The following is a 55,968-nucleotide window of genomic DNA, read 5'->3' as shown; positions in this document are numbered from 1 at the left end:
GGTCAGCATCTCGCTTCCGATCGAGATCGTCGAGCGTCTGGTGAGCGAGGCGCAGGAGAACGGACAAGCGCGCGAGACCGAGCGACTGACATTGGCAAAGCATGTCATCAGCGGTCGCCGCCGCCGCGAGAAATTTCTGCCTGGGATCCGCTTCGGAGAGGCCAGCTGGGACATGATCCTCGATCTCTATGTAGCGACGATCGAGAGCCGGAAGGTCGACGCATCGGGTCTGTGCCTGGCGAGTGGCGTCGCCCCGACGACGGCGGTTCGCTACGTCGAGATGCTCGTCGAGGACGGATATGTCGGCCGCGAGCCCGATGAACTGGATGGGCGTCGCTCTTTCGTCACCATGAAGCCAGCGCTTCGCGCGGCGATCGAGAATTGGCTCGATGCCGAGATTGCGGCGCTGAAGCTGACCAGCATGCTCGTTCGGTGAAAGGCCTTGTCGTGCCGGATTGATTCAGCCGGTCGATCACCCGGCCTGGGTGATTCAGACAAGTCGTTAGACCGATGGAATCGCCCCCCGCTACCCATCGGCCATGGTGTTCAGCATCCGACTGCAGGCGAGCGATCCGGCGCGAAACTGCCACCGGCAATATAGCCTTGTGGTCGAACGCGACCTGCTCGGCGACTGGCTCGTCCAACTCTCTTTCGGTCGGATCGGCACGCGCGGCCGTGCTCTCAGCACGGTTGCCGCTGATGAAGAGGATGCCCGCAGGCTCGCACGGGCTATCCTGCGCCGCCGTGCAACCGCGCCGCGCCGCATCGGTGTTGCCTATCGCATGACCGCTCTCTTCGCGATCGACGGCTGGGCCGAGCTGACCCAAGCGTTCGCGAGCCGGCAGCGGTCAGGGTCCGATCAGCTGCCAGCGGCAAACCGGATCAGCACGGCCAATACCAACAGTCCGAATATGGCGCCCAGGATCATCGCAGCCTCCATGTGACGGTGATCGTCCCACCGATCCGATTCTGCGCCCATTGGGATTTCTACGGACAGGCTGCCGCGTCATCGCCCAGCTCAGCCCGTCCGATGAAAGCAGGGCGGGTCGCCTTGATCGCTGAGAAGGACGTCGTGCAGCGAGATCGTGGACAGCGCGTCGAGGAACGCCTGGCGCGCGCCGGCCAGCGCCGCGCGCAGCACACAGTCGCTGCGGATCCGGCAGCGCGTGCAGTCCGACCGTTCGAGCCCGGTTTCCGACAGCCGAACGATGTCACTCAGCACGATGTCGTCGGGTGCCTTGACCAGGTGGACGCTGCCGCTGCGATCCTGCGCCTGGTGCAGAATGTCCGCGCGCACGAGATCTGCGACGACGGCGGTCAGCCGCAGATGCGAGATGTCATGGGCGCGCGAGATCTCCCAGATCGTGCAGGCGTGATCGGGCCGCTCGCCGAGATGAAGCAGGACGCGAAGCGCGTCGTCGGTTTTCTGCGACAATTCCATGCCGGCCAAGGCAACATGGGCCGCCGGAGTCGCTCAATACGTGGTGTTACCGATGCGCATACCCTCCCCTCCTTCGTAAAACTACGCACATCGCCGCCGTTGGCGGCCGCGCATAACCCCCGACGATGGACGATCTGCGAGCCAGAGATGGGGTGGCGATGGACTATATGGCGACGTTCGGCGCGGCGATCGAGCGGCTACACGACGAGGGGCGCTACCGCGTCTTCATCGACATCCTGCGCAACAAGGGGAACTATCCCAACGCGCGCTGTTTTGGTCAGCGCGCCTTGTCCCGGCCAGTCACGGTCTGGTGCTCGAACGACTATCTCGCGATGGGCCAGCATCCCGCTGTCATCGCGGCGATGGAGGAGGCGCTGCACGATGTCGGAGCGGGCTCTGGTGGCACGAGGAACATCGGCGGCAACACCCATTATCATGTCGCCTTGGAGGCCGAGCTTGCCGATCTGCACGGCAAGGAGAGCGCCCTTCTATTCACCTCGGGCTATGTCTCCAACGAGGCGACGCTGGCGACGCTTGGCAAGCTGCTTCCCGGCTGCATCATCTTCTCCGACGAGTTAAACCATGCGTCGATGATCGCCGGCATCCGCAACGCCGGTTGTGAGCGACGGATCTTCCGGCACAATGACATGGCACATCTCGAGGAATTGCTGGCAGCCGCCGATCCTGCCGCGCCCAAGCTCATCGCCTTCGAGAGCGTCTATTCGATGGAGGGCGATGTCGCCCCGATCGCCGCGATCTGTGATCTGGCCGACCGGTTTGGCGCTCTCACCTATCTCGACGAGGTCCATGCGGTTGGCATGTATGGCGAGCGCGGCGGCGGCATTTCCGAGCGCGACGGCGTCGCCGACCGGCTGACGATCATCGAAGGTACGCTCGCCAAGGCGATTGGCGTCATGGGAGGCTATATCGCGGCCGACCGGCTCATCACCGACGTCATCCGCTCTTACGCACCAGGCTTCATCTTCACGACATCGCTCTCACCGGTGCTGGCGGCCGGCGCGCTCGCCAGCGTTCGCCACCTCAAGGGTTCGTCGATCGAGCGGGAGTGTCAGCAGCAGGCCGCAGCCGACCTCAAGGCCAAATTCGCGGCGGCCGATCTGCCAGTGATGTCATCGACCACGCATATCGTCCCGCTCCTGATCGGCGATGCGATCACCGCCAAGGCGGTCAGCGACGCATTGCTCCAGGACTATGGGCTTTACGTCCAGCCGATCAATTTTCCGACCGTCCCCCGAGGCACGGAGCGGCTCCGCTTCACGCCGGGGCCAACCCATGACGCCGCGATGATCGACACGTTGGTGGCTGCGGTGAGCGAGGTGTTGGGACGCGCGCCGCTGCGGCTTGCCGCCTGAGGTGGCCATCAACGATTTCGAGATTGCGCGGGTGGCCCATGTCCTCGCAGTCGTCATGTGGATCGGCGGCGTCGCGTTTGTCACGATGGTGATCATGCCCGTGATCAGAAGGCGCTATCCACCCAACGACCGGCTGGCGACGTTTCGGACGTTCGAGGGGCCTTTTTCGCTCCTGGCGAGGATCTGGGTGACACTGGCCGGGGCAAGCGGAGCGTGGATGCTATGGCGCGGCCATCTCTGGCCGCTGCTTGTCGAGCCGCGCTTCTGGTGGTTGGACGCGATGGTCCTGCTTTGGCTGGCGTTTGCCGCGATGCTCTATGTCATCGAGCCGATCGCGCACCGCGCCCACCCGGCCCAATGGCCGCGCGAGAAGGCCTTTGGCCAGCTCGAAAAGGCGCACCGCCTGGCGCTGACGGCGGCATTGATCACGATCGCCGGCGCGGTCGCTGGCAGCCACGGGCTGCTTTGAGCATTTAGGTCCGATAGCGTCCGAATAGGCAGGCAGAGATGTTGATGGAGGACAGCGTATTTCGGCACCGTCGGCCTCGGCGGCACCGCGAGAATCATTCGATCGATCGAATCGGGTGGCTGCGTGCGAGTGTTCTCGGGGCCAATGACGGCGCACTTTCAACCGCGAGCCTGATCGTCGGGGTCGCTGGCGCCGGCGTCAGCCATTCCTCCATCCTTCTCACGGGCAGCGCGGCCCTGATCGCCGGCGCCTTGTCGATGGCCGTCGGCGAATATGTCTCGGTCTCATCGCAAGCCGATCTCGAAGCGGCTGAGCTGGCCAAGGAAGCGGCAGAGCTCGAAAAGGATCCGGCTTCGGAGCGCCGTGAACTGGAAGCGATCTACGAGCGACGCGGCGTCTCCCCTGCGACAGCGCGCCTCGTTGCCGGTGAGCTGATGGACCATGATGCTCTGGCGGCGCACGCACAGGACGAGCTGGGCCTGGCCGATGCGACCGCAGCCCAGCCACTGCGCGCCGCCGCGACTTCCGCCGCCGGGTTCGCGGCCGGCGCGATCCTGCCGCTCCTCACAGCGGTCGCGGCCGATACCCCGATGGTAGTGCCGGCCGTGGTGGCGATCACCCTCTTCGCCCTGGCGCTGCTGGGCGCGCTGGGCGCCGCGACCGGCGGCGCGTCGGTCGCACGCGGGATTGTTCGCGTGGTCTGTCTCGGCGCGATCGCTTTGCTCGCGACGACGACGCTCGGCCACTTATTCGGCGCTGTGGCCGGGTAACGAACGTCCGGTTCGGGTCAAACCAATGTCGGCGCGGAAACCCGCCCCTTGCGCTTGTCCCAATATTCGTCGGTCCGGACCATCTCGATCAGCGCGTCGGGGAAGCAGCGATTCTGGAAGGCCAGCACGTCGTCAAAGCTGCCGTTGAGCCAGGCGTCATACTCTTCGGGATGAAGCAGAACCGGCATACGGTCGTGAACGGGCCGAATGGCGTCGTTGCAATCGGTCATAACGCCTGAATAGACCGCACCCCACTCATATTGCGTGTCGAACCGCCAGAGCCCGGCCCAGGCGAAGATAGGCTGGTCCTTCACATGGAACCAGGTCCGCGTCTTGGCGCCCTTCGGCCCCTCGGCTTCGGCGAAACCGGTGAGCGGGATCAGGCAGCGCCACTGCGGCTTGGCGGCGATTCCCTTCCACATCGGCTTGCTCAATTCGCGAATGTTGTTGACCGGCTTCGGCTTGGCGGTCGGAGCCATCGTCTTGAGCGGAAATCCCCACGTCATGGCCTCGATCACGCGCCGGCCCTCGGCCTCGCGCACCACGAGGCCTTGCGTGCCGGGATAGACCTCGCCGCCGACGTTGGAGGCCATCGGATTTTCGACGCCGAAATGCGCGGCGATCTCGGCCGGTCCGAGCCGCTCGGTGTAGAGATTGCACATGGAGCGATCCTATCATGGACGGCGCTCCGTGCCATAGGCAGCGGATCCTCTCGTCGGATAACGCCGCTCAGCAGATCAGCACCCATCCTCGCCCGCGAATCTTGCGATAGCGGAAGTGATTGACGTGACGGCCACTGCGGTCCGCGCTGCTCGAGACGCCAATGACCGCGACGCGAGACCCGGCACGATCGCCGCCGCTTTCGAGGATGATCCGACCGTTGATCCCGCACGGCGTCTTCCAAGGCCGCGAAGTCCCGACCCGATCATGCCGGAGCATCGAGTCGGTCAGCGGATTGAGAGCGTCGTAGATTTCTCGCCATTCCGGCGTCCAGCTCCACGGCACCTCCGCCGCCAGCGACCGGACGGGGGCAAGCATGGCTGCGGTTGCGACAGCGATTGCCAGCAACATGCGCATGGTGCCCATCTTCGCATCTCCGATCTCGTCGGATCGGAATTACGTGCCCGGATTTGCTACAACACTTGGTAATGTCCCTAAGGCTCGAAAGCAGGGAAGCGTTGCCGACCCTCACATTTCCTCGGTAAACATCGCGTCAAGAACATGGGGGCGAAAGTGATCAAGGTCTGGGTGCTGGTTTTGTCGTTTGCTGGGTCCGAAGCGATGGCAGTGCCACCCCACAACCCGCTCCGTCATCCTCCGGTGATGAAGACACCACCCATCCCTCTATCCGATTTTGATCGCGCTATGGCTGCAGCCCGGAGTGACGAGCATCAAACCGACCAATTCGCTGCTTCTGCGGTCGATCCTGCCATTGTCGGAAAGCCATTCTCGTTTGCGCTACCTGCCGAACAATATCCCGGGGCGGGTCGCCCGAAATACACTTATGAGAATGGCGTTCTGACCTTAGATCTTGAGACCGGATACGTCCGAGCGCCCGTCGCACGCGGTAAGCTCGGACTCAACATGATGCACTCGATCCTTGTCCAAGAGAGTCACAAGATGACTGGGCGATACGTCGGCCAGAACGCCTATGGCGCAACTACCGAGGTTACGAGTTTCAGCGGCAAGTCGAATGCGCTCGCTCTTGTTACGCAGCCAGCCATGATGCTTTCACCATCTTCGTTCGACCGCGGTCTAACGATGCTGGAGGGTACGAGCTATTGGGTACGCCTGCCGCTTGAACCTGCCGCAGCCAAGACCATCGCGCTCGATGCCGATGTTGTCGTAGAGGGTACTTATACCAAGCTTGGTGATACAGATAAGATCGTTGGATGCGAGATCAGTGGGGGTTCAGCGACGATTTCGCTTCCCGTTGATAGTTTTGACGAGCGGTGCTTCATCGGAGTGAAAGTCAGCCGGATCGCTTTCGTCCGAAGATCAACTCACGAAGTTATTAAAGAGTGGACACAGAGCGAGACTGCCGATGGTCCATTGCTGTGGCATCAAGTGCGCGCAGGCATGAATCGTTACCAGTTGAAGGCCGTGGAGCCTTCCCTTTCTGAGGGCAGTTATCCTCCGCTCAAGGACCAGGAGGGCCATACGGTCAACGTGGAAACCGATCCGAACCATTTGGTAACGGCCGTGCAGGTCAATTACAGTACTTCACGTTCGGCTCGCGACCTGTTGCGAGAGCTCACCGCAACCTACGGGTCGCCTGTTGCTTCCCAATGCTTCGGATCGCGCGATTATTCCTCATGTGAAGGTGAGTGGAATGGCCCCGGAGGAACTGTCGTCAATCTATCAATCATGAACGAAGTGACATACCGTTTATCGGGCAGCAAGCGCCCGACCGGAGTTCTTTTGGGTAAGTAATTGGTTTCGATGGAGACGCTGTTCTTGCGAGCCGCAAGATGGCCAGAGTCTATTAGCGACCGCCCGTTTTCGTTTCCATAGTTGGTGATCGACCGGGCGGTGTCGGGTTCAGGACGTGAAACACGCACAAGACGACAATCAGCAGGCCGAGCAGCTTCGTGCCGCCCTCGATCCATCGGGTCAGGATCGAATGGCCATAGGATCGAAAGACCTCGAGTCCCGCGTGATTACGCCGGTAGAAGGCCGCTCGCGATGGATAGGCGATCAGCGCGAGCCCGATCAGGATTCCGATCGCAGGACCGGCGAAAAACATGAGCGTTGCCATTGTCGGTCCTTTCCTGCGGGGCCTCCGGACCTCCGGTCCGTCATGCCTTCAAAGTAGAGCGAGCTGCGGCGCCGATCCAGGCGGTCCAACCCCGCTTCGCCACAGATCGTCGGTTCGCTCGACCGTCATTCGGTCACCAGCGAACGGCGGGCGATGCTGAAACCAGATCACGTCCTTGATCGAGCCATGCAGCCAGCGGTCATATTCGTGCGGCTCGATCAGGACCGGCATCCGGTCGTTGGTTGGCGGGATGACGTCGTTGGCGGCCATCGTCATGCCGGCATAGACCGGGCCGAATTCCGGCGTGTTCCGGCAAAAGCCGGCCCAGGCCATGATCGGCTGATCGGTTACCGAGAACCATGTACGCGTCATGGCCCCGGCCTCACCATCGGGGTTGGCGAAATGGGTCAGCACGATCAGGCAGCGATAGCGCGGATCGACGACCATCGTGTCCCACATGGGACTCGTGAGATTGGCGACCAGCCCGAGACGTTCGGGCGGGTCGCCTGCCAGCCGCCGTTCGCGCGTCTGGCGCGGAAAGCCCCAGTCGAGCGCTTTGAGCAATCGCTGGCCATTTTTCTCGATGACCACCAGGCCGGTCAGGCCTTCGGTAATCTCGCCGGGCACCTCGAGCGCCTCGAGCGCCCGGGTTAACGGGATGCCGAAATGGTCCGCGATCTGCGCGATCGGAGCCTGAATAGAGTGCAGCCGCGACATGCCAATCTTACCTAATGCGACTCGGGGTCGCCGCAAGATAGCACGGAACATAACATGAACACAACTCGTTGACTCACCCGCGCAAAAGGGTCGATCCTGAGGCGCTATTTCTCATTGCCGAGTCTCGTGGAGCAACATGCGCCAGTCGTCCGTCCTTGCCAATCTGCGTGCGCAAATCGCGCAGATCGAGGGTGCGGGCGTGCGCCACCAGAGCCTGCCGTTCGGCATTGCGGCGATCGATTCCTGCCTGCCAGGGGGCGGCATCGCCGGGGGCGCGCTCCATGAGATGTCCGGTAGCCCCGACCTCTCTGACGATGCGGCGATGACGGTGTTTCTCGCGGGTATCCTTGCGCGCCTCGACGGTCCGATCTTCTGGTGCCTGCGCTGGCGAGATCTTTTCGCGCCTTCCCTTCACCTCGCCGGCCTGCATCCCGATCGCGTCGTCTATGTCGAGGCGGGAAGCGACACCAACGTCCTGACGGCGATGGAAGAGTGCTTACGACACGAGGGGCTGGGCGGAGTCGTCGGAGAACTCGGCAAGATCGGCCTGACGGCCTCGCGCCGGCTGCAGCTCGCCGCGGAGCAATCGGGTGTTCCAGCGTTCGTTTTCCGGCGGGCATCGCCCCTTGAGACGACGGTCGAGGGAAGTGCTGCGGTAACGCGGTGGCGCGTCCGTGCCAGCCCAAGCGAGCAGCTGGGCATCCCCAGTCTGGGCCGCCTACGGTGGGACGTGATGCTTGAACGGGTGCGCGGTGGCGAACCGCAGCGCTGGCTGGTGGAGGGCGCCGATGCGCAGGGTCGTATCGGTCTTCCTGCCGACATGGTCGACCGACCGCGTCCGGCGGAAGACCGGCAGGCCGCCTGACGACCAGGCGCCCCCTCTCGTCACCGCTCTGCCCGACCATGGTCGTCGTATCATTGCGGCGGCCGATATGGCGGCACGCCGGCAAGGCATTACCCCCGGCATGACGGTAACGCGGGCGCGCAGTCTCGCGCCCGAGCTCGTCGTGATCGATGCCGAGCCCGAGGATGACTTGGCGGGGCTCAAGCGCTTGGCGCTCTGGGCCGCCAGACGTTACTCGCCGCTCGTCGCGGTCGATCCGCCCGACGGACTATGGATCGATATCACCGGCTGCGCGCATCGCTTCGATGGCGAGGTCCCGCTCCTCAAGGACATTCTGCGACGGATCGCGGCGTCGGGCATGGCCGTGCAGGTCGCGGTCGCCGACACGGCGGGCTGCGCTCATGCCGTGGCGCGCCACGTGCCGTCCGGCCGCCCTAACGTCATCGAACCGGGCAAGACGCGAACCGCGCTTGCGATCCTGCCGGTTCACGCGCTGCGGATCGAGCCTGGAATCGCCGATGACCTGCGCAGAATGGGCTTCGAACGAGTCGAGCAACTGATCGTGGCGCCCCGCGCACCGCTCGCCAAGCGGTTCGGCAAGCAGCTCTACAAGCGCCTCGACCAGGCGCTTGGACAGATCCCCGAGCCCATCGAGCCGATCGTCCCGCCAAGTGTACCGCGCGTGCGACGCGGCCTGCTCGAACCGATCATGACCGCCGATGCTTTCATCCAGGTGATCGGCGACCTCGTGGACGACCTGATCGCCCGGCTGACCAACGAGGGCGCCGGGGCGCGCCGCCTCGACCTCTTTTTCGAGCGCGTCGATGGTCATTTTCAGTCGATCCGCGTCGGCACCGCTGCTCCGACGCGCGATCCTGGGCACTTGCGCAAATTGCTGAGCGCGAAGGTCGAGACCGTTGATCCCGGCCTTGGGGTCGAGGCGATGACGCTGATAGCGCCGCTGATCGAGCCTTTGGGACCTCGCCAGGGAGAAGGTTTGATCGCAGCGGGACGGCGCGGGCCGGATCTCGCGGCGCTGGTCGATGCGCTGGCCAATCGGTTCGGTCAACGCCGGCTGTATCGGGCGACGCCGAAGGCCAGCATCATGCCGGAGCGAGAGATCGAGCTGGTGGCGCCGCTCGCGCGCGCCGACGCCGCGGGCTGGGATGATGATCTGCCCCGTCCTGCGCGCATGCTCCTCTCGCCCGAACCGATCGAGGTGACGGCGATGCTTCCCGACCACCCGCCCGCGATGTTCGTATGGCGGGGAAAACGTCACCGTGTTGCCCAAGCCGATGGTCCAGAACGCCTGCACGGCGAGTGGTGGCGCGAAGCCGGCCATGAAGCCGCCATGCCATTTGCGGTGCGCGACTATTTCCAGGTCGAGACCACGACCGGCAGCCGCTACTGGATCTTCCGCCAGGGTGATGGCGAAAGCCCGGCGACCGGCCCGATGAGATGGTTCGTCCACGGGGCGTTCGCATGAGCGACGATCCGCTCGATGGCGTCCGCTACGTCGAGCTGCAGGTCACGAGCCATTTCAGCTTCCTGCGCGGCGCCTCAAGTCCCGAAGAACTTTACGCCGCTGCCGGCCTGCTCGGCCATGCCGCTCTGGGCATCACCGATCGCAACACGTTGGGTGGCCTGGTTCGCGCCTGGGATGGGCAGAAAGCGACCGGCGTGCGGTCGGTCGTCGGCTGCAGGCTCGATCTCGTGTGCGGCACCTCACTCCTCGTCTATCCGACCAGCAAGGAGGCCTATGCCCGGCTGTGCCGGCTGCTGAGCGTTGGCAAGGCGCGCGCCGGCAAGGGCGCCTGCCATCTCCACTGGTCGGACATTGAGGATTGGGCCGAGGGGTGGATCGCGATCCTCGTACCCGATCGCGCCGACGCGGTCACCGAGCAGGCGCTGGCGCGCACCGCGAAGATCTTCGGATCCTCGGCCTTTCTCGCACTGTCGATCCGCAGGCGTCCCCGGGATGCGATCCGCTTGCGCGATCTCGCCGCGCTGGCGGCGGCGGCGCGCGTGCCGACCGTCGCGACGGGCGACGTCCTCTACCACTCGCCCGATCGTCGGCTGCTTCAGGACGTAGTGAGCTGCATCCGCGAGAAATGCACGGTCGATACGCTGGGCCGTCGCCGCGAGCGTTTTGCCGACCGGCACCTGCGCGCGATCGCCGAAATGGAGCGCTTGTTCGCGCGCTATCTTGGCGACCTCGGCCCGCTCCGGCGCAGCGTCGAGATCGCACGGCGTTGCACGTTCGACCTGGGCGAACTGACCTACACCTATCCCGACGAGATCGGGGCGAGCGGCCTGACGCCGCAACAGCAACTCGAACGGCTGACATGGGACAAGGCGCCCATCCGCTATCCCGATGGCGTGCCCGACGCGGTCCGCGCGCAGCTCAACCACGAGCTCAAGCTGATCGAGCAGCTCGCTTACGCCCCCTATTTCCTGACGGTCCATTCGATCGTCGCCTTCGCACGCTCGAAGAATATCCTCTGCCAGGGGCGCGGCTCGGCGGCCAATAGCGCGGTCTGCTTCGTTCTCGGCATCACATCGATCGACCCGGTGAAATCGGAGTTGCTCTTCGAGCGGTTCGTCTCGGCTGAGCGCCGCGAACCTCCCGATATCGACGTCGATTTCGAGCATGAGCGGCGCGAGGAAGTGATCCAGTGGATTTACGAAACCTATGGCCGCGAGCGTTCGGCGCTGACGGCGGTCATTTCGCGGTTTCGCGCACGCGGCGCGGTGCGCGAGGTCGGCAAGGCGTTGGGCCTGACCGAGGATGTCGTTGGTGGGCTTGCCAGCCAGGTCTGGGGATGGAGCCGCGAGGGTGTCGAGGCACACCATGCCGAAGAGCTCAACCTCGACACCACCGACCGCAGGCTCGCTCTGACGCTGGAGCTAGCCAAGCAGCTCATCAACACGCCGCGCCATAGCTCCCAGCACCCCGGCGGCTTCGTGCTGACATTGGGCCGCCTCGACGAACTGGTGCCGATCGAGCCCGCCGCGATGAAGGATCGGCAGATCATCGAATGGGACAAGGACGATATCGACGCGCTCGGCTTCATGAAGGTCGACGTGCTGGGTTTGGGCATGCTCGGCTGCATGCGCCGCGCCTTTGCGATGCTGGAGCAGGACAAGGGCATCGCGATGGATCTCGCAACGATCCCCAACGACGATCCCGCGACCTATGCGATGATCCGCAAGGCCGACACATTGGGCGTCTTCCAGATCGAGAGCCGCGCGCAGATGGCCTCGTTGCCGCTGCACCAGCCCAGGGAATTCTACGATCTCGTCATCCAGGTCGCGATCGTCCGTCCCGGACCGATCCAGGGTGACATGGTTCACCCTTACAGGCGTCGGCGCGCCGGTCTCGAAGCGGTATCCTATCCGACACCCGAGCTTGAGCGCGTTCTCAAGAAGACGCTCGGCGTGCCGCTCTTCCAGGAACAGGCCATGCGGGTCGCGATCGAGTGCGCGGGCTTCACGGCGTCCGAGGCCGATCTGCTGCGGCGTGCGATGGCGACGTTCAAGCTCACCGGGGGCGTCAGCCATTTTCGCGAAAAGCTGATCGACGGCATGATCGCGCGTGGGTATGAGCGCGATTTCGCCGAACAGACCTTCAAGCAGATCGAGGGCTTCGGTTCCTATGGCTTTCCGGAGAGCCATGCCGCATCGTTTGCGCTGATCGCCTATGCCTCCTCGTGGATGAAATGCCATCATCCTGACGTGTTCTGCGCGGCGTTGCTCAACGCGCAGCCGATGGGTTTCTACCAGCCCGCGCAGATCGTGCGCGATGCCCGTGCCCACGGCGTCGACGTCCGTCCGATCGACGTCAATCGTAGCCGGTGGGACTGCACGCTCGAGAAGACCAACGGTCGCTATCAGGCGGTGCGGATGGGGCTGCGCTATGCGCGCGATCTCAAGAACGATGATGGTGCCGCGATCGTCCTTGCGCGCGGGGACGAACCTTACAGCTCGGTCGAAGAAATCCAGCGGCGCGCCGGCGTGAGCGGCCGCGCGCTCGACCGGATAGGACATGCCGGCGGGTTCGGCTCGCTCGATCTATCGCGCCGCTCGGGGCTGTGGGAGGTCAAGGGTCTGGGGCACAGCGCCCTGCCCCTGTTTGCGGCTGCGGACGAACGTGCCGGTAAACTGCGCCCGGAAGCGGTCGAACCCGAAGTCGCCCTCGTCCCGATGGGCGGTGGCGAAGAAGTGGTCGAGGATTATCGTAGCGTCGGGCTGTCGCTACGCGCTCACCCCGTCGATTTTCTCCGCGAAGAATTGACCCGGCGCAAGATGGTGACCTGCGCATCGCTGCGCGACCTGAAGGATGGCCGCTGGGTCAACCTCGCGGGGCTGGTCTTGATGCGGCAAAAGCCCGGGTCGGCGAAGGGCGTCATGTTCATCACCCTTGAGGATGAGACCGACGTCGCCAATCTCGTCGTCTGGCCAAGCCTTTTCGACAAGCACCGCCGGATCGTTCTGGGCGCCTCGATGATGGGCGTGCGCGGACAGGTGCAGCGCGAGGGAGAGGTCATCCATATCGTCGTGCAGCGGCTCGACGATCTGTCGGGCCTGCTCGCGACGGTCGGCAAGCGGGCCGACGTCGCGAGCGTCTACCAGGTCGGCCGGGCGGACATAGCCAGGAACCCGGTCGGACCCGATCCACGCGATCCCGCGCATGCGCTCGGTCGCCCGCCTCGCGACATCTATATTCCCGACCTTCGTCTCGGATCAGGCATAATTCCCGGGCAGCAAACCGAGGGCATAAAGATCAAACCACGCGATTTTCGATGATGAAGTTGCAGAAAGAATGCGGGTTCTGATCGAGATTGGTGATGCAATCTGCCGTCGACACCGCGCCGGGCGCGGATGCCGGTGACGGGACCATATCGGCGCCGAGCGACTATCTCTTGGGCGGAGGTGCTGGCTGGGCGGCAGCCTGCTGCTTGGCGGCGACCTTGGCTCGGTGATGCCCGACCGCGCACCCGATCGCCGCACCGGCAACCGCATGTCCCTTTCCGACGAAATGCCCACCGACACCGCCCACGGCTGCGCCCTTTAGACACCCCTTCGCCAAGACAGGGGTCGGCAACAGCGCGACCGTCGCACCGATGAGAAAAGCCTTCTTCAGCATTTTCAATCCCTCGCTCTAGCATAATCGAAGGGCCTTTATGGCCACTTGGCCTAACTGGCCTCCAGCAGTCTCGGGAACGGCTCTCTCCAAGAAAAGTGCCGCATCGATCCTCGGCCTTGATCAGTCTAGGCCCTGAGTGAAAGCCCGCTTCCTGCAAGGGGAACTTCGCGCAGTATATCGAGGCCGTGCTGGAGATGGCAGGACGCTATCGAAACGTGGCGTGCTGCGACCGGCTCAACCCGCGTGACCAGCGCATCCAATGCTGCCAAAGCCCGCTCGAGCGAATGGACTTGGCTGGAGAGCTCATCCTGATTGGGATCGTGCGGCACCTCGATCTCCTCGTTCGACGCGAGCTGCCATGACGCAGTCATCCAACGAGCGGTATCGGTATTTCTACGAATTGAGCGGGTTACGGCAACATCCTGATCGTCCCGCCGGCTTCAATCCTGATCGTCGGGACGAATCGGACCTCGCCGATCGCCCCTAAGGCAGCAACGCGCAGCGACGATCAGCACCAACACAAAGATCAACAGCATCGCCAACGAGGACATCAGGCAGGCGTCCAATCCGATCGGAAGGCGTGGCGGCCGTCATCGCCTCTCCGCTGAATCGGAATGTCCGCGATGGGTCGGCGATGCGTGTGGATCACTTCCGCTTCCCCGGTTCAGACGGACGGGAGTCCGCCCCACCGATCATGCTTCCAGCAGGATCAACCGCCTCCCAAAATGCCGTGAGAGACAGCGTGCCACTGATCCGAGGGCTACCCGTGCCACCGCGCGCTTCTGCCGGTGAGACGCTGGCTCGTTCGCGCGCGCGCAGGCACCGCGCCCGCTGACGATCACTGGCACGCCGCGATCGATCGATTGGCGAGTTGCTCACGGCTGGGTCCAGAAGGAATGCCCGCGACAGACGGGTTTGATATCTACCCTTGGTGTCCGCGACTGAAAATTGCGGTGGGGCATGCCACGCTCCTTGTGCTGCGGCAGGCCATTTATCGTTTGGAACGTAGCATTTCGAGCCAAGGCAACCGGCGTTTTCATAGTGTTTGCGTAGTCGGACCAGCGCCTGAATTTGTGATCGCGCTGGACGGCATCAACCGCAACGACAGCCTGAACGCTAAGAAGGAGTCCTGCTTGGGGGAAGCAGAACTCCTTCGGGGGTCGGCCTCGCGAGGGTACACGCGGCCGGCGCTCTACATAGGCTGCCGAAAATATCTTTTCGAGCTCTACGAACGAACAATGCCATAGCTTTCGCATAGCGCCGTCCGCTGCCGCTGCTGTCATCGCCGCGCGCACGACGCGCGATTGATCACGATCGCCGCCACCATCAGCATCAACGCGAATGCCGTTGCCAGCCAGATCGCAGTCAATCCTAGGAGCGGGAAGGTGATGGCTCCGCCGATCGCACCGGCGACCAGGCTCAGCCACAAGAGGAGGTAGGGCATCCAACCGAACCGGGGTCCGCCAAAGAGCGCCGCCGCCACGTGCTGCCCGAGCTTCACGAGCGTTCCCGTCATATAGGTGACGCCCACGCTCACTTCTCCGGCGCGCTGGAAGACATTGTTTGCAGCCCCCATCGCGGCGGCCATGAAGAGTGTAGGGATCGGGTATGTCGTGCCGATCGCATGGCCGGACGCGCTGATGACCAAGAGGACAAACGTCGCCGCCAGGACCACCGGTTCACGCGCATCTCTCGCCAGGTGCCCGGCTGCCGAGCCGGCGATCACCCCGACGACAAAGGCGGCAATCAGGGCGCCGGCGAGCAGACCCGCTGGATTTGCCAGAGCAGCGCCGACGGCCAGTCGCGTCGAATTGCCGCTCATGAAGGACACGAACAGCCCGTTGAGCTGAAGAAACCCCAGGGCATCGACATATCCAGCCAGCATCGCCAGCCCCAGCGCAAGCGCTCGCTCGGGTCGGTCATGATGCCGCACGGGCTACCATCTGGATGACCCGGTGAAACGCCGTGCCAAAGCGCTCTCCGCGATAAGGGGTGAAGGGGCCTCACCGGGGTATTGGCGAGACCCCTCCGGGGTTTGATCGCGCGGGGTGAGCGCGGTCGATCGCCACCTAGATCGGGTGCGGAACCGCGGCTCTACGTAATCTCCCGTAGCCCCACCTGCGCAGATCGCGGGCCAGGCGCGTCCGTGGGTTCTACGGGATTTTACCAATGTCCCCCGCGGACAGCGACGATAGCCCTGACAGCTGCGAAATGGCGGGGCCGTATGAACGCTTTCATCTCCCATAAGGATGAGTTCGACAGCGTCGGCGGTGGCGATCTGGACACCAAGAAACGTCCGGGCAGATCGACCCGACCGTCCAACTTCATCGGCTCCCCGGGCTGCACCGTTCCGCCGATCGAGGAGACAATGGAGGGCGCGATAGCCGCAAATTGCCTGCTCGATGACGTCGCGCGTGGATCTGTAAGCGCCGAGGATGCCGATTCCTGGACGGTCGATCTTCGCGCGCACGGATTTTTTGCACTCGCGGCGCTCGCCGCGCACAGAATTGCCTTGGCGCAAGCGTCGACGGGCCGGAATGGGGACGTCTGCGGGGATCGACGATCGCCGAGGTCTCGGCGCTCGCATCTTCGGCTGCGAGCGGTCGAGGAGCTTGGCCGTTGCTATGAGGTGGCCGATCCCGAGGCGCTGGTGCATCTGCTCTTGTGCGAAATGTATGCACGTGGCTGCCGGAGGGCTGATCTGCTCGACACGAACCCCTGCGTCGGGTGCGATGCCCGTGCCTTCTGCCGGCCACCGCGGGCTGCAACGCCCGCGCCAAATCAGCCCGCGAACATCAAGACGACGGCCACACCCATCATGGCGGCCGCCGCCCAGCCTCCCGTTGCCAGCCAGCCCGTCGCCCGGAAAACCCCCATGACACGGCGGCTGCATGCAACCGCCATCAAGGCGACCATCAAGGGCACTGCGACGACACCGTTGATGACCGCGCTCCAGAACAAGGCGCGCATCGGGTCGAGCGGCGACCAGTCGATTGCGACGCCAAGCAAGGTGGCGCAGGCGATCACCGTATAGAAGCCTCGCGCCTCGCTGAAGCGCCGACCCAGACTGCTTTCCCAGCCCTCGGCCTCGGCGATCGCATAGGCGGCCGAGCCAGCGAGCACCGGCACAGCGAGCAGGCCCGTCCCGACAATCCCAAAGCAGAAAAGCAGAGACGCGAAGCGTCCCGCGATCGGTTGCAGGGCTCTGGCGGCATCTGCCGCCGTACCGATCGTCGTTATCCCGGCGAGGTGCAGCGTCGCACCCGTGCCGATCATGATCGCGATGGCGACGATATTGGACAATCCCATGCCCGCCCATGTGTCGAACCGCATGCGCGCGAATTCCTTGGGAGCCGCACTTTCATCTTCGAGCAGAGCATGGGCGTCGAGGTGGTCGGTAACCTCTTCGACCTCCTGCGCGCTCTGCCAGAAAAAGAGGTAAGGGCTGATCGTTGTCCCGAAGATGGCGACCACGGTGACGACGGCGTCGTGTCCGCTCAGATGGGGAACGAACAGCCCGAGCGCGATATCGCGCCAGACCAGGTGCAGCGTGAACAGCAGCGCCACATAAGCGAAGAGCGACAGCGTCATCCATTTGAGGATGCGTGCGTAGCGACGATAGGGGACCAGGACCTGCAGGACGAGGGACAGGAGCGCGAACCCCAATGTGTAGAGGTGGGCATAGCCACCGACGACAAGCTGCGTGGTCGCGCCCATCGCCGCGAGATCGGCACCGACGTTGATCGTGTTGGCCACGAAAAGCAAAGCTACCAGTACCAAGACCACTGGCCGCCACAGCGCGTTGCGCATGCAGCGGCCAAGTCCCTGTCCGGTGACGCGGCCGATATGGGCGCTGACCAGCTGGACCGCCGACATCAGCGGATAGGTCAGAACGAGCGTCCACAGCAGGCCCATGCCGAATGCGGCGCCCCCCTGCGAATAGGTGGCGATCCCGCTCGGATCATCGTCTGCGGCGCCGGTCACGAGACCCGGCCCCAGCTCGCGTATCAGCGCGAAGGGGCGATCGCGCCAGCTGCGCAGGCGGAGCAGGCGGCTTTGCAGAGGGCGCACGAGATCGATTTCGGTGTTCACGCGCGCCTCCAACAGGAGGCCTGCTTTTGCCCGCCGAGCACCTGGCGCGAGATACGTATCATTCCCAATCACCGCGTCTGATGCGTCGGCCTAGCCCTTGATCCGCCAACCCGGAGATGGAGGCTGACATGAAGAACGTACTTCTGCTCGTGCATGACGATTCGGGTCAGGAGGCCCGCCTGCAAGTCGCGTTGGACCTTGCGCGAGGTCTCGATGGACACCTGCAATGCCTCGATGTGGCGCTGATGCCGATGACCGTCGGCGCGCCCTATGACGGCATGTTCATCGGCGAGATGCTCGCGGACGAGGTCAAGCGCGAGGAAACCAACAAGGCCAAGCTCGAGCATCGCCTCGGGCGCGAGGATGTCCCGTTCTCGTGGACCGACGTCACAGGCGATTTCGAGTCCGCACTGGCCGACGCCGCCGGGATGGCCGACATCATCGTCGTCAACCGCAAGCTGACCACCTTCCCCTACCCCGACACGCGCCGGACGGCTTCCGAGCTGATCGTCCATTCTCACCGGCCGGTAATGGCCGTTCCCGAGACCACCAAGAGCCTCGACCTGTTTGGCCGCGCCCTGGTCGCCTGGGATGGATCGACCTGCGCCAGCGCAGCGATGATCGCGGCGGTGCCCCTCCTGAAGCTGGCCGAGAAGGTTACGATCCTCGAGGTAAACGACGGCTCGGTCGACACGCCCGCCGAGGAAGCCGCCGCCTATCTCGGTCGCTACGGCATCCACGCTCGGATCGTCCGCGACGAACCGATGGGACAGACCGTTGGTCAGCTTCTGCTGACCGCGACCGAGACGCAGGCGGTCGACTATGTCGTCATGGGCGGCTTCGGTCACCGGCGCACCACCGAGGCGATCTTCGGCGGCGCGACGCGCACGATGCTGACCGAGAGCCCGGTGCCGGTCTTCCTGGCGCACTGAGCGATGCGGTTTCTGGCCCTCGTCACGGCCGCGCTCCTGGCGGGCGCGGCCACCGCCTCCGCCCCGCAAGCAACGCCGCGCTGGTCCGAGCAGGATCTGGCGCAGCTGGCGGACACGGTCGAAGCGGCACGCGACGAGGGATTGCACGAAAGCTATAGCGGCACGGCGATCGCGATGATGGCGCCAGGCGCGGATACCGATGGGCAGGCAGACACGATTGCCTTGGCGCTGGCCCGGGACTTTTACGAAGGTTCGGACAGGATGCGCTCGGACCCATCCTGGCACCTGACCCGCGGCAAGCTAGACTATCGCACCTGGCTCAACGCCGCGCTGGCGAGGCATTCTATCGAGAAGAGCCTCCGCGATCTGCTGCCGGCGACCGCGAATTACGAGGCTGTTCAAACCGAAATGGTGCGATGCCGCCGCAAGCATGGCGACTGCGGCGCGCTCGAGGTCAATCTCGACCGGCTGCGCGCGCTGCCGCGCGATCTCGGCAGGCGCTACCTGATCGTCAACGTGCCCGCGTATCGGCTCGACCTTATCGAGGACGGCAAGATCGTCGCCAGCCACAAGGTGATCGTCGGCAAACCGAATAAGCAGACTCCCATCTTCAAGGCGACGGTCACCGGCGTGACGATAAACCCGTGGTGGAACGTGCCCTGCTCGATCGTCGACGAGAGCATCGGCAAGCTGATCCGCACCAATCCGGAGGAGGCCGCCCGTCGTGGCTATGTGTTCACCAAGAGCGCGAACGGCACGCTGACGGTTCGGCAGAAGCCGGGGCCGGACAATGCGCTTGGGCAGATCAAGCTCGAGATGCCAAACCCCTATGACGTCTATATTCATGACACCCCGAGCCGAAACCTCTTCCTGCACGATCGACGCGCGCTGTCGCACGGCTGCATCCGCACCGAGGATCCTGAGGGGCTGGCCGCATCCCTTCTCGGAAATGACAAGGCACTCGCGATCGGCCTGCTGCTCGGCACGCGGATCTCGAAGACGATCCCGCTGTCGCCGCCCCTCCCCGTCTATGTCGTCTATCTGACGGCGGGCATCGACCCCGAGACCGGCAAGCTCGCGCGCTATGACGACATTTATCACCGCGACGGCGACTGACAGTCTGACCGAGCTGCAAACGCATGTCGCAGGCCTCTTCCCTCGATAGTGCCGCGCACGTCGTCCAGCTCGCGTTGACGCCGATCTTCCTGCTCACAGGTTTGGCCTCCATGCTGAACGTGTTCACGGTGCGCCTCGGCAGGGTTGCCGATCGGGTCGATCTCTTCACGCGCGATCCGACGGGCCACCAGCTTCAGTTACGGCACCTCCGCCTGCGCTCGCGCATTCTCGACGCGGCGGTCGTGCTCGCCGCGCTGGCCGGCGGGCTTACCTGCTGTGCGGGCCTGACGCTCTTCCTCGGCCAGATCGGCAATAGCGGCGACGGCAAGCTGATGTTCGAGCTGTTCGGCGCCGCCCTGCTCTGCTCGATCCTCGCTCTGATGGCCTTCGCTTTGGAGACCTTATTGTCGGGCCGGTCGGTGCGCGACCAGGCCGACGGTCGCTCGCCGGATCAAAGCGGATGACGACAGCCAGGCCCAGCCCACTCATCCGTGCAGCGCCGATTCTCGCCCTGCGCCCTACACAGATGACGCTCGGCTATCGCGAGGTCACGCTGAAGCGCAAGCCTGGCGCCGGCGAAGCATCCGGGCACGTGAGGCGTATCTCGACAGTCACCCCATCCCGGTCGTCGTCGGGCCGAAAGGGCGATACTGGATGGTCGACAAGCATCATCTGGCCCGAGCGCTGTTCGAAGAAGGCTTGAAGACGGTCATGGTGCGCATCGTGGGCGACCTTGAGGATCTGCCGGCCCGCCTGTTCAAACCATTTCTGATGAGCCGGCACTGGCTCTATCCCATCGACGCAAAGGGTCGCAGGCGCTCGGTCTCGCGACTTCCCAAGCGCATCGACCAGCTGGCGGACGATCCTTACCGATCGCTGGCCGGCGCTCTCCGGCGCGCCGGCGGCTTTGCCAAGGTCAAAGCACCCTTCGCGGAGTTCTTGTGGGCGGCCCTTCTGCGTCTTCATGTCGACCGCGCCCTCGTCGAAGAGGGTTTCGAGACGACGCTCGATCTAGCTTTGGCGTTGGCTCACGACGCGATCGCCGATGACCTGCCCGGCTGGTGCGTCATGCCGGCGCCCGTGCGCAGGCGCGCCTAGGCCGCCAGTGCCTGCTTGAGCGCGACCGTGAGCGCGCGATCGGCCAAGGGCTTGTCGAGTACCCGGTGGAAGCCAGCCTGCTCGGCGCGGCGGGTCAGCTCGCTTGAATTGAACGCCGTTACCATGATCGCGCCGCCAGCGAAGCCCTGGCCGCGCAGCCGGTTGAGTGCGTCGACGCCGTCACCGTCCGGCAACTGATAATCGGCAACCATTCCTTGCGCCGACGCCGCCATCGGGTCCGCCAGCAACGCGCTTTCAGTGCCATAGCTGCGCACCTGAAAGCCGTGGCCCTGCAGAAGCAACTGCATCGATCGGCGCACCGAGGGCTCGTCCTCGACGAGAAGGACGAGCGGTTTCGACGGGTCTTGCTGATCGGTCATCATGCTCGCGGACTCCTGAAGGACGATCGATCCTGGCAAGCCTGCTGACCTCCGTATCTACGTGATTGTCTCATTTGTGGTTTTTCCCAAGGCCAGCTGCGAAAGCGAGCCGCAATGCCTCGGACAGGCTGCGCACGTTGAGCTTTGTCATCACATTGGCGCGATGCACCTCGACCGTCCGGGCCGAGATATCGAGGTCATAGGCGATGGTCTTGTTGGGCAGGCCGGCTGCGAGACCGTCGAGCACTTCACGCTCACGCGGGGTCAAAGCGGCGATTGCGGTCTGCGCTTCAATGGCCCGCTCGGCGCGCCCTTCGCGATCATCGAGGCGATCGAAGGCTGCGGCGATCGCCGTCAGCAAAGTGGTCTTCTCAAAGGGCTTTTCGATGAAATCGATCGCCCCGGCTTTCATCGCACGGACAGCCACCTGGACATCACCATGTCCGGTCAGCACCACGACCGGCATCTCGATGCCGTCCTCACTCAGCGCCTGCTGAACTTCGAGGCCGTCCATCTCCGGCATGCGCACGTCGAGCAGGATACAACCGGGCTTCGCGTGCCGCGCCTCCTTCAGGAAGGCGACTCCCGATGGCCAGGTTTCGACATCGAAGCCCGAGGTCTTGAGCATGAAGCTCGCCGACCGGCGCACCGCTTCCTCGTCATCGATCACATGAATCAAGCGGCGATCAGCCATCTTGTCCCTCCCCTTCGACCTTCACCAGGGTGAAGTGAAACACAGAGCCGCCCCCCTCGCGCGGCTCCATCCAGATACGCCCGCCACTTGCCTCGACGATCGTGCGGCAAATCGACAGGCCCAGTCCCATGCCGGCCGCCTTGGTCGAATTGAAGGCGCGGAACAGATCGGCGGCGATCTCGGGAGCGACGCCCTTGCCGGTATCGGCGACCGAAATCCGGATGAGGCCGGTATCGTCGGACGCGCTGCTCACGACCAGTTCGCGCACGGGTTCATCGACCATCGCCTCGATCGCGTTGCGCATCAGGTTGATGAGCACCTGCTGGGTCTGGACGCGGTCGACCAGGACGGGCGAAGCGTCGGGATCGAGTTCGAAGCGCACCGAGATGCCGCGCTCGCGTGCGCCGAGCAGTGCGAGTTCGGAGGCTTCCTCGATCAGGCGGGGGAGATCGACCACGGCCTTTTCAAGCTCGCCGCGGGCCACGAATTCGCGCAGCCGTCGGACGATCTGCCCGGCACGAAGCGCCTCGCTCGCCGCATCGTCGAGCGCTTCCAGCACCATCGGCATGTCGTCTGGCGGGCCATCGGCGAGAAGGTCGCGAATGGCCTGCGTATAATTGGCGACAGCGGTTATCGGCTGGTTGAGTTCGTGCGCGAGCGTAGAGGCCATGGTGCCCATCGCGCTGACGCGCGCAGCATGGACCAGCCCGCCGCGTAATTCCTCGAGCCGCTCCTCGGTCGCTTGCTTCTCGGTGAGATCGCGCACGAAGCCGGTGAAGACCCGCGCGCCATCTCCCAGCGCTTCGCCGACGAACAGGTCCATCGGGAAGGTCGAGCCGTCCTTTCGACGACCGGTCACGGTGCGCCCGCGACCGATGATCCGGCGCTCGCCCGTTTCGAGATAGCGGCGCAGGTAATTGTCGTGCGCATCGCGATCGGGAGACGGCATCAGCGCCTTGATATTGGTGCCGATGACCTCGGCCTCGGCCATGCCGAACAATTTCTCGGCCGCCGCGCTGAACGAGATGATGTGTCCCCGCTCGTCGATCACGACCATTGCGTCTGGAACGGTCGACAGGATCGAGCGCAGGTGCGCCGAATTGGCCTTGAGCTTGCGCTCGATCGCGCGCTGATTGGTGACGTCGCGAATGACCTTGCCGAAGCCGCGCAAGGCGCCGGCGTCGTCATAGAGGGCTGTGATCGAGATATCGGCGAGGAATTCGGTGCCGTCCTTGCGCAGCCGCCAAGCCTCTTCTTCGAGTTTTCCTGCCTCTCGCGCCGCCTCGAGATCCGCCGTCGGCTTGCCGGCCTCGAGCTGGTCAGGCGGGTAGAAGATCGAAGAATGCTGGCCGACGACTTCGGCTTCAGTCCAGCCCTTCAGGCGCTCGGCGCCCTTGTTCCAGATCGTCACATGGCCGGTGGCGTCGAGCATGTAGATCGCGATGCCCTGCGCACCGTCGATGAGCAGGTTGAGCTCGTCGGCAAGTGCCGATGGATCAGTCCTGGCCTGCCGCAAGCGATCCACCCTGCTGCCTCCGCCCTTCGCAGCCGCGTCCGCCGGTACAGCGGCGCCCGGGTTCGTCATATCGCAGGCCTGCGAACGTGAACACTCCGGGCCATCACCGCCGACCCATACGCGCATAGAGGACGAGCGAGACGATGAGCAGGGTCACACCGAGGCCACCCAATCCAAACGCCAGCGTCGTGCGAATGATCGTCTCAAAAGGGATTTTGTCCATCGGCCCCATGTCTCCAGACGAACGCGGTATCGGGGCTGTGCTGCGGCTCATATGCGGGAATCTACGAATGCCGTCGGCGTCACGATCGGATCATGAATCAGGCCAGTCCCAAGCAGGAGCGACCATCATGGCGACCGCCGTTCAAGACGCCTCGACGACCATGTTCGAGAGCGAAGCCACTCTCTTCACCAGGACCGGCGACCGCATTCTCGTGCGACCGGTCACGCGCGAAGACCGCCCGTTGCTCGTGGATTTCTTCCACAATCTCACTCCTGACGACATTCGCTTCCGCTTTCTCGCGACACTGAAGGAAGTGGGCGACGATCGGATCGATGAGCTGTGTCGCGCCGACTATCCGGCATCGATGACCTTTCTCGCTTTTCACGATCTCCAGCTCGTCGCGATCGCAACGCTCGCCGGCGACGAAAGCGGTCGGGACGAGGTCGCGCTCTCAACCCTTCCCGACTGGAAGAATCATGGCGTGAGCTGGACGCTGCTCGAGCATGTCGTGCGCTTCGCGCGCGAGCATGGCGCCAAGCAGATTTCGTCGATCGAGCATGGTGAAAATCGCGCAGCGATCCAGCTCGAGCACGACATGGGCTTCGGGATCCGGCTGCTCGATGCAAGCACCGGCGAAAGGATAGCGATCAAGTCGGTATAAGCTCGCCGTCGGAAACGACGCGGCTTTGCGCGCGATCAAAGTCGCACGGCAGGGCGAACGCCACGATCATCCCGAAAGGATGATCCGGATGAACCTGAACTGGCACGAGCCCCGCCTCTCCAATCGGTCGCGCCCGCACCCGTGGTATGTGATCACCGAGATCGATCTAGCGCCGCTGCTGGCGGTGCAGGAAACCTGGCTGCGACTGACCGACACACTCGAAACCTTCGCCGATCTCCTCCCACAATGGCCAGACGAGGCTGCATTCGTCGCGGTTCGGCAAAGCCTGCTCGATCTCGCCGCGCGATCCGTGGCGGTCGAGGAGGATTTCTTCGACCGACTGATGATGGAAGAGGGCGCGACACCGACCAACCGTCGCCTTCTCGAGCTGCTCGAGCGCCGTCGGCAGAAACGCATCGCGCAATGCTATGAGCTGCTGGATCTGCTGAACGACGACGCGCGCGCGCAGCCCGCAACAGAGCTTTTCGGCTACTTGCTTCGTGGATTTTTCGATGAGGTCCGCGAATCCATAGTTGTCGAACGGCTATCGGTTCTGCTTCTCGCAGACCGCCGCCTTGCCAGCGATGCCAGAGAAGCGATCGTTGCCAGTCTCGTGTGACACAATCAGTTGAGCGCGAGCGTCAGGCGCCGCAGCGCATCGGCGTCGCGAATCGTGATCGTGCGGAGTGCCGGCAGCGCCACGATGCCTGCCGCCTTGAATTGGCCGAGCTGGCGGCTGACGGTTTCGATCGTCAGGCCAAGGACTTCGGCCATCTCGCCGCGTGTTAGAGGCAGATCGAATGTCAGAGGCCCATCCAGCGACCCGCGGGCGGCGCGATTGCCGGCACGCCCCGCGAGCTCGAGTAGGAATCCTGCCACTTTGGCTTCCGCCGAGGTGTGCATGAGGGTCAGGATCCGGCTTCGCGCGTCGCCAAGGGATGCCAGTGTCCGCCGCAGCAGCTCTCGTTCGAGGTCGTGGCTCTCGGCGAGCAACCGATCGAACGAGGAGCGGGGAAAGAGGCAGAGTTCGACGTCTGTGACGGCCGTGATCGTATATTCGCTGGTGTCGCGATAGGGATTGCCGATGAAATCGGCGGGGTGATGAAGGCCAACGGTTCGCTCCGCGCCCTCCGGTGTCACCGCGACCACCTTCAGCATGCCGTCCAGCACGTTGGCGCACGCGCCGCTGTCTTCACCCGCCCAACAGAAGGTGTCGCCGCGCCTGAGGCGATGGCGACGGCCGCTCCTGTTCAGCGTCGAGAGGTCGGAATTGCAGAGGCCTCCGCAGAGGGACTGCTGCTTGACCGGGCATGCGCCGCAGAGTTCGGGAGTGTCCATGCCACGATCTTGGCGGGCCGAATCTGGCGGGTCGCTTCGTAAATTCCCGTAGATTTGATCGAAGTCAAAACCACGAAGCGAAAGTCGGTTCACGAAGCCACGTCAGCATACGGTGCGCGGCGCTCAGTTCAGGCTGGGGGGCCAACCTGGACCTTATCCCACGCATGGTGTGCTGGCACCCTCCCCTGAACCCTGGCCGCCGCGCTTCCCCTGAGCGGCGGCCCCTTTTTTTTAGGCGGGAAGACCGCGACGTTCTTTTCGGACGCAAACCGAGTGACACCCCGCTGCGCATGGTTTGGGATGCTGGCCAGGTGCCAACGGGATTTTCTGATCCGGCCCGCCTCCGCACATATGGATGACGAGCATGCGATCGTCACGCATCGGCGATGCGACGACCGGCGACGTTGCGAACGCGACAGCGCCCGCAATTGCCAGCCCGCGCGGGAGGATTGCGTCAGATCGCACTGCTGAATTGTACCTTCGAGTTCTTCCGGAAGCGATCGAAGGTCGCCGCTATGGTGCGCGCATAGGGAAGCGCGTCGGCGGTCAACACCAGCTTCGTTCGATGCCAACGAGCAAGGCCGATCGCTTCGAAGGGGGCGATATCGTCTCGAAGTAGCTGCAGATCGAGCAGCTGGCCACACTCGGCCTCGCCATGACAGAGCAACGCCTCGATCACTTCGGCGCGCTGGCGGTCGAGGCGCGTCGGCCGGACTCCCCGCGTCGCTGCCAATGCGCCGCTGCCGATCCTCGCATGGTAGCGTCCTGTGTTCTTCTCATTCTGGACAATAAGATCGGGAAAGCAGCTGATCGCCGAGGCCCCCAGGCCGATCAGGCAGTGCGACGGATCATCGGTGAAGCCCTGGAAATTACGATGGAGGCGCATCTCGCGCGCCGCACGCGCCAATGCGTCCCCGGGTTTCGCGAAATGGTCAAACCCGACCGCCCGATAGCCCCTGGTAATGAGCTGCTCATGTGCCAGCCAGGCCTGGGCGAAGCGTGCCGCACCGTTCGGCAGTGACGCGGCATCGATCCGCCGCTGTCGGGGCAGGAGATGCGGGACATGCGCATAACCGAACACCGCGAGCCGATCTGGGCCGAGATCGATCGCGGCCTCGAGGGTCTCAACAAGATCGGCATCGCTTTGCGACGGCAGCCCATACATCAGATCGAAGTTGAGCGATGTAATCCCGGCTTGCCGCAACAAGCAGCAGGTGGATGCGATATCGTCGTAGGGCTGCACGCGCCCGATCGCGCGCTGGATATGCGGGGCGAATGTCTGGACGCCGAGACTGGCTCGCGTGATGCCATGACGGGCGATCTGATCGGCCCATTCGTCGTTGAAGCCGCGCGGATCGAGCTCGATCGACTGTTCGGTTCGATCGCAGACGAAAGCGAGGCGCACCTTGTGCGCGAGCCAGGTGAACTGGTCCGGGCTGAGCGCATTGGGGCTGCCCCCACCCCAGGCGATATGACGGACGATACCGCGACCCGCGAGCGCCGCGCCGATCAGGTCGATCTCCTGCCCAAGGCGCTCGACGTAAGCGGCGAGCCGCGTCGCGCGATTGGCAGCGCCGGTGTTGCAGCCGCAATACCAGCATATTTCATGACAATAAGGAATGTGGAGGTAGAGCGAGACCGACGAACCCGCATCGAGCCGCGCAAGCGCCGCGCCCATGTCGTCGGCGCCCACGCTCTCGTTGAATTCGGCCGCGGTGGGATAACTAGTGTAGCGCGGCACCGGCGTTGCCAGCAGATCAGGGTAATAAGGCCACATGCAAACGGCCTACCCGCTCCGGCAGGCCGAACCTTGATATCGATCAAATCCAAGTTTGCGCCGGCGCAAAGGCACGGCTCGCGACCGGCCTAACGCGCTCCCCTGTTGAACCTTCAATCAGGGAGATAGTGATGAAGACAATTCCGGCGATCGCCATCGTGGGAGCCGCGGTGCTGGCAGCGTCCGCCCAAGCGCAGAGCGTGGATGCTCAGCCCGCGACGACGGGACTTCATGCCGGCGACGTCCTCGTCCGCCTGCGCGCGATCATGGTCGCGCCGAATGAGAAATCGGGCGGCATCAACCCGACCTTCCCGACAGAGAAGGTGAAGCTAGACAATAGTTTCATGCCCGAAGTCGACGTCACCTACATGGCCACCGACGCGATCGGTTTCGAGCTGATTGCCTCGACCACCAAGCATCATGCGTCGGGGACGACCGGAACGACGGGGTCGATCGGCCGGCTTGCGTCCACCTGGGTGCTGCCGCCGACGCTAACCGCCCAATATCATTTCAATTCGCACGGCTCGATCCGTCCCTATGTGGGCGCCGGCATCAACTATACGATCTTCTGGAACGAGAAGGCGGCACCCGGCCTCGTCGCGGCCGTCGGCCCGACCAAGGTCGGCATGTCGGACAGTGTGGGCTGGGCGGCACAAGGCGGCATCGATGTCGACCTGACCCCCAAGATCTTCGCCAATCTCGACGTCAAATATATCGACATCCGCACCAATGCGCGTCTCGATACGACAGCGATCGGCACACAGATCGTCCACGTAAAGCTCGATCCGCTGGTGGTCGGCGTCGGCCTTGGCATGCGCTTTTAAGGCAACAGAGGAGCGGCGGCGGCGGGAGCACCCGCCGCCCCGGCCCGGCAGGCGTCAGTTGGGGTAATAGCCGACGCCGATCACGTGGTTGCCGACCAGCTCGATCAGAGACATTTTGTGTTCGATCCGGTTGTCCGAACGGTTCAACCATACATAATTGACCTGGCCATGCCCGGCGGTCCGGGCGATTTCGATCATGTCGCGCACGATCGGCTTGCCCTCGGCATCGGTCAAATCCTTCACGTCCCGACCCACCGACCCGGGATGCGCGCCATAGGCCTCATAGATCCCGTTCAGATCGAAGACGAACACATACAGTTCGCCTGTGTTGAACGCGCCCTTCGGCTGGTTGAATTCCGCAAATGCGGCTTTGTCGCCAGCCGATTTTACCTCCGCGACGGCGTGATCGAGCATGGCCCGGGCCTGAAGGGCGGTGGCATGCGGGGCGGCAAGGGCTGCGCCCTGAAGGCCCAGCGCGGCGACGCCGGCGATGAGCAAGCGGGTGATCGGTAGCATCAGATATACCTCCTCTTCTCGCCGGCAGCGAACCCCGTGAGGCCGGTCGCAAGTTGAACTCGTGCGACGACATGACCGCGGGCATCCGGCGATGCGGGACGGCTATCCTCTCTCGAACCCTTGCTCTTAGACGCCGATCAAAGTCGGCGCTTTTTTCCGAAGGTCCGCAGCCAATCTGCGCGCTGTAACCCCATCGGCAAATGCGACCTTGTGGTCATGCCGGGCACGTCACGACTTGCCGATGACCGGTTCAGGTGAAGCGGGCTCCCTTGGACCCTCGTCGTCGATGAGGATGCGCAGTCCCGCCCCATCCATGTCGTCGAACTGGCCCGAGCGCGCCGCCCAGAAGAAGGCCGCGAGCGAGGCAAGCCCGAGCGTCAAAGCGATCGGGATGAGGATGACGAGACCGTTCACCGCGCCGCACTCCGCAGGCGAAGCGCATTTGCGACGACCAGCAAGGAGGATCCCGACATCGCCAGCGCCGCCACGAGGGGTGTGACATAGCCGAGCACCGCCAACGGCACCGCCAGCGCATTGTAGCCGACCGCCAGCACGAAATTCTCGCGCACGATCGTCATCGACCGACGCGACGCGGCAACCGCGATCGGCACCGCCATCAACCGATCTCCCATGAACACGACGTCGGCCGCTATCTGGCCGACGTCGGTGGCGCTCGAGGGTGCCATCGACACCGAGGCCGCCTTGAGCGCGGGGCCATCGTTGAGACCGTCACCGACCATCAGAACGTGCCGGCCGGCCGTGTCCTGCGCCCATTGGATGGCCTGGACCTTGTCATGCGGGGTCAGGCGTCCCGCACCCGTGACATCGAACCGCTTCACCATGGTGTCGACAACCTCAGTGTCGTCGCCGGAGAGGATCGTGCAGGGCAGTCCTAGCGCCTGCAGGCGCGCCAGCGCCGCCCCGGCATCGCTGCGCGGCGGATCGGTCATCCGGATGCCGTGGACGGTCCCCTTCCCCATCCGGAAGCTGACGCGCGCGCCATCGCTATGCTGCCCCGAGCCTACCCATTCAGGTCGGCCGAACATCACCTCTTGTCCTTGATAGAGGCCCGACAAACCATATCCCGGCCGCTCGGCGAGATCCGACAGATCAGCCGGCGTGGAATCGATCAGGTCGCGTGCGATCGCGAGCGCGACCGGATGCCTGCTCGCCTGCGCCAGCGTGAGCAGCACGGATCGCTCGACCCTGCTTTCGGGCATCCCGTCCACAATAGATGGCTGCCCGGTGGTGATCGTCCCAGTCTTGTCGAGCATCGCGGCGTCCGCCGTCGCCAGCCGCTCCAGCGCCGAGCCATCCTTGAGCAGGATGCCGACGCGCATCAGCGCGCCGGAAACAACGACCTGTGCAATCGGCACGGCCAGACCCAGCGCACAGGGGCAGGTGATAATCAATACCGCGACCGCGTTGGTCGCCGCCTCGTGCCAACCGGCCCCCGCGAGCATCCAGCCGGCGAAGGTGAGCGCGGCCAGACTGTGGACCGCGGGGGCGTAGAGACGCGATGCTCGGTCGGCGATCCGCACGTAGAGCGACTTCGACTGCGCTGCATTTTCCATGAGGCGCGCGATGTCGGCGATGGCGGTCTCGTCGGCTGCCTTACTGACCAGCATGGTGAGCGGCGCGCTGAGGTTTACGGTGCCGGCCAGCACCGTCGTGCCAGCCGACACCCTTTCGGGCAGACTTTCGCCCGTGACCAGTGACCGGTCGACCTCACTTTCGCCGATCACGACGATGCCATCCGCCGGGATGCGCTCCCCTGCCGCCACGAGTACGCGCATGCCGGGCGTGAGATCGGCGATCGGTCGCCGGATGGTCCGATCGGGCAGAACCACCGTCGCATCGCTCGGCAGCTTCTCGAGCAATGCCGCCACGCCATTGCTGGCCCGCGCGCGCATCACGCTGTCGAGAAAACGCCCGCACAGCAGAAAGAACAGCAGCATGGTGACGCCGTCAAAATAGGCGTGCGGGCCGCCAATGATCGTCTCGTAGAGGCTCATCGCCAACGTCAGTGTCACGCCGATCGAGATCGGGACGTCCATGTTGGTGCGGCCCTTGCGCAGTACGGCGATCGCGCTCGAGAAGAAGGGGCGGCCCGCATAAGCGATCGCGGGAAATGCGATGAGCGCCGACAGCCAATGGAAGAGCTGGCGTGTCGCGCCGTCGGCGCCGGACCAGATGGAAACCGACAGCAGCATGATGTTCATCGCTGCGAAGCCGGCAACCGCCATACACAATGCGAGCCGGCGCGTCTCCGAGCGGGCCTTTTCGTCGCTGTCCGATGCCAGGAGGTGCGAGGTGAAGCCGAGCTCGCCGATCACGGTCAGGATACGATCATCGCTCAGGTCGGCGAAATGGTCGACGCGAAGGCGCCGTGTCGTAAAGTTGACCCGCGCCGCCACCACGCCGGGCTCCGCCTGCAGGCGATTTTCGAGCTTGGCGATGCAGCTGGCGCATTTTAGCCCATCGACGATGAAGGTCGACGACGGAGCTATCGAAGCATCGGCATTCATACCGCGATGTCCTGTTCGAACCGAAGCATGCGCACGCCGGCCTTGGCCTGGACGCGAACGCGCCAGCGGCCGGAGCCAATCGGCTTTGCCGACTGGAATCGGCCTGCCCCCAGCGCGCGCATCGGTGGTTGCGTCGGGAGAATCGTATCGAGTGGCTGATCGGCCTCGACCGAGACGCTTGAGACCGGCACGGCATGGCCATTCTGAAGCACCGTCACAGTCAGATGGCGGTCCGGGTCCGCGCCGATCGTCGCGGACCAGCCCGCGGCCTGCTGGGACCGCGCATCCGCCAGCCAATGATTGAAGCGCTGGCTGGCGACATAGCTATTCTCGACGACTTCACCGCTGAACGTGTGGATCGCTTCGCGCGCCATCAACACGTTGACCGCGATGACGATGCCGAAGAAGCCGACCATCGTCGCCAGCATGTGCCAGCCGGTGAAGGGACGTGTCATGGGATGGTCTCCGGTCGTTCGAAGAAGCTGGTGGCGCGCGCCGAGCCGCCCTCGGCATCGAGCGCGCGCACGGTGAAGTCGATCGAGGTCCGCGCCTCTCCCTTGGTGGACGTCGCCAGGAAGATCTGGCGCTGGGCAACCTGGTCGGCATTTGCTGCGACGACGATGCGGCGCGCCGCGGATCCACGACCGCTCTGCTCGTCCCACAACAGCGCATCCATGCCATCGAGGCTGATCGCGAAGCGCCGTGGGCGCTCCTCCATGTTGCGGATCTTGATCAGATAGCCGTTGCGAACGGCGCCATCGCTCAAACGCACCCAGATCGGATTGCGCGTCTGGAGCACACTGACCCCGATGCGCGCGCGATTGCCGAGCGCGAACAGCATCGCACAGCCGATCCCGGCCCAGATCAGAAAATAAGCGATCGTTCGGGGATGGAGGAGCCGCCTGATCGGCGAGATCGCCGCCTCGCCGCGGCGCTCATGGTCGGCATCCAGTTCGGTCAGATAGCCGATCAGCTGGGTCGGGCGACCGATCCGGGTCATCATCTGATCGCAGGCGTCGATGCACAGGCCGCAGGTGATGCAGCCGATCTGCGCCCCCTCGCGAATGTCGATCCCGGTCGGGCAGACCGCAATGCAGGCTTCGCAGTCGATGCAATCGCCCGCTGGCCCTTCGGCTTCTTGCGACCGCTTCAACCCGCGCGTGCGGGGTTCGCCGCGCCAGGCCCGGTATGTCACGCTCAGCGAGCGTTCGTCCATCATCGCCGATTGAATGCGCGGCCACGGGCACATGTAAATGCAGACCTGCTCCCGCATCAGCCCGCCGAAGATGAATGTTGTCGCCGTCAGAACGCCGACTGTCGCGTAGGCGACGGTCGGGGCGTTGCCGCTGATGAATTGCCGCGCGAGCGTGGGTGCATCGGCGAAATAGAAAATCCACGCCCCACCGGTCAGGGCCGCGATCACCAGCCAGCTGGCAAACTTGCCAGTGCGTTTGGCGAGCTTCTCGACGCCCCAGGGCGCGCGATCGAGACGCAGCTGGGCGTTGCGATCGCCTTCGATGAAGCGCTCGACATGCACGAACAGGTCGGTCCAGACCGTCTGCGGGCAGGCATAGCCGCACCAGGCGCGGCCCACCGCCGACGTCACCAGGAACAGACCGACCGCCGCCATGACGAGCAGACCGACCACATAATAGAATTCGTTCGGCCAGATCTCGATCGAGAACATGTAGAAGCGGCGGTGCGCGAGATCGACCAGCACCGCCTGATCCGGCGCATAGGCACCGCGGTGCCAGCGCAGCCACGGCGTCAGATAGTAGATCGCGAGCGTCGCGACCATGATCGCCCATTTCAGCCGCCGGAACGTCCCGTCCACCTTGCGCGGAAAGACCTTCCGGCGCCCCTCGAAGAGACGGCCGGTCGGTTTGGGCACAGGGTTGGGTGCGTTCATTTCGCCGGGTCGGCCGGCGGCAGCTTCTCGCCGCCACCCAGCGAATGGACATAGAGCGCGAGCATCTTGACCGTCACCGGGTCGAGACGCTGCCCCCAGGCCGGCATGATGCCATATCGGGCGTTGGTCACCGTCTCTGTGATGGTCTGGCGATCGCCACCATAGAGCCAGATGGCGTCCGTCAGGTTCGGCGCGCCGAGCTGGCGATTGCCCTTGCCCTCCGCGCCATGACAGGCGGCACAATTCTGCGCGAAGATCTCCTTGCCGCGCCGTGCCGAGATGTTGAACGGCTCCTGATGCGACAGGAAGCGAACGTAGGAGACAACGTCGTCGATCTGCTCGGCCTTGAGGATGCCATCGCGACCGAAAGCGGGCATCTGCGACATCCGTGTCGCGTCGTCGCCGGGATAGCGCACGCCGTGCTGCAGCGTCTGATGGATCGCCTTGATATCGCCACCCCACAGCCAATCGTCGTCGTTGAGATTGGGATAGCCTTTGGCGCCGGCGGCCCCGGAGCCATGGCACTGCGTACAATTGACCTTGAAGGCGGCCTTGCCACCTTCCTGCGCAGCCGCCAGCAGTCGGGGGTCGTCCGCGATCCGTTCGATCGGGGTGCGCGCGATCGCCGCCAGGATCGGCGCCTTGCGGGCATGATCCGCCGCAAGCTCGGCATCGAGCTGACCGTGACTGGTCCAGCCAAGATACCCCGCGGTGGACGAGTGCAGGAGCGGGATCGACGGATAGGCGAAGCAATAGCCGATCGCGAAGATGATCGTCCCGAACAGGGTGATCAGCCACCAGCGGGGCATCGGCGTATCGAGTTCCTCGATGCCGTCCCATTCGTGACCAACGGTCTCGGTGCCGGTGGCTTCGTCGACGCGCTTTTCGTCAGACATCGGAATGCCCCTCTTCCTCGAAGATGCTGCGGGCTGCTTTCAGGTTGGTGGCACGATTGCGGGGGAGCAGCGCCCAGCCGACGAAGATCGTGAACAGCACGAACATCGCGACCAATCCCCAGCTGTCCGCGATCCGGCGGAGGCTATCGTAGATCATTTGGGCTGCTCCTGTGCGGCGGCGGCCTTGAAATCGACCTGGGTGCCGATGCTCTGGAGGTAGGCCACCAGCGCATCCATTTCGGTGATCCGACCGGCTCCGCCGAAATCGCGCGCCTGCGCCTTGGGATAGCGCTTCAGCAGCCCGGCCTTGTCGCCGTCACCCGTCGCCTGGGTCTGAAGATCGGCAACCGCATTGGCGATGTCCTCGTCGGTATAAGGGACGCCCACGCCGCGCTGTGCCTTCAGATGGTCGGCGATATTTTTGAACTGGAGATCACGCTCCGCCATGAAAGCGTAGGGCGGCATGATCGATTCCGGCACGACAGAGCGCGGATCCTTCAGGTGCTGGACGTGCCACTCATCCGAGTAGCGTCCGCCGACCCGCGCCAGGTCCGGACCGGTGCGCTCCGATCCCCATTGGAAGGGATGGTCGAACATGCTCTCGGCAGCCAGGCTGTAGTGGCCATAGCGCTCGGTTTCGTCCCGGAAGGGCCGGATCATCTGGCTGTGGCAGCTGTAGCAGCCCTCACGGATGTAGATGTTGCGTCCGGCAAGCTCGAGCGGCGAATAAGGCCGTACCCCTTCGACCGGCTTCACCGTCGTCTCGATCCAGAACAGGGGCGCGATCTCGACGATGCCGCCGATCGCAACCGCGATCAGGGCGAGGACCGCCAATATAGTGACGTTCCGCTCGATCGCCTTATGGCGGCTGGTCCACTTTGCCATGGGTCTCGTTCCTTATGCGGCGAAAGGCTTGAGCGGATGATCGCGCGCCGGGTCGTAGGCCGCGGTCGTGAGCGGTGCCTCGTCGCGGCGCTTGCCGGCGATCGTCATCCAGATGTTCCAGGTCATGAAAAGCGCGCCCGTGAAGTAGAGCAGGCCGCCGAGGGTCCGGATCAGATAGTAAGGGTGGAGCGCCGCCACGACCTCGGCGAACGAGTAGACGAGGTAGCCGTCCGACCCATATTCGCGCCACATCAGGCCCTGCGTGATGCCCGCGACCCACATCGACGAGGCATAGAGAACGATGCCCAGCGTCGCGCACCAGAAGTGCCAGTTGATCATGCGCAGCGAGTAGAGGCGCTCGCGACCCCAAAGGCGCGGCGTCATGTAATAGAGCGCGCCGAAGGTGATCATGCCGTTCCAGCCGAGCGCGCCCGAATGGACATGGCCGATCGTCCAATTGGTATAATGGCTGAGCGAATTCACGCTCTTGATCGACATCATCGGGCCTTCGAAGGTGCTCATGCCGTAGAAGGCGAGAGCCGCCACCATCATGCGGATGATCGGATCGGTGCGGATCTTGTCCCAGGCGCCGTTGAGCGTCATCAGGCCGTTGATCATGCCGCCCCAGCTCGGCATCCAGAGCATGATCGAGAAGACCTCGCCCAGCGTCTGCGCCCAATCGGGGAGAGCGGTGTAGTGGAGGTGGTGCGGCCCGGCCCAGATGTAGAGGAAGATCAGCGACCAGAAGTGTACGATCGACAGCCGATAGCTGTAGACCGGGCGTTCGGCCTGCTTCGGCACGAAGTAATACATCATGCCGAGGAAGCCGGCGGTCAGAAAGAAGCCGACCGCGTTATGCCCATACCACCACTGGGTCAGCGCATCCTGGACGCCCGAAAAGGCGGAGTAGGATTTCGACCCCACCCACGACACCGGCAGCGAGATGTTGTTCACCACGTGCAGCATCGCGACGGTGATGATGAAGCTCAGATAGAACCAGTTCGCGACATAGATGTGCGGTTCGCTACGGCGAACGATCGTGCCTGCGAAGACAATCAGGTAGCAGACCCAGACGATCGTCAACCAAATGTCGACATACCATTCGGGCTCGGCATATTCCTTGCCCTCGGTCACGCCCATCAGATAGCCGGTCGCCGCCAACACGATGAAAAGCTGGTAGCCCCAGAACACGAAGCGCGAGAGCGCCGGGAAGGCGAGCCTGGCACGGCAAGTCCGCTGGACAACGTAGAAGCTCGTCGCGAGCAGGGCGTTGCCTCCGAACGCGAAGATCACCGCCGACGTGTGCAGCGGCCGCAGCCTTCCGAACGTGGAGAAATCATAATGGAGGTTGAGCAGCGGAAAGGTCAGCTGGGAGGCGATGACGATCCCGACAAGGAAGCCGACGACTCCCCAGAACACCGTGGCGATAACGCCCCAGCGGATGACCTCGTCATAATATCCGGTTTCAGCCGCCAACCCCTCCGGTTTACCGACCTCGCCCATCGCGCGAAACGCACAGATCAGGGCGACACCCGAACAGAGCGCCATATGCACGGCGAACGCCTGGTCGACCGACACGGCGCACGCCGCGAATAAGACCAGCGCTAGGAACAGCCAGATGCCAGCTCGGCTGACGCAGTCGATACCCGCCATTGGACTTGGCCCCCTTTTGAGCGCGCGTTTTCTCGATCGGAGAACCACATGGTCCACCGAGGTGTTTGACTGCCGGTGCGGCAGGGATGGGTGCAGTCTTAGGGAGGGGGGAAAGTCGCGATTATACGCAATTTCCCCAATGTCCCCCGGTTAGACCGAAAGGACGATCCGGCCTTCGACGTGGCCGGCGCTCAGGCGCTCGAACACCGCGTTGATGTTGTCGAGCTTATCGACGGTGACCGAAGAGCGGACCTTGCCCTCGACCGCGAAGGCGATGGCCTCGTCGAGGTCGCGGCGCGTCCCGACGATGGATCCGCGAACCGTGACGCGCTTGAGCACAACGTCAAAGATCGGCGTGGGAAAGTCTCCGGGCGGAAGCCCCACGAGCGATACCGTGCCCTTCCGTCGGGCCATCGCGATCGACTGACGAAACGCGGGCTGCGAAGGTGCCGTGACGAGGACACCGTGAGCACCGCCCCCGGTCAGTCGGACCACTTGCTCGACCGCATCGGGCGTACCGACATTGATCGCGGCGTCGGCGCCGAGCGACTTTGCCAGCGCAAGCTTGTCGTCGGTCGTGTCGAGCGCGACGACATGAAGTCCCATCGCCTTGGCATATTGGACGGCGACGTGGCCGAGACCTCCGATACCGGAGATGGCCACCCATTCTCCTGGGCGCGCTTCGGTTTCCTTCAATCCCTTGTAGGTGGTGACGCCAGCACACAGGATCGGTGCGAGCGCAAAGAAGTCCGACCCAGGCGGAAGCCGCGCAACATAGTCGGCTGCAGCAATGACATATTCGGCATAGCCGCCATCGACGCTGTAGCCGGTATTGTGCTGCTGCTCGCAAAGAGTCTCCCAGCCGGTTTCGCAATATTCGCAGTGGCTACAGGCATCGTGCAGCCAGGCGACACCCACGGCATCGCCCTCCTTGAAGGCTTTGACCCCCTGCCCCACCACCGCCACCCAGCCGGCGGCTTCATGGCCTGGCACGAAGGGCAGGCTCGGCTTGACCGGCCAGTCGCCACGCGCCGCATGAAGATCGGTATGGCAGACGCCACTCGCGATCACCCGGACGAGCAGTTCGCCCGGTCCGGGCTGCGGGATTGCTCGTTCCTCGATCACCAGCGGCTGATCAAAGGCTCGAACGACGGCGGCGCGCATCATGGCCATGCCCGATCGCCTCAGGCTGCGATGTCGATCATGGGTGCGGCGGCCGCCGCAACCCGGTCCGCCTCAGTCATCTGCGCCGAGGGCAGATAGCGATCGATCGCGCGGTCCAGATTGTCGATAGTATCGAGCGACAGGCGCTTTGCCCTCCGCTCCTGATAGGCCTGCTCGTAGGTCGCGAAGGCGAGTACGAGGATAAAGAGTGCGCCTCCGGCGACCGCCGCCCATAAGAATATCGTGCCGATCATGATGACCTCCGTCTGTTTGGGATGAATTCAGGCAACCGGTTCGATCGCTGCCGCTTGAGCGTGTCGCGCCTGGGCCAGGACCATCGCGCAGACGCGCTTGGTCTGTTCGCGGACCTCGTAGAGATATTGGTCGATCCACCGGGTCTTGGCGCCGGGCAGGATGTGACCGAAGTGCATATGCTTCTCGAGGTGCATGCCGAAGGCATGCGCGATGTAGTGATCGAACCCCTGGCGCATCGACCCCAATTGCCCCTGCTCGTCGAGCCAGATGTCCTTGGTCGCGGACGTCGAAATGCTGAACAGCCAACGGCCGGTGAGAAAGCCGATCCGATTTTGGAGGAGCACGTTTTGCGGGGTGACGCCGGACCCGAAGACCCGGTCGATATAGCCCTTGAGCATCGCCGGCGCCGATCCGAACCAGATCGGATAGATTAAAGTGAACACGTCGCAGCCGCTGAGCTGCGTCAGCTCGCGCGCGACATCATGCTTGGGATCCGCCCCGACGGCGGGCCGCTCGTCGTCGCGCAGCACGGGATCGAAATCGAGCGCGTAGAGATCGCGCAGCACCCATTCCTGGCCATTGCGTTCGACCTCGTCGCAATAAGCTGTGGCGATGCTGCGGCAGAAGCTGTGCGGGCTAGGATGACACAGGATCACGGCATGCCGGATCTTGGGTTCGTGATGGTCTGGCGGTTGGGCCATGTCTGCCTCCCAGTTTCGACTCGTTGGTTACGAAGCGCTGGCGGTCCCGACTGTTGGGATATGTACGTAAGTCGAGGCTCAACGCCCGAGGATGATCGGCAGGTCACCGAGCGCGAGCATGCGCCGTGTCGTGCTGCCGAAAAGATAATGACGCAGGTGGCTGTCTCCGAAGGCGCCCATGACGCAATAATCGGCGCGCCACGTCGCGCAGCGGATGCGCAGCCATTCGTCGGAATTGTGATCGCCACCCTTTTGCTTCGAGACGGTCACGTGGATGCCGTGGCGAGAGAGATATTCCGCCGCTTCGTCCGCAGGGATTTCATAGCCGCGATAGTCGACCGTGAAGAGCTCCACCGCCGAAGCCTTCTGCAGGAGCGGTACGCAGGCGCGCAGCATATTGGTCGCGCCTTCCGAGCCGTCCCAGGCGACCAGCGCACGACCTGTCGCGCGGAAATCCAGAGCATCCTCGGGCAACGACAGGATCGGTTTGCCTTTCAAGGCGGCACGCAACACGATCGGGCGAAAGTTGAAACCGAGCGGGTTGGGGGTCTCGCGCGTGAGCACGATGATATCGGCGAGATCTGCGGCGGCGGCCACGCACGCATCGGCGTCGCCTTGCGTATCCGTCCAGCGATAGCGCACCCCCTCGCGGTCAAGCTGCTCGGTCACGCGGTCTTTGTTGAAATGCTCACGGCGCTCTTCGTCGCCCAGCAACATCGCGCGCCCGGCTTCGCTATAATAGTCGCCGACGAGGTGCGGCACTTCGACGACGTCGAGGCACGACAGCTCGCCATCCAGCGCGCGCGCCAAGGCGAGCGCCGCCGATATGCGCGCGGTCTGACCGTCGTCATCGTGCAGCAGCAACAGGATCGATTTCATTGCCAGCACTCCGTCCAAAGATGGCGTACGTGGCGATACGAGGCCGCTCGGGCGGCCCATATTGGGAATGCTACTTACGCTAGAATGCGCGCTCCCGCCCGCTTAGGAAACGCATCATCCGGGCTTTTGCGGATAGCCGCTTGACCGCCGATGCCGCGATGGCGGCCGGCATGATCGACGAAACCGACCCTCACGCCCTGTTCGACTCCTGGCTCGCTGAAGCGCGTGCCGCAGAAGCAAACGATCCCGAAGCTATGACGCTGGCGACAGTCGATGTTGGCGGTCGCCCGTCCGCGAGGACTGTCCTGCTCAAGGGACAAGATCGGCGCGGCTTCGTATTTTACACCAACCAGCAAAGCCGCAAGGCGGCGGATCTCGGCGCCGATCCTGTTGCCGCTCTGCTGTTTCACTGGAAATCTTTACGCCGGCAAATCCGTATCGAGGGGTCGATATCGCGCGTGAGCGCGGAGCAAGCGGACGCCTATTTCGCCACGCGCCCGCGCGACTCTCAGCTCGGTGCCTGGGCATCCGACCAATCCCGCCCCCTCCTGTCGGAGGCGCATCTGGCGGCGCGGTTCCAAGCGATCGCGGTGCGCTTCAACGGCGGTGTGGTCGCCAGGCCCCCGCATTGGGGCGGGTATCGGGTCGAGCCCGTGAGCATGGAATTCTGGCTCGACCGGCCTCACCGCCTGCATCAGCGCCGCCAGTTCACAAGGACCGGCGATCGTTGGGAAAGCACGCTTTTATATCCATGACGAGGGCCTCTTGGCGTGAAGGTGCGCCGATCTGGTTAAATGATTATAGTCGAACGAACCGGACCGACCTCGCCGAGCATTCGAAGCTTCTTAGGTAAGACGCCATGGCATCACGCAGCCTCGAGCTGCAGCGACGGCGGCTTCTTCTGGCGCGGTGTCAGGACCACCACGGTCTCGAGTTTCGTCATGCGTCGGCCGCGGCTGTCGGTCTTGCCCTCGGCGGGAAGGACTTCGCGCAACGTCACGCGATATTCCGGCAAACGGTCGTCGGCCTCGACCTCTTTCAGATGCTGCTTGAATTTGGAGATCGGAGCGGTCGATCCAACCTTCATCGACATCAATTCTATGGGCATTTCGACCTCATCGCCCTCGCAGTGGCAGCGCGCGATCTCATAGATGCGCCGCTCGATCGTCCCGAGGCGGAAATAGTCGTGATGATAGTCGTAGATATGCCCGTCGCGCTGAATGGCCCGATGCAGCCAGGCGCACAGGCGCACCCGAATGTTGCGGAGCTGCTCGTCGCCGTTCGGGAGCTCGATCGCGGTCGCGTTGACTTCGGACAGCCACGAAAACCAGCCCTTATCGATCATGTCGCCGGTTTTGATGTTGGTCTTAATCTGCGTGCCCTGAAGCCGGGCAAGCGCATCAGCGAACCGCTTATACTCGCGCTTTGAAGGGCGGAGCACGCCGGTGACGCGGAAAAAGTCGTGCGCGGTGAAGGTGAATTCCTGATCGACCTCGCCGCCCTTGCCGATCTCCTGGGCCATCAGCGACGCGACGTAGAGAATGATCTCCTTGTCGTACATTGTCGCCATGCCATCGGAACTTGGCTTGATCTGGATGCTGACGTTGCCGTGCTTATACTCGACAGGGGTTTTCACGGCGACCTTGGACAGCGCGAAAAACGGGAAATCCATCATGCTGCGCTCGCCCCGGACTTTGCCGTGGAGCGGGCTGTCGACATCGAACAGGTCGCCCTGCCGGATGATGATGGACTGGTGCTTCGCCATATCGTCCCCTTCGGTGCGCCGATTCTCCTTACCCTGCCCCGTTTTACCTCGCATTGCTTTCACACGCACCCATCAACCGTGACGACCTGCCCGAAAGCACGAGTCTTTGGCCTCGAGCTGTGGACAAGTGCGATTCCTACCCTAGCGACGCCTCTCCGTCCCCTTCAGGACTCGTGCTTTCGGGCATCATGTCGCTGATCCGGTGTTTTTGACCGTTGAAGAGGCCTCTCGATCACGACGTTCTGCCCGAAAGCACGAGCGCCATCGCGCGCCGGGCGAGATCGCCCATCGCCCGCGGATCCGGACCATCGTGCATCGCCCGCATCAAATGACTCTGACGATTGTCCTTTAAGCCGTGGAAAGTGCGGCCTAAATGGAGCGTGCCCTTCTGAGCCTTGCCGTTCATGCCACGCAGATAGGCACCGGGCTGGCGCACGTCGCCGGCGTGATATTTGTGGACCGTCGCGATGACCGAGGCCGCAGCGCCGCGCTCGCCCATGACGCGCCGAGCCTCATGCCAGGCGGTTTTGTGGATGCCCGCCTGGTCTGCGAGCCGTTCGGCCAGATGGATCACATCGCCCCAGCCGTGCTGTGAATGACGGAGCGAATGACAGAGCTCGGGTGAAACCGATTCGATGAAGGCCGGATCAACGCCATGTTTCTCCAAATCCTCCTCGACGCTGGACGCGACGGTCCGAGTCTGGGCGAAGCCTTCCCCCCTACTTCCTTCCGGAAAGCCACTACTGGTAACTGCGTTAGCAGTTTGGGGTTCAGTTGTAGTTGTAGAGTGCGTGCATTCATCCGCATCCGAGCATGTAATAATATTGGTTTCTGACTGCATCTGCTCTGCTTGGATCTCCACCAAAGCGGCGGCAATCTCAGCTTCCAGAGCACGTCCGCGCTGCTCCATCTGCTCCACGCAGCCGGTCAGGAGGTCGATGTCGCGGACATTCTTCATCTGGCGGGTCGCGCTAAGCACGAGGGCCAGCTCCTCGTCGGCCGCCGTACCGACCAGCATATGGTCGATGGCGGTCTGGGCGAGGCTCGAAATACGCCGGCGAACGGCGCCCAGACGCTTCTTCAGCGCATCGATAGCTGCATCCTCGGCCATCCCGCGGGCGGCGGTTTGCCGGAAATCCTCGATGCGGGTGCCGATCGGCGCGAGCACGATGCCATAGGCCCACTTGATCGTCCCGTCGGCGTTTCGTTGGCCGCCACGGTGGCCATTGGGGCTATCGAGATGGCTGATCAGCCGAAGCCGAATGGCGCGATCGAGCAGATTTTGCAGCTGCCGCACGCCCAGCCCGAGCTTACGGGCAAGCTTCTCGTTGCGGGGCCAGACGATCGGGTTGGCACCCCCGCGCCAGTCTAGCGGCGTCGTCCACGCGAACAGCACGTCGATCAGCTGCACGACGCCGGCTGGAATCTGCATATAGGGTGCGGCCCGCTTGAAGGCAGCAAGAGCTTGTGCCGGCCCACAATCAGCGGGCAACCCACGAAACTCTCCTGCAGTCTGCTCCGCCTGCGCCGCGAAGGCGTCGAAGCGTCGGAACCCGGATCCAGGTGAACAGGCATAGGCCATCGTTCGGTAACTCCCTGTTGCGGAGCCCGTGCAGACAAACGAAGCCGTGGCGCGAAACGAGCGCGCTTCGAGCTTGTTGATAAGTCGGGAACCAGCTAGGAAGTGACTTCCACCTCGCCCCTAGCGGGCAACCCGAAAAGCCCGGCCTTGCGCCGGGTTTTTCATGTCAGCACGGCGTCTCCTCGCGCATCGTTGCACCGGTCGGTCTTGCGATGCCGCCAGCGGTCCGACGGCTCCCCGAGAGAATCGCCCACAGGCGAATCGTCGGTCATCGGACGCCCAATCGTTAACCGAGCGGGGGCACCGGCCCGCGCAGCAATCCTCGTGCTTTCGGGCAGAGCCTGCCCGTAATGTTCGTGCTTTCGGGCAGGTCGTCGCGCTGGACGCGCTGTGGCGCTCGTGCTTTCGGGCAGGTCGTCCCCGCTCGATAGTTCGATTTTGATACGGGATCCGTGGCGTCTCCTAAAGCCTTCGCCGCAACCGTCAGCTTAAAGTCAGCGACCGAAAAAGTCTGGCACGACCCAAGTGTTCATGGGCGGTGAGTATGACGCTAACTTTGGCTGTTGCCTCTGCCCTAGCCAGGCAATGCGCACCTCAGGTCGCCCCGACGACGATGGTCGCGCTCGTTCTTAACGAGAGCGCTCTCAACGAGCTGGTCATCGGCGACAACACTTCGCACCGTGTCTATAAGCCTGCGAGCAGGGCGGAAGCCGAAGCGCTTGCCCAATCCCTGATCGGCCAAGGCCACAGCATCGATATGGGTCTCGCCCAGATCAACAGTCACACGGCAGGGCGGATTGGCCTTCCGGTCAGCGATGCGTTCGATCCGTGCGCGAGTATCGCGGCCGCCGGCCGGCTGATGGTCTCGACATACCGCAAGGTCGCGCCCCGGGCACCGACCGTTCAGCATGCACTGGCGGCGACCTTGTCGACCTACAACACCGGCGACAGTGTGCGTGGGATCGAGAATGGCTACGTGGCGCGCGTGTATCGCGCCGCCGCGCGGTCGGCGGGCACCGTCCCATCGGCAACCACCATCACCACAAATTATCAGAGGACCGTGCGACCCGGGGGGGACGCGCTGGCCGCTGGCGAGATGACCAAAGGAGCCGCCAGTCCGGCGTCCTGGGCAGTCTTCGGCGCCCCTGCGACCAGCGCAGACGTCTTTCCATCCACCCCGAAAGGACGGTAAATATGCGAGCAAATCCCCCGATGGCCCGCGTCGCGATCCAGCCGATCGCGATTGCCTTGATCATCGCCGTCACGAGCGCCTCGCCCGCAATAGCAGCCGGCACGGCGGACATTCAGAGCTTCGTCGACAGCATCAAGGATTGGCTGACAGGGGATCTCGCCAAAAGCGTTGCTGTCATCGCCATCGCCGTCACCGGATATCGTTTCTTCACCGGGCGAGCGAGCGCCGGACCACTCATCGCCGTCGTAGGAGGTATCTTCCTGATCTTCGGTTCGGCCTGGCTGCTGAGCAAGATCACCGGCAACGGCTGAACGGCCGTGTCCCCCTCCGACGAACCGCTGATCGCAGAGCCGGTCTATCTGGCGCTGAGCCGTCCACCAATGTGGCTCGGGGTTCCACTCGATGCCGCACTCCCGATTGCGATCGCCGCGGTTCTGGTCCTGCTCGTCACCAACAATCCGGTCTACGCGGTCATGCTCGGCGCTGCCGGGTTCATGGCGGCACGCCTGATCGTGCGCCACGAACCCAATGCCTTTCGCCTTCTCAACCTTGGTCTGCGGACGAAATGGCGCAATCGCGATCGCGGCTGGTGGGGGGGAAGCTCCTATTCGCCGCTGCCGGTCGCGCCGCTTCGTCGCAAGGGCTTTGCCGGTGAATAAATCGATGCTCGACTTTGCGGCGCGCACGCCCTGGAGGGTCGCCAAGCGCGAGCGTGAGCCGGAGGAATTTCTTCCCTATGCCCGGCACGTCGGCGACGTCGTCGTGACCGACGACGGCACGCTGCTGGCGGTCCTGCGGCTCGATGGCATCTCATTCGAGACCGCCGACAAGAGCGACCTCAACGGTTGGCACGAGAAGCTCAACAGCATCCTGCGCAACGTCGCCGACGAACGGGTCGCCTGGGTCACCCATGTCGTGAGGCGGTCGTCCGATGACTATCCCGGCGGCATCTTCCGCTCGGATTTCGCGCGCTCGCTCGACGCCGAGCACAAGGCACGCGTCTCGGGACAACGCGCGTTCGTAAACGAACTCTATCTGACGATCGCGATGCAGCGCGCGGTCGGGGCGGCCGACAAGCTGGTCGTTTCCCTCTCCAAACTCTTCTCGAACCGGGAGCGCGTCGATGCGCTCGCCGATGTCGATGCCGAAGGGCTTCAGCAATTCAACGAGCGGGTCGACGAGACGGTGAAGCTGCTCGGCCGCCTCAATCCACGTCGCCTGAGTCTCTACGAGCATGACGGGCTGATGTTCTCCGAGCCGCTCGAACTGTTCGAACTGGTGCTCATTGGACGTCGCCGCCGCGTACCGCTGGTGCGCGGGCATCTCGGAACCGCGCTTTATGGTGATCGCATCATATTCGGCCGCGAGCTGATCGAGATCCGCGCGCACGATCGCAGTCGTTTCGCCGGCATCTTCGGCATCCGCGAATATCCCGCGAGCACGCGGCCTGGGCAGCTCGACGCGCTGCTCAATGCCTCATTCGAATGTTGCCTGACCCAGAGTTGGGCGCCGGCTTCGCGCGCGATCAGTGCCGACCAGGTGCGCCGCCGTCGCAGACAGATGGTCTCGACGGACGACGAAGCGATGAGCCAGGCCACGGCGCTCGACGAGGCGGCCGATCATCTCGCCAGCAACCACTTCGTGATGGGCGAGCATCATTTCTCCCTCGCGGTCTTCGGTTCGAGCATCCGGGAGCTGAACGATCATCTTTCAGCGGCGCGCGCGTTGCTCGCCGACGCCGGGCTCGTCGCAGTGCGCGAAGAAAGCGCCAATGAGTCGGCCTGGTGGGCACAGCTGCCGGGAAATGCACGGTGGCGCGCCCGCCCGTCGGTCATCACGTCGCGCAACTTCGCCGCCCTCTCGCCCTTCCACACCTTTCCGACCGGACAGGTCGCCGGCAACCATTGGGGTCCGGCAATCGCCCTGCTCCAGACGACGGCACTCTCACCCTTCTATTTCAGCTTTCACGTCGGCGACGTCGGCTTCACCGGCATCCTGGGACCGACCGGCTCGGGCAAGACCGCCGCGCTCAACTTCCTCATGGCACAACTCGAGAAGACGGGATGCCGGCAGATCTTCATCGACAAGGATCGCGGCGCCGAAATTTACGTGCGCGCATCAGGAGGCACGTATCTGGCGCTTCGCAACGGTCAGCCGACCGGCTTCGCGCCGCTTCAGGCGCAGGAATATGATGCCGATTATGTAGCGTTCCTCGGCCGCTTCATCCGCCAGTTGGTGACGCCGCCCGGCGGCAGCCTCTCGGTCAGCGAGGATCGCCTGATCGACGACGGCCTGATCGCGCTCGGCCGCTTGCCCGTCGACCAGCGCACATTCGCCGAGCTGCGCGAAGTGCTGGGTTACCGCAATCTCGAAGGTATTGGTGCGCGTCTCGAGCGCTGGACGCGCGGCGGCGCGCTCGGCTGGGTCTTCGACAATGACGCCGATCTCGTGAGCCTCGAGGCTCGTTTTGTCGGGTTCGACATGACCGACTTCCTCGACAATGCCGAGGTTCGCACTCCGATCATGATGTACATGTTCGAGCGGATCGATGGCGTACTTGCTCGTAAGGAGCGGCTCGCGGTTGTCATTGACGAATTCTGGAAGGCGCTCGGCGACGCGCAGTTCACGACCTACATCGAGAATGCGCTGCTTACCTGGCGCAAGCTCAACGCCTTTCTGATCTTCGCCACGCAGAACCCCGAACACGCGCTGCGCTCGACGATCGCCAGCAGTATCATCGGCCAGACCCCGACCTGGATCCTGCTGCCCAACCCACGTGCCGACGAGCGCCAATATCGGGAGGGCCTGGGCCTGACCGCCAAGGAGTTCCGGCTGCTTCGCTACGAGCTCGTGCCGGAGTCGCGGCAGTTCCTGATCAAGCAGGGCAACAATTCGATCGTCGTGAGGCTCGATCTCGATGGAATGGACGATGCGCTCGCCATCCTGTCGGGCCGATCGTCGACGGTTGGCCTCCTCGATGAGATCCGCCGTGAGAAGGGGGACGATCCCGCCGACTGGCTGCCTGTTTTCCACGAAAAGCGGCGGGGGCTCAGGTGAGAAAGGACTTGGTTATGCGTGCAGGCTTGCTCTTCCTGCCCCTCGCGATCGTCGGCGCCATGCCGGCATCGGCGCAGGGCATCGCGGTTCACGACAATGCCGCGCTCCTGAAGCTGATCGACCAGGTGAAGACCGCCGGCAGTCAATTGCAGGCGTTGGAGAAGACGTACAATCAGGCAGTCGACGCTTACAACAATGCGCACGGCCTGACGAACGCGAACGGCGTCGCCAACATCCTCAACAGCGATGCCTCGCGGCGCTGGCTGCCATCGGGCGCGCGCGACATCGAGCAGCTGGCGAGCGGGTCGACCAACGGCCTTGGACAAATCGGGCAAGCGGCGGCCAATATCCGCGCCGGCCGCCGTGTCAGCCTGCCCGATTTGCCGACATCTGCGACCGACAGCGATCGCGCGACCCGGACCCTGCTGACCAGCAACGGCGACAGGGTTGCGACAAATGCGGCGGTCGCGGATGCCGCCTTTGGGGCGACGACGACCCGGACCGAAGGTTTGGAGCAGTTGCGCCAGGCACTCAGCACCGCTTCGACCCAGAAGGAGGTGCAGGATCTGCAGGCGCGGATCGCGATCGAACAGGCCCATATCCAGAATGACGCCATGCAGCTGCAGGCGGTGAAGATGCGTCAGGAAGCTGAAGATCGCCTCCAAGGTCAGCAAGCCGCCGAGCAGGCGATCGCGGAGCGTGCGGCAGACGCGGCGCGGAGGCATCAGTGAGATTAGGCTTGCTCGCCATTGCGACGATGCTGACGGTCTCAGCCTGCTCGAAACCGGCCGAGCCGCCGCGAGCACGATCGATCGATTATTTCCGCGCCCATACCGACGAGCGTGCATCGACTGTTCAACAGTGCGAGCATCCCGCTGACGGGTATCAAGCCCGAAACCAGGAGGAGTGCGGGACCGCAGAAGCTGCCCAAGCGATGGAAGAGCGCGCGGCTGACGCTCGGAAGTTGGCGCATTGATATGGCCTCGGACGACGGCCACCTCTTCAGCTCTGCTTACACCTACTTCAGCGGGCAGCTCGATACGTTTCTCGATGCGAGATATACGAGCGTCGTCGATGCCGTGCGCGGTCCGCTGACTGCGGCCCTCGTCATCTACATTGCAATCTATGGCTATGCGATCCTTCGTGGCGTCGTCAGCGAGCCATTTCAGGACTTCATCTACCGCATGGCGAAGATCTGCCTGATCTTCGTCGCCGCGACGACCGTCGCCTACAAGGATTGGGTCACCAACCCGCTCTTCCACGCCGCACCGTCTGCAGTCACCCAAGCGGTCTCGGGCAAGGACTATACGTCGATGGGAGACGTCTTCGACAAGCTCGAGGACAAAGCGAAAGTCGTCTCACAACGCTGTCGCGATAAGGCGCAAGCGCTTCCGGTCACCCAGCTTGGCTATGAGATCGAACTCTATATCCTCGCGTTCTTCGTTGATCTGGCGTCCGAGATCGCCGCGGTCATTGGTTTTGGTGTCAGCATGATGGCTGTGGTCGCACTCGCGGTTATCATCGCGCTCGGGCCCATTTTCATCGCGCTGTCGCTGTTCGAATGGGGCCGTAGGTTCTTCAATGGCTGGCTCGGCCAAGCCTTCAACTACATCATCCTGCTAGCCGTCATCACGACGATGGCCGCGCTCATCACTGACCTTGGCGATACGGCGGTCACCGGCGTTTCGTTAAGCAGCCCGGAAAATCAGGCTGCCTTCTACATTACGTATTTCCTGCTCGGCGCCTTCTTCTTTTTTCAGGCGCCCTCGCTCGCATCGGGCATTGCGGGCGGTGCTTCGGTCGGTGCCGGCGAGTTTGCCGGATCGATGATCGGTGCCGGTCTGGCGGCGCGATCCATGCTCCGTCGACCGACGCCTCGACCTCCCAAACAGCGCCCACCTCATGAATTTTCCGGAGGATCCATCAGCGCATGACTGCTCGCTTCGTCTACGCCCGCCTGGTGGGCTCAGCCATGATCGCCGCGACGATCGGACTCACCGGGTGCGCCGGTAAATTGCCTAAGCTCGCGGTGTGCGACGGCAAGCATCGGCGAGACGCCAATCCTTACGGTACGGTGTTGCCAGGCGCGCCGCCGAAAGCGCCCGCTGATATGTCGGCTCCACCGAGTGAGCCTCTCAAGGGTGACGCCACACCGCCCATGCCGCCGCCTGCGAAAACCTCCGCGGCAGCCGCGCCCTCGAATTATGCAAGCTGCTGAGCGTACGATGGCCGAGGGCGTCCTCCCCACCGAACTCCAGCGCTATTTTGCCGACGCCCGCAGTTGGGATCAGGAGCGGCTGCGCGCCGCGAAACGATCGCAGCGGCTGGCCTGGATCCTCGCCGTGATCGGCGTCCTGGTCGGCTTGGCAGGACTCGCGGCCGTCGTCGCGCTCACGCCGCTCAAGCGGATCGAGCTGGTGACCGTGCGGGTCAACCAGACGACCGGGGCAGTCGACGTCCAGACCCAGCTCACCGGCAAGGCACCGATCCGATATGACGAGGCGGTCACGAAATTCTTCCTCGCGCAATATGTGCGAAACAGAGAGAGCTGGAACCCCGCCTCGGCGCAGGAGAGCTACGACACCGTCGCAATCCTCTCCCAGCCCTCCGAGCAGCAACGCTGGGCGAGCTTCATCAGTCCGCGCAATCCGCAGAGTCCGCGAACCCTCTGGGGCGACCGTGTCTTCGCGACCGCGCGGATCACCAACATCAGTTTCATCAACAATCGGGTGGCAAATGTGCGCTTCACGCGAACCGTTCAAACCGACACCGCTGCGCAATCGACCGATTGGATCGCGACGGTGACGTTCGGCTACACCAACGCGCCGATGGCCGAGGGCGATCGGTACAGGAATCCGCTCGGATTTCAGGTCGAGACCTATCGTGCCGACCCGGTGGTGACGCCATGATGCGCCGATCGATCGCCATGCTGTTGGCGCTGGCCGCCACGCCGGCGATGGCTGCGGAAACGCCAAAGGCCGGCTATGCCGATCCGCGCGTTCGCACCGTCGATTACAATCCCAACCAGGTCTACCGGATCGTCGGCGTGTTTCGGACGGCGACCCAGGTGGTGTTCGGCAGCGACGAAAATATCGTCAACGTGGCGGTTGGCGACAGCGTCTCCTGGGAGGTCGCACCGAGGGGGTATCTGCTCTTCATCAAGCCACGCGAACATGCCGGGCCGACCAATCTCATCGTCACGACCGAACGGGCAGGCGAACTGCGGAATTACACGTTCGAGCTGACCTCGCGCGCCGGCTGGATCAGCGCCTCGGCGCCCAACACGTTCTTCCAGGTGCGCTTTCGTTATCCTGAAGATGAGAGGCTGAAGGCTGCCCGCGCCCAGGCGCTCGCCGCCGCGCTCAAACTTGCCCAGCTGCAACAGGCAGCGATTACCGCTGCCCTCGATCATGGCGTGATCGAGGGCACGCGCAACATCCGCTATACGGTGCAGGGCGCATCGGACCTGCAGCCGTCGGAGGTGTCCGACAATGGTCAGTTCACCGTGCTGCGCTTCCCGGCCAATCACGAGATTCCCTCGCTCTACTTGGTCCGCGACGACGGCAGCGAAACGCTCGTGCCCTTTGACGTCCGCGATGATTTCGTCGTCGTCCATCTCGTCGCCCGCCAGCTCCGGCTTCGGCGCAACGGTGAGGTGCTGTGCATCTACAACGAGGCGCCGACCGCTTACGGCAAGGATTATGGGACCGACACGGCGTCGCCCCTGATCGAACGCACCACGAAGGAGAAACCGTGATGAGCTCGATCCCGCCGATCGGCGATGGGCCTCAGCCCGAGGGCAGCTACCGCGAGACGATCATTCGCGACCACACGCCAGAGCGTGACGAGATCCAGCGCACGATCACACCAGTCGGCCGTGCCCGCTTCGGAGGCACCAGCCTTGGCGCCGGAGCGGCGGTCGCTGCCGTGGTCGCGGCGCTGGTGTTCATCAACGTCGGTCATCATCGCGACGACGGCATCACCAATACGATGGCGATGAGTCCGGACGCCGCAAAGCATCCGGACGATCGCGCGCGCCAGACCGTGCAGATGGCGAACCCGACGCTCGCAGCACCGCCCCCCGGGGCGCCAAGCCTGACCGGCACGACGACGCCGGCGACCCATATGGTCACAAATCCCGATGGGACGGTCGTGCCGGCTATCGACGCCACCGGCCAGCCCGCGACGAGCGGACCGGCTGCGGGCCAGACCACGCCCGCCGAGACCTTGGCCGCCCAGGCCCGCCACGCCCCTTTACTCGTCTCGGTCGGCGGCCGGAGCGGGAGCAGCGAGGCCGCGGGTTCGGCCAGTACGCCCGGCAGCGGCGCTGCTTCGGGCACGGGCGACGGACCGGCGACGCCAGCCGCGCCGGGCGAGCTCGATCGCCTGCGGCAGGTATCGGCCATCGAGCAGTCGCACGCCACGGTTCTGCCGAACCGCAACTATCTCATCACGGCTGGGACACTCATTCCCTGCATCCTCCAGACCGCCATGAACTCGACCCAGCCGGGCTATACGTCGTGCATCGTCCCGCGAGACGTCTTCTCGGACAACGGCCGCGTGGTGCTTATGGAGAAGGGCACCAAGGTACTGGGCCAATATCAGGGCGGGATGAGCCAGGGTCAGAACCGTATCTTCGTGGTCTGGACCCGCGCGGTGACGCCGCGCGGCATCGCGGTCGAACTCGCATCGCCCGCGTCCGACGCGCTCGGCCGTGCCGGGATGGCCGGCGCGGTCGACACCTTCTTCTGGGCGCGCTTTGGCGCAGCGCTGATGCTCAGCCTGATCGACGATGCGTCATCGATCGCAGCCGCGCATCTCGCCAATCAGGGCAGCTATACGACACAGGTGCCCTCCAACAGCGCCGGCATCGCGCTGCAGAACACGATCAATATCAAGCCGGTGCTCAAGAAGAACCAGGGTGAGGAAGTCGGGATCTTCGTCGCGAAGGATTTCAATTTCGCCGACGTCTACGGTCTGGAAGTGAAGCGGTAAGATGGCCGAAGGCCGCCGCGTCCTCGAGCATCATCTGGCGCCTCTGCGGAGCCTGATGGAGCCGGCCGACGTGACCGAGCTGGTCATCAACCGGCCCGGCGAAGCGGCGGTAGAGCGCGGCGGACAGTGGATCTGGCACGAAGTCGCCGAACTCACGTTCGATTGGCTGATGACGCTCGCCCGCGCGGCGGCGGCCGCCACGAAGCAGGATATCCGGGCCGACACGCCGATCATATCGACGGTGCTTCCAAGCGGAGAGCGCTGTCAGTTTCTGATCCCGCCGGCTACGATGGACGGGATCGTCTCTGTCACGATCCGCAAGCCCTCCTCGGTGTCGCTCAGCATCGACGACATGATCGCCGACGGCGTATTCAAGGACACCAGGATCGCGACCGACGCGGTGGCGGAAGTCGATCAACGTCTGCTGGCGTTGCTTCAAGCGCAGGATTGGCGCGGCTTCCTCGAGCTCGCCGTCACGTCGCGCAAGAACATCCTGATCAGCGGGGCCACCGGCTCGGGTAAGACCACGATCTCAAAGGCCCTGATCCAGCTGATCCCGGCCAGCGAGCGCCTGTTGACAATCGAGGATGCGCGCGAACTGACCGTTCCCCACCGGAATGTCGTCAACATGCTCTACGCCAAGGACGGCACCGGGCTTGCCCAGATCGGCGCCAAGCAACTGCTCGAAAGCGCATTGCGTATGCGTCCCGACCGCATCCTACTGCAGGAGCTGCGCGACGGAACGGCCTTCTTTTACCTGCGCAACGTCAATTCGGGGCATCCGGGGTCGATCACGACCGTCCACGCCAATTCCGCGGCGGGTGCCTTCGAGCAGCTGACGCTCCTCGTGAAGGAGTCGGAGGCCGGCCGCGATCTCGTTCGCGAGGATATTCGCGGGCTGCTGCACAGTCTCGTCGACGTCGTCATCCAGGCCGAAAAGGTAGGCGGCCGCTGGAAGGTCAGGGAGATCTACTTTGATCCGGATCCCGGGAAACCATCCGCCGACTAAGGCACTGGCGGTGGCTGCGATCCTGACGGTCGCCGTCGCCGCATGGATCGTGCTGACGGTCGCCATCGCGCTGGTCGATCTCAACCAGCTTTCGGCCCACTTCCAGGTTCGCGCCGTACCGTCGTGGCTCTGGTATTACCGGCACGATCCGCACCTTCAGGCCTCGCTCGGCCGTGGCGCCCTCTGGGGTGGGCTGGGGGTGCTGTTCGGCGCGCTGCTGCTGATCTGGGACAGAGGACGCAAGCCACTGCACGGCGCCGCGCGCTTCGCCAATGAGCGCGAGATCGAGGGCGCCGGTCTTCGAGGTACGACCGGCATCCTGCTCGGTCGACTGCGCGGGCGCTTCGTGGTTGCGGGTCAGGAAGCGCATGTCCTGCTGGAGGCACCAACGGGTTCGGGCAAGGGCGTTGGCATCGTCATTCCCAACCTGCTCAATTGGTCCGGCTCGGTCGTCACCCTCGATATCAAGCAGGAAAATTATCAGAAGACTGCCGGGTTTCGCGCGGAACACGGCCAGCACGTCTTCCTGTTCGACCCCCTCGATCCCGACCAGCTGTCGGCGCGCTACAATCCACTGGGTTATATCGATCGACGCGACCCCGTGCATGTCGTCGACGAGTTGCAGAAGATCGCCGGCATGCTGTTTCCTTTGCCAGAACGCGGCGAAGCATTCTGGGCCGAGGCTGCGCGAACCGCCTTCATCGGTGTCGGCGCCTATGTCGCGGCAACCGCGGAGCTGCCCTTCACCATCGGTCAGATTTACCGCGACCTGACGACGGGCGACCCAAAGGCGCGCTTGCCTGCGTTGATCGATCAGCGGGCGCAGGCTGGCCGTCCCCTTTCCACCCCATGCGTCGCCGCGCTCATGGATTTCACGTCAGCGTCCGACAACACCTTCTCCGGCATCAAGCAGACCGTCACGACCAAGCTGGGGCTGTGGCTCAACCCTCACGTCGATGCCGCCACCGCCGCGAGCGACTTCGATCTGCGTCGCCTGCGAACCGAGCGGATGTCGATCTATCTTGGCGCCTCGCCGAACAATATCGAGCGGGTCGCGCCGCTCTACAATCTCATCTTCCAACAGCTGGTCGACCTCAATTCCGACCCGTCGATCGGCGATTTCGATCCCGCCAGTCAGGAGCGCGTCCTCGTCCTGCTCGACGAGTTTGCGCGCCTCGGAAAAGCCCCCATGATCGTCGCGGCGATCGCCTATATCCGCAGTTTCGGCCTGAATTTCCTCATCGTCGTCCAAACGCGCGCGCAGCTGCGGCGATTGAACGGCGACGACGGTGCCGAAGAGATCGTCGCCAATTGCGATGCGCAGGTCGTCTACACCCCTGGCACGCTGCGCGATGCCAAGGAGATTTCCGAGCGGCTCGGCACGCACGGACAGGCGGCGCGCTCGAAGAACCGCGCCCTCGGCATGTTCGCAAAGGGCGGCAACAGCGTTTCGGAATCGGAGCAGTCACGCGCACTCATGCTGCCCCAGGAGGTCGAGGCAATGCCGCTCAGCGACGTCCTCATCTTCAAGCGCGGCATCCCAGCGATCAAGGTGACCAAGATCATCTACTACAAGATGAAAGAGTTCACCGACCGTTTGCAGCCACCGCCGCGCACCATCGCGCCCGCGCTCAACACGCCACAGGCGATTGGCTGGGTCGATCGTATTCCGATCGAGGAGGGTGCCCGCCCGATGGGAACGTGCCGACTGACTGAGGATCAGGCCGATGGTCTCGAGGCCATTCCGGTCGATGCACTGGTCATCGACAGCGACATAGACCCGTTTGCGGCGATCGATCGCGGCGAGGATCCCGAGGAGGCAACGCGACGCTGGATGATGGCGGCGATCAACGCTTCCGCTGACGAGCCCGAGAGGGTGTGACGATGGACGACAAACGCATTTTTCTGGCCGTGCCTTACGAGCAGCGTGCCGCTGCCCGGGCAGCGGGCGCACGGTGGGATGCGACCCTGAAGGTCTGGTATGTTTCCGACGGCCAGCAGAGCAAGGTTTCACGCTGGATGCCGCAAGCGAGCGAGCCTGAAATCGCCCCGCGCGAGGAATTCATCGCAACGATGACCGCGCACGGGCTGCTTGCGATCGATCGGCATCCGATCGCCGATGGTCGCAATCACCGCGTCCCCGTGGAGGGCGACAAGGTCAGTCCGCAAGGGCGCTATGCGCGGCCGTCGGGACGGTATGCGCTGCATCTCGACGGACATCCGGCAGGCTATGTCCGCAACTTCCGGACAGGCGTCTATGCGAGCTGGAAAAGTACCGGCTTCAAGCTGCCTCCCCACGAGCTGGCCGCGCTGCGTGCCGATATCGTCGAGCGCGAGAAGGTCCATGCCGCCGAACAGTCCGCTGCTATCGAGGCGGCAGCGCGCCGCGCGCAGCAGCGCACAGCCCGTCTTGTCCCCGCACGAGAGCCTACCGGCTATATGCTCGCCAAGGGCATCCGGCCGACCCTGGGTGCGCTGACGGATTCGATTGGCGAGACTACCTTCCTCCCGGCAATCGATATCGATGGGAAGCAATGGACCCTGCAGACGATCAAGAGCGATGGGCTCAAGCTCTTCCAGAAGGGAAGCCGTAAGGAGGGGACGTTCCATATCGTCGACGGCGACCTACCGGCCCTCGATCGGCTTGCCGCGCTGGTGATGGCAGAAGGCTATGCAACCGCGGTCATCATAACCGACGCGATCGGCCAGCCGACGATCGCAGCCTTCGACGCAGGAAATCTGCTCCCCGTTGCGACCGCGCTGCGCGAGCGTTTCCCAGGTCGGCCGATCTTGATCGCCGGCGACGACGATGT

59 protein-coding genes (2 of these 59 running past the window's edge) are annotated in these 55,968 nt (G+C 63.9%); 31 read left to right on the top strand and 28 right to left on the bottom strand.

Features of this window, described 5'->3' with window-relative positions; genetic code table 11:
- A protein-coding gene (locus tag FHS31_RS15000) for a MarR family transcriptional regulator (protein ID WP_167074996.1) crosses the window boundary here: on the top strand, window positions 1-436 show its 3' portion. 35 nt of this gene lie to the left of the window's left edge; the window shows 436 of its 471 coding nt (coding positions 36-471); its start codon lies beyond the left edge, outside the window; it ends in the stop codon at window positions 434-436.
- 103 nt (window positions 437-539) lie between these two features.
- Window positions 540-944, top strand: a complete 405-nt coding sequence (locus FHS31_RS14995; protein WP_167074994.1) for a WGR domain-containing protein — start codon at window positions 540-542, stop codon at window positions 942-944.
- Between the two features lie 74 nt (window positions 945-1,018).
- Here FHS31_RS14995 and FHS31_RS14990 read toward each other — a convergent pair whose 3' ends face one another.
- Window positions 1,019-1,441 carry an RrF2 family transcriptional regulator gene (locus tag FHS31_RS14990; protein WP_167074992.1) on the bottom strand — a complete coding sequence of 141 codons (423 nt, stop codon included), beginning with the start codon at window positions 1,439-1,441 and terminating at the stop codon, window positions 1,019-1,021.
- A gap of 158 nt (window positions 1,442-1,599) precedes the next feature.
- On the opposite strand from FHS31_RS14990, the gene hemA reads away from it, so the two are divergent.
- Genes hemA through FHS31_RS14975 form a run of 3 tightly spaced genes read left to right on the top strand, consistent with a single transcriptional unit; the run spans window position 1,600 to window position 4,053 of the window.
- Window positions 1,600-2,814, top strand: coding sequence for a 5-aminolevulinate synthase (hemA, locus tag FHS31_RS14985; protein ID WP_167075027.1), 1,215 nt, complete (start codon window positions 1,600-1,602; stop codon window positions 2,812-2,814).
- Window position 2,815: 1 nt separating this feature from the next.
- Window positions 2,816-3,283 carry a hypothetical protein gene (locus tag FHS31_RS14980; RefSeq protein ID WP_341786379.1) on the top strand — a complete coding sequence of 156 codons (468 nt, stop codon included), beginning with the start codon at window positions 2,816-2,818 and terminating at the stop codon, window positions 3,281-3,283.
- A 44-nt stretch (window positions 3,284-3,327) separates the two neighbouring features.
- Window positions 3,328-4,053, top strand: a complete 726-nt coding sequence (locus FHS31_RS14975) for a VIT1/CCC1 transporter family protein (RefSeq protein WP_167075024.1) — start codon at window positions 3,328-3,330, stop codon at window positions 4,051-4,053.
- Between the two features lie 17 nt (window positions 4,054-4,070).
- Here FHS31_RS14975 and FHS31_RS14970 read toward each other — a convergent pair whose 3' ends face one another.
- Together FHS31_RS14970 and FHS31_RS14965 are read right to left on the bottom strand one after the other, a co-directional pair.
- Entirely contained in the window at window positions 4,071-4,715 is a 645-nt protein-coding gene (locus tag FHS31_RS14970) for an SOS response-associated peptidase (RefSeq protein WP_167074990.1), read from the bottom strand.
- Between the two features lie 67 nt (window positions 4,716-4,782).
- Window positions 4,783-5,091 (bottom strand): hypothetical protein, encoded by a 309-nt coding sequence (locus FHS31_RS14965; protein WP_167074988.1) that lies wholly within the window; start codon window positions 5,089-5,091, stop codon window positions 4,783-4,785.
- 195 nt (window positions 5,092-5,286) lie between these two features.
- Between FHS31_RS14965 and FHS31_RS14960 the strand changes: the two genes are divergently transcribed.
- Entirely contained in the window at window positions 5,287-6,486 is a 1,200-nt protein-coding gene (locus FHS31_RS14960) for a hypothetical protein (RefSeq protein ID WP_167074986.1), read from the top strand.
- Window positions 6,487-6,538: 52 nt separating this feature from the next.
- Here the strand turns inward: FHS31_RS14960 and FHS31_RS14955 are convergent, their stop codons facing one another.
- Together FHS31_RS14955 and FHS31_RS14950 are read right to left on the bottom strand one after the other, a co-directional pair.
- Entirely contained in the window at window positions 6,539-6,811 is a 273-nt protein-coding gene (locus FHS31_RS14955; RefSeq protein ID WP_167074984.1) for a hypothetical protein, read from the bottom strand.
- Window positions 6,812-6,859: 48 nt separating this feature from the next.
- A complete protein-coding gene (locus tag FHS31_RS14950) occupies window positions 6,860-7,528 on the bottom strand; it encodes an SOS response-associated peptidase family protein (RefSeq protein WP_167074982.1) in 669 nt (222 codons plus the stop codon).
- Between the two features lie 136 nt (window positions 7,529-7,664).
- On the opposite strand from FHS31_RS14950, the gene FHS31_RS14945 reads away from it, so the two are divergent.
- The 4 genes from FHS31_RS14945 to FHS31_RS16670 are packed head-to-tail and all read left to right on the top strand — an operon-like array spanning window position 7,665 to window position 13,354.
- The gene (locus tag FHS31_RS14945; RefSeq protein ID WP_167074980.1) at window positions 7,665-8,393 is read left to right on the top strand and encodes an ImuA family protein; all 729 of its coding nucleotides are present in this window, start codon (window positions 7,665-7,667) and stop codon (window positions 8,391-8,393) included.
- A complete protein-coding gene (locus FHS31_RS14940; protein WP_167074978.1) occupies window positions 8,317-9,858 on the top strand; it encodes a DUF6504 family protein in 1,542 nt (513 codons plus the stop codon). Before FHS31_RS14945 ends, FHS31_RS14940 begins: the two co-directional genes overlap by 77 nt.
- Window positions 9,855-13,178: an error-prone DNA polymerase gene (locus tag FHS31_RS14935; protein WP_167074976.1), complete on the top strand. Its 3,324-nt coding sequence runs from the start codon at window positions 9,855-9,857 to the stop codon at window positions 13,176-13,178. Before FHS31_RS14940 ends, FHS31_RS14935 begins: the two co-directional genes overlap by 4 nt.
- A gap of 41 nt (window positions 13,179-13,219) precedes the next feature.
- The gene (locus FHS31_RS16670) at window positions 13,220-13,354 is read left to right on the top strand and encodes a hypothetical protein (RefSeq protein WP_279587918.1); all 135 of its coding nucleotides are present in this window, start codon (window positions 13,220-13,222) and stop codon (window positions 13,352-13,354) included.
- A 289-nt stretch (window positions 13,355-13,643) separates the two neighbouring features.
- Here FHS31_RS16670 and FHS31_RS14925 read toward each other — a convergent pair whose 3' ends face one another.
- From FHS31_RS14925 to FHS31_RS14915, 3 genes are all read right to left on the bottom strand, one after another.
- Entirely contained in the window at window positions 13,644-13,889 is a 246-nt protein-coding gene (locus FHS31_RS14925) for a hypothetical protein (RefSeq protein ID WP_167074972.1), read from the bottom strand.
- 908 nt (window positions 13,890-14,797) lie between these two features.
- Window positions 14,798-15,451, bottom strand: a complete 654-nt coding sequence (locus FHS31_RS14920) for a YoaK family protein (RefSeq protein WP_341786378.1) — start codon at window positions 15,449-15,451, stop codon at window positions 14,798-14,800.
- Between the two features lie 848 nt (window positions 15,452-16,299).
- Window positions 16,300-17,610, bottom strand: coding sequence for an NRAMP family divalent metal transporter (locus FHS31_RS14915; protein ID WP_341786377.1), 1,311 nt, complete (start codon window positions 17,608-17,610; stop codon window positions 16,300-16,302).
- A 128-nt stretch (window positions 17,611-17,738) separates the two neighbouring features.
- On the opposite strand from FHS31_RS14915, the gene FHS31_RS14910 reads away from it, so the two are divergent.
- The 4 genes from FHS31_RS14910 to FHS31_RS14895 are packed head-to-tail and all read left to right on the top strand — an operon-like array spanning window position 17,739 to window position 20,756.
- Window positions 17,739-18,542 (top strand): universal stress protein, encoded by an 804-nt coding sequence (locus FHS31_RS14910; protein WP_167074967.1) that lies wholly within the window; start codon window positions 17,739-17,741, stop codon window positions 18,540-18,542.
- Window positions 18,543-18,545: 3 nt separating this feature from the next.
- On the top strand, window positions 18,546-19,658 hold the full coding sequence (locus tag FHS31_RS14905; RefSeq protein ID WP_167074965.1) for a L,D-transpeptidase family protein: 1,113 nt from the start codon (window positions 18,546-18,548) through the stop codon (window positions 19,656-19,658).
- 23 nt (window positions 19,659-19,681) lie between these two features.
- On the top strand, window positions 19,682-20,122 hold the full coding sequence (locus FHS31_RS14900; protein ID WP_167074963.1) for a DUF2721 domain-containing protein: 441 nt from the start codon (window positions 19,682-19,684) through the stop codon (window positions 20,120-20,122).
- Window positions 20,109-20,756: a ParB-like protein gene (locus tag FHS31_RS14895; protein WP_341786380.1), complete on the top strand. Its 648-nt coding sequence runs from the start codon at window positions 20,109-20,111 to the stop codon at window positions 20,754-20,756. Before FHS31_RS14900 ends, FHS31_RS14895 begins: the two co-directional genes overlap by 14 nt.
- Here FHS31_RS14895 and FHS31_RS14890 read toward each other — a convergent pair.
- From FHS31_RS14890 to FHS31_RS14880, 3 genes are all read right to left on the bottom strand, one after another.
- A complete protein-coding gene (locus FHS31_RS14890; RefSeq protein ID WP_167074961.1) occupies window positions 20,753-21,139 on the bottom strand; it encodes a response regulator in 387 nt (128 codons plus the stop codon). The genes FHS31_RS14895 and FHS31_RS14890 overlap by 4 nt on opposite strands.
- Before the next feature lie 67 nt (window positions 21,140-21,206).
- The gene (locus tag FHS31_RS14885) at window positions 21,207-21,830 is read right to left on the bottom strand and encodes a response regulator transcription factor (protein WP_167074959.1); all 624 of its coding nucleotides are present in this window, start codon (window positions 21,828-21,830) and stop codon (window positions 21,207-21,209) included.
- Window positions 21,823-23,415 carry a PAS domain-containing sensor histidine kinase gene (locus FHS31_RS14880; protein ID WP_425057240.1) on the bottom strand — a complete coding sequence of 531 codons (1,593 nt, stop codon included), beginning with the start codon at window positions 23,413-23,415 and terminating at the stop codon, window positions 21,823-21,825. Before FHS31_RS14880 ends, FHS31_RS14885 begins: the two co-directional genes overlap by 8 nt.
- A 281-nt stretch (window positions 23,416-23,696) precedes the next feature.
- Here FHS31_RS14880 and FHS31_RS14875 point away from each other — a divergent pair, with 281 nt between their 5' ends.
- Complete coding sequence (locus FHS31_RS14875) at window positions 23,697-24,230, top strand: GNAT family N-acetyltransferase (RefSeq protein WP_167074955.1); 534 nt, start codon at window positions 23,697-23,699, stop codon at window positions 24,228-24,230.
- A gap of 25 nt (window positions 24,231-24,255) precedes the next feature.
- Window positions 24,256-24,849 (top strand): hypothetical protein, encoded by a 594-nt coding sequence (locus FHS31_RS14870; RefSeq protein WP_167074953.1) that lies wholly within the window; start codon window positions 24,256-24,258, stop codon window positions 24,847-24,849.
- A gap of 5 nt (window positions 24,850-24,854) precedes the next feature.
- Here FHS31_RS14870 and FHS31_RS14865 read toward each other — a convergent pair whose 3' ends face one another.
- Both FHS31_RS14865 and hemN read right to left on the bottom strand, forming a co-directional pair.
- Window positions 24,855-25,568 carry a Crp/Fnr family transcriptional regulator gene (locus FHS31_RS14865; protein WP_167074951.1) on the bottom strand — a complete coding sequence of 238 codons (714 nt, stop codon included), beginning with the start codon at window positions 25,566-25,568 and terminating at the stop codon, window positions 24,855-24,857.
- Window positions 25,569-26,022: 454 nt separating this feature from the next.
- Complete coding sequence (gene hemN / locus FHS31_RS14860; RefSeq protein WP_167074949.1) at window positions 26,023-27,345, bottom strand: oxygen-independent coproporphyrinogen III oxidase; 1,323 nt, start codon at window positions 27,343-27,345, stop codon at window positions 26,023-26,025.
- Window positions 27,346-27,476: 131 nt separating this feature from the next.
- Between hemN and FHS31_RS14855 the strand changes: the two genes are divergently transcribed.
- The gene (locus tag FHS31_RS14855) at window positions 27,477-28,169 is read left to right on the top strand and encodes an OmpW/AlkL family protein (protein WP_167074947.1); all 693 of its coding nucleotides are present in this window, start codon (window positions 27,477-27,479) and stop codon (window positions 28,167-28,169) included.
- Window positions 28,170-28,223: 54 nt separating this feature from the next.
- Here the strand turns inward: FHS31_RS14855 and FHS31_RS14850 are convergent, their stop codons facing one another.
- The 13 genes from FHS31_RS14850 to FHS31_RS14790 all read right to left on the bottom strand — a co-directional run bounded on the left by FHS31_RS14850 (window position 28,224) and on the right by FHS31_RS14790 (window position 39,555).
- Window positions 28,224-28,667: a cache domain-containing protein gene (locus FHS31_RS14850; RefSeq protein ID WP_243843488.1), complete on the bottom strand. Its 444-nt coding sequence runs from the start codon at window positions 28,665-28,667 to the stop codon at window positions 28,224-28,226.
- A gap of 246 nt (window positions 28,668-28,913) precedes the next feature.
- A complete protein-coding gene (gene ccoS, locus FHS31_RS14845) occupies window positions 28,914-29,099 on the bottom strand; it encodes a cbb3-type cytochrome oxidase assembly protein CcoS (protein ID WP_167074943.1) in 186 nt (61 codons plus the stop codon).
- The gene (locus FHS31_RS14840; RefSeq protein WP_167074941.1) at window positions 29,096-31,213 is read right to left on the bottom strand and encodes a heavy metal translocating P-type ATPase; all 2,118 of its coding nucleotides are present in this window, start codon (window positions 31,211-31,213) and stop codon (window positions 29,096-29,098) included. Before FHS31_RS14840 ends, ccoS begins: the two co-directional genes overlap by 4 nt.
- On the bottom strand, window positions 31,210-31,668 hold the full coding sequence (locus FHS31_RS14835) for a FixH family protein (RefSeq protein WP_167074939.1): 459 nt from the start codon (window positions 31,666-31,668) through the stop codon (window positions 31,210-31,212). Before FHS31_RS14835 ends, FHS31_RS14840 begins: the two co-directional genes overlap by 4 nt.
- The gene (gene ccoG / locus FHS31_RS14830) at window positions 31,665-33,122 is read right to left on the bottom strand and encodes a cytochrome c oxidase accessory protein CcoG (protein WP_167074937.1); all 1,458 of its coding nucleotides are present in this window, start codon (window positions 33,120-33,122) and stop codon (window positions 31,665-31,667) included. The genes FHS31_RS14835 and ccoG overlap by 4 nt, the downstream gene beginning before the upstream one ends.
- Window positions 33,119-34,018, bottom strand: a complete 900-nt coding sequence (gene ccoP, locus FHS31_RS14825; RefSeq protein ID WP_167074935.1) for a cytochrome-c oxidase, cbb3-type subunit III — start codon at window positions 34,016-34,018, stop codon at window positions 33,119-33,121. Before ccoP ends, ccoG begins: the two co-directional genes overlap by 4 nt.
- Window positions 34,011-34,175 (bottom strand): cbb3-type cytochrome c oxidase subunit 3, encoded by a 165-nt coding sequence (locus FHS31_RS14820; protein WP_167074933.1) that lies wholly within the window; start codon window positions 34,173-34,175, stop codon window positions 34,011-34,013. The genes ccoP and FHS31_RS14820 overlap by 8 nt, the downstream gene beginning before the upstream one ends.
- Entirely contained in the window at window positions 34,172-34,903 is a 732-nt protein-coding gene (gene ccoO, locus FHS31_RS14815) for a cytochrome-c oxidase, cbb3-type subunit II (protein ID WP_167074930.1), read from the bottom strand. The genes FHS31_RS14820 and ccoO overlap by 4 nt, the downstream gene beginning before the upstream one ends.
- A 12-nt stretch (window positions 34,904-34,915) precedes the next feature.
- The gene (gene ccoN, locus FHS31_RS14810; RefSeq protein WP_167074928.1) at window positions 34,916-36,556 is read right to left on the bottom strand and encodes a cytochrome-c oxidase, cbb3-type subunit I; all 1,641 of its coding nucleotides are present in this window, start codon (window positions 36,554-36,556) and stop codon (window positions 34,916-34,918) included.
- A 150-nt stretch (window positions 36,557-36,706) separates the two neighbouring features.
- Entirely contained in the window at window positions 36,707-37,729 is a 1,023-nt protein-coding gene (gene adhP / locus FHS31_RS14805) for an alcohol dehydrogenase AdhP (protein ID WP_167074926.1), read from the bottom strand.
- A gap of 11 nt (window positions 37,730-37,740) precedes the next feature.
- A complete protein-coding gene (locus FHS31_RS14800; RefSeq protein ID WP_167074924.1) occupies window positions 37,741-37,974 on the bottom strand; it encodes a hypothetical protein in 234 nt (77 codons plus the stop codon).
- A 27-nt stretch (window positions 37,975-38,001) separates the two neighbouring features.
- Complete coding sequence (locus FHS31_RS14795) at window positions 38,002-38,676, bottom strand: NAD(P)H-dependent oxidoreductase (protein ID WP_167074922.1); 675 nt, start codon at window positions 38,674-38,676, stop codon at window positions 38,002-38,004.
- A gap of 78 nt (window positions 38,677-38,754) precedes the next feature.
- Complete coding sequence (locus FHS31_RS14790) at window positions 38,755-39,555, bottom strand: universal stress protein (RefSeq protein WP_167074920.1); 801 nt, start codon at window positions 39,553-39,555, stop codon at window positions 38,755-38,757.
- A gap of 158 nt (window positions 39,556-39,713) precedes the next feature.
- Between FHS31_RS14790 and pdxH the strand changes: the two genes are divergently transcribed.
- Window positions 39,714-40,310, top strand: a complete 597-nt coding sequence (gene pdxH, locus FHS31_RS14785) for a pyridoxamine 5'-phosphate oxidase (protein ID WP_425057241.1) — start codon at window positions 39,714-39,716, stop codon at window positions 40,308-40,310.
- Window positions 40,311-40,420: 110 nt separating this feature from the next.
- On the opposite strand, the gene FHS31_RS14780 is transcribed toward pdxH, so the two are convergent.
- Window positions 40,421-41,320 (bottom strand): replication initiator protein A, encoded by a 900-nt coding sequence (locus FHS31_RS14780; RefSeq protein ID WP_167074918.1) that lies wholly within the window; start codon window positions 41,318-41,320, stop codon window positions 40,421-40,423.
- 232 nt (window positions 41,321-41,552) lie between these two features.
- Complete coding sequence (repC, locus tag FHS31_RS14775) at window positions 41,553-42,902, bottom strand: plasmid replication protein RepC (protein WP_167074916.1); 1,350 nt, start codon at window positions 42,900-42,902, stop codon at window positions 41,553-41,555.
- Between the two features lie 544 nt (window positions 42,903-43,446).
- On the opposite strand from repC, the gene FHS31_RS14770 reads away from it, so the two are divergent.
- The 13 genes from FHS31_RS14770 to FHS31_RS14710 all read left to right on the top strand — a co-directional run.
- Entirely contained in the window at window positions 43,447-44,094 is a 648-nt protein-coding gene (locus tag FHS31_RS14770) for a lytic transglycosylase domain-containing protein (RefSeq protein ID WP_279587917.1), read from the top strand.
- 2 nt (window positions 44,095-44,096) lie between these two features.
- A complete protein-coding gene (locus FHS31_RS14765; protein ID WP_167074912.1) occupies window positions 44,097-44,405 on the top strand; it encodes a TrbC/VirB2 family protein in 309 nt (102 codons plus the stop codon).
- A gap of 6 nt (window positions 44,406-44,411) precedes the next feature.
- A complete protein-coding gene (locus FHS31_RS14760) occupies window positions 44,412-44,753 on the top strand; it encodes a VirB3 family type IV secretion system protein (protein WP_167074910.1) in 342 nt (113 codons plus the stop codon).
- Window positions 44,754-44,757: 4 nt separating this feature from the next.
- On the top strand, window positions 44,758-47,151 hold the full coding sequence (locus FHS31_RS14755) for a VirB4 family type IV secretion/conjugal transfer ATPase (protein WP_167075018.1): 2,394 nt from the start codon (window positions 44,758-44,760) through the stop codon (window positions 47,149-47,151).
- Between the two features lie 14 nt (window positions 47,152-47,165).
- Window positions 47,166-47,882 (top strand): type IV secretion system protein, encoded by a 717-nt coding sequence (locus tag FHS31_RS14750; protein WP_167074908.1) that lies wholly within the window; start codon window positions 47,166-47,168, stop codon window positions 47,880-47,882.
- 26 nt (window positions 47,883-47,908) lie between these two features.
- Entirely contained in the window at window positions 47,909-48,127 is a 219-nt protein-coding gene (locus FHS31_RS16810; RefSeq protein WP_167074906.1) for an EexN family lipoprotein, read from the top strand.
- Window position 48,128: 1 nt separating this feature from the next.
- Window positions 48,129-49,085, top strand: coding sequence for a TrbL/VirB6 family protein (locus FHS31_RS14740; RefSeq protein WP_167074903.1), 957 nt, complete (start codon window positions 48,129-48,131; stop codon window positions 49,083-49,085).
- 270 nt (window positions 49,086-49,355) lie between these two features.
- Window positions 49,356-50,060 carry a VirB8 family type IV secretion system protein gene (locus FHS31_RS14735; protein WP_167074901.1) on the top strand — a complete coding sequence of 235 codons (705 nt, stop codon included), beginning with the start codon at window positions 49,356-49,358 and terminating at the stop codon, window positions 50,058-50,060.
- Window positions 50,057-50,908 (top strand): P-type conjugative transfer protein VirB9, encoded by an 852-nt coding sequence (gene virB9, locus FHS31_RS14730; protein ID WP_167074899.1) that lies wholly within the window; start codon window positions 50,057-50,059, stop codon window positions 50,906-50,908. Before FHS31_RS14735 ends, virB9 begins: the two co-directional genes overlap by 4 nt.
- On the top strand, window positions 50,908-52,146 hold the full coding sequence (gene virB10 / locus FHS31_RS14725) for a type IV secretion system protein VirB10 (RefSeq protein WP_167074897.1): 1,239 nt from the start codon (window positions 50,908-50,910) through the stop codon (window positions 52,144-52,146). The genes virB9 and virB10 overlap by 1 nt, the downstream gene beginning before the upstream one ends.
- 1 nt (window position 52,147) lies before the next feature.
- The gene (virB11, locus tag FHS31_RS14720) at window positions 52,148-53,155 is read left to right on the top strand and encodes a P-type DNA transfer ATPase VirB11 (RefSeq protein WP_167074895.1); all 1,008 of its coding nucleotides are present in this window, start codon (window positions 52,148-52,150) and stop codon (window positions 53,153-53,155) included.
- A complete protein-coding gene (locus FHS31_RS14715; protein WP_243843487.1) occupies window positions 53,121-55,037 on the top strand; it encodes a type IV secretory system conjugative DNA transfer family protein in 1,917 nt (638 codons plus the stop codon). The genes virB11 and FHS31_RS14715 overlap by 35 nt, the downstream gene beginning before the upstream one ends.
- Before the next feature lie 2 nt (window positions 55,038-55,039).
- Window positions 55,040-55,968: the 5' portion of a DUF5710 domain-containing protein gene (locus tag FHS31_RS14710; RefSeq protein WP_167074893.1), read on the top strand. Its footprint extends 1,237 nt past the window's final position; 929 of the gene's 2,166 nt are visible here — the first part of the coding sequence; it begins with the start codon at window positions 55,040-55,042; its stop codon lies off the right edge, out of view.

It is taken from the genome of Sphingomonas vulcanisoli (assembly GCF_011761305.1).
Lineage (GTDB): Bacteria > Pseudomonadota > Alphaproteobacteria > Sphingomonadales > Sphingomonadaceae > Sphingomonas_I > Sphingomonas_I vulcanisoli.
The sequence above is the reverse complement of the archived record's forward strand: the minus strand, read 5'-3'. Positions and strand labels throughout refer to the sequence as shown.

Bases quoted from the DNA above. Each gene is read 5' to 3' on its own strand.
- FHS31_RS14995 (WP_167074994.1), top strand. From the start codon at position 540: ATGGTGTTCAGCATCCGACTGCAGGCGAGCGATCCGGCGCGAAACTGC.
- FHS31_RS14990 (WP_167074992.1), bottom strand. From the start codon at position 1,441: ATGGAATTGTCGCAGAAAACCGACGACGCGCTTCGCGTCCTGCTTCAT.
- hemA (WP_167075027.1), top strand. From the start codon at position 1,600: ATGGACTATATGGCGACGTTCGGCGCGGCGATCGAGCGGCTACACGAC.
- FHS31_RS14975 (WP_167075024.1), top strand. From the start codon at position 3,328: ATGGAGGACAGCGTATTTCGGCACCGTCGGCCTCGGCGGCACCGCGAG.
- FHS31_RS14970 (WP_167074990.1), bottom strand. From the start codon at position 4,715: ATGTGCAATCTCTACACCGAGCGGCTCGGACCGGCCGAGATCGCCGCG.
- FHS31_RS14965 (WP_167074988.1), bottom strand. From the start codon at position 5,091: ATGCTTGCCCCCGTCCGGTCGCTGGCGGCGGAGGTGCCGTGGAGCTGG.
- FHS31_RS14955 (WP_167074984.1), bottom strand. From the start codon at position 6,811: ATGGCAACGCTCATGTTTTTCGCCGGTCCTGCGATCGGAATCCTGATC.
- FHS31_RS14950 (WP_167074982.1), bottom strand. From the start codon at position 7,528: ATGTCGCGGCTGCACTCTATTCAGGCTCCGATCGCGCAGATCGCGGAC.
- FHS31_RS14945 (WP_167074980.1), top strand. From the start codon at position 7,665: ATGCGCCAGTCGTCCGTCCTTGCCAATCTGCGTGCGCAAATCGCGCAG.
- FHS31_RS14940 (WP_167074978.1), top strand. From the start codon at position 8,317: ATGCGCAGGGTCGTATCGGTCTTCCTGCCGACATGGTCGACCGACCGC.
- FHS31_RS14935 (WP_167074976.1), top strand. From the start codon at position 9,855: ATGAGCGACGATCCGCTCGATGGCGTCCGCTACGTCGAGCTGCAGGTC.
- FHS31_RS16670 (WP_279587918.1), top strand. From the start codon at position 13,220: ATGCAATCTGCCGTCGACACCGCGCCGGGCGCGGATGCCGGTGACGGG.
- FHS31_RS14925 (WP_167074972.1), bottom strand. From the start codon at position 13,889: ATGACTGCGTCATGGCAGCTCGCGTCGAACGAGGAGATCGAGGTGCCG.
- FHS31_RS14910 (WP_167074967.1), top strand. From the start codon at position 17,739: ATGAAGAACGTACTTCTGCTCGTGCATGACGATTCGGGTCAGGAGGCC.
- FHS31_RS14905 (WP_167074965.1), top strand. From the start codon at position 18,546: ATGCGGTTTCTGGCCCTCGTCACGGCCGCGCTCCTGGCGGGCGCGGCC.
- FHS31_RS14900 (WP_167074963.1), top strand. From the start codon at position 19,682: ATGTCGCAGGCCTCTTCCCTCGATAGTGCCGCGCACGTCGTCCAGCTC.
- FHS31_RS14890 (WP_167074961.1), bottom strand. From the start codon at position 21,139: ATGATGACCGATCAGCAAGACCCGTCGAAACCGCTCGTCCTTCTCGTC.
- FHS31_RS14885 (WP_167074959.1), bottom strand. From the start codon at position 21,830: ATGGCTGATCGCCGCTTGATTCATGTGATCGATGACGAGGAAGCGGTG.
- FHS31_RS14880 (WP_425057240.1), bottom strand. From the start codon at position 23,415: ATGACGAACCCGGGCGCCGCTGTACCGGCGGACGCGGCTGCGAAGGGC.
- FHS31_RS14875 (WP_167074955.1), top strand. From the start codon at position 23,697: ATGGCGACCGCCGTTCAAGACGCCTCGACGACCATGTTCGAGAGCGAA.
- FHS31_RS14865 (WP_167074951.1), bottom strand. From the start codon at position 25,568: ATGGACACTCCCGAACTCTGCGGCGCATGCCCGGTCAAGCAGCAGTCC.
- hemN (WP_167074949.1), bottom strand. From the start codon at position 27,345: ATGTGGCCTTATTACCCTGATCTGCTGGCAACGCCGGTGCCGCGCTAC.
- FHS31_RS14855 (WP_167074947.1), top strand. From the start codon at position 27,477: ATGAAGACAATTCCGGCGATCGCCATCGTGGGAGCCGCGGTGCTGGCA.
- FHS31_RS14840 (WP_167074941.1), bottom strand. From the start codon at position 31,213: ATGAATGCCGATGCTTCGATAGCTCCGTCGTCGACCTTCATCGTCGAT.
- FHS31_RS14835 (WP_167074939.1), bottom strand. From the start codon at position 31,668: ATGACACGTCCCTTCACCGGCTGGCACATGCTGGCGACGATGGTCGGC.
- ccoG (WP_167074937.1), bottom strand. From the start codon at position 33,122: ATGAACGCACCCAACCCTGTGCCCAAACCGACCGGCCGTCTCTTCGAG.
- ccoP (WP_167074935.1), bottom strand. From the start codon at position 34,018: ATGTCTGACGAAAAGCGCGTCGACGAAGCCACCGGCACCGAGACCGTT.
- FHS31_RS14820 (WP_167074933.1), bottom strand. From the start codon at position 34,175: ATGATCTACGATAGCCTCCGCCGGATCGCGGACAGCTGGGGATTGGTC.
- ccoO (WP_167074930.1), bottom strand. From the start codon at position 34,903: ATGGCAAAGTGGACCAGCCGCCATAAGGCGATCGAGCGGAACGTCACT.
- ccoN (WP_167074928.1), bottom strand. From the start codon at position 36,556: ATGGCGGGTATCGACTGCGTCAGCCGAGCTGGCATCTGGCTGTTCCTA.
- adhP (WP_167074926.1), bottom strand. From the start codon at position 37,729: ATGGCCATGATGCGCGCCGCCGTCGTTCGAGCCTTTGATCAGCCGCTG.
- FHS31_RS14800 (WP_167074924.1), bottom strand. From the start codon at position 37,974: ATGATCGGCACGATATTCTTATGGGCGGCGGTCGCCGGAGGCGCACTC.
- FHS31_RS14795 (WP_167074922.1), bottom strand. From the start codon at position 38,676: ATGGCCCAACCGCCAGACCATCACGAACCCAAGATCCGGCATGCCGTG.
- FHS31_RS14790 (WP_167074920.1), bottom strand. From the start codon at position 39,555: ATGAAATCGATCCTGTTGCTGCTGCACGATGACGACGGTCAGACCGCG.
- pdxH (WP_425057241.1), top strand. From the start codon at position 39,714: ATGGCGGCCGGCATGATCGACGAAACCGACCCTCACGCCCTGTTCGAC.
- FHS31_RS14780 (WP_167074918.1), bottom strand. From the start codon at position 41,320: ATGGCGAAGCACCAGTCCATCATCATCCGGCAGGGCGACCTGTTCGAT.
- repC (WP_167074916.1), bottom strand. From the start codon at position 42,902: ATGGCCTATGCCTGTTCACCTGGATCCGGGTTCCGACGCTTCGACGCC.
- FHS31_RS14770 (WP_279587917.1), top strand. From the start codon at position 43,447: ATGACGCTAACTTTGGCTGTTGCCTCTGCCCTAGCCAGGCAATGCGCA.
- FHS31_RS14765 (WP_167074912.1), top strand. From the start codon at position 44,097: ATGCGAGCAAATCCCCCGATGGCCCGCGTCGCGATCCAGCCGATCGCG.
- FHS31_RS14755 (WP_167075018.1), top strand. From the start codon at position 44,758: ATGCTCGACTTTGCGGCGCGCACGCCCTGGAGGGTCGCCAAGCGCGAG.
- FHS31_RS14750 (WP_167074908.1), top strand. From the start codon at position 47,166: ATGCGTGCAGGCTTGCTCTTCCTGCCCCTCGCGATCGTCGGCGCCATG.
- FHS31_RS16810 (WP_167074906.1), top strand. From the start codon at position 47,909: ATGCTGACGGTCTCAGCCTGCTCGAAACCGGCCGAGCCGCCGCGAGCA.
- FHS31_RS14740 (WP_167074903.1), top strand. From the start codon at position 48,129: ATGGCCTCGGACGACGGCCACCTCTTCAGCTCTGCTTACACCTACTTC.
- FHS31_RS14735 (WP_167074901.1), top strand. From the start codon at position 49,356: ATGCAAGCTGCTGAGCGTACGATGGCCGAGGGCGTCCTCCCCACCGAA.
- virB9 (WP_167074899.1), top strand. From the start codon at position 50,057: ATGATGCGCCGATCGATCGCCATGCTGTTGGCGCTGGCCGCCACGCCG.
- virB10 (WP_167074897.1), top strand. From the start codon at position 50,908: ATGAGCTCGATCCCGCCGATCGGCGATGGGCCTCAGCCCGAGGGCAGC.
- virB11 (WP_167074895.1), top strand. From the start codon at position 52,148: ATGGCCGAAGGCCGCCGCGTCCTCGAGCATCATCTGGCGCCTCTGCGG.